At 64.0% G+C, this 57,671-nt stretch carries 47 protein-coding genes (2 of these 47 only partly in view); 28 read left to right on the top strand and 19 right to left on the bottom strand.

Features of this window, described 5'->3' with window-relative positions:
* The 6 genes in view from JQ580_RS02125 to JQ580_RS02100 are tightly spaced (at most 20 nt apart) and all read left to right on the top strand, a layout consistent with a single transcriptional unit that may run on beyond the window.
* Window positions 1-1,166: the 3' portion of a type II and III secretion system protein family protein gene (locus JQ580_RS02125; RefSeq protein WP_212278093.1), read on the top strand. It extends 310 nt beyond the left edge of the window; the window shows 1,166 of its 1,476 coding nt (coding positions 311-1,476); the start codon falls outside the window, past its left edge; it ends in the stop codon at window positions 1,164-1,166.
* A 20-nt stretch (window positions 1,167-1,186) separates the two neighbouring features.
* Window positions 1,187-1,921: a CpaD family pilus assembly protein gene (locus JQ580_RS02120; RefSeq protein ID WP_212278092.1), complete on the top strand. Its 735-nt coding sequence runs from the start codon at window positions 1,187-1,189 to the stop codon at window positions 1,919-1,921.
* The gene (locus JQ580_RS02115) at window positions 1,918-3,186 is read left to right on the top strand and encodes a CpaE/TadZ family protein (RefSeq protein WP_212278091.1); all 1,269 of its coding nucleotides are present in this window, start codon (window positions 1,918-1,920) and stop codon (window positions 3,184-3,186) included. The genes JQ580_RS02120 and JQ580_RS02115 overlap by 4 nt, the downstream gene beginning before the upstream one ends.
* 20 nt (window positions 3,187-3,206) lie before the next feature.
* A complete protein-coding gene (locus JQ580_RS02110) occupies window positions 3,207-4,676 on the top strand; it encodes a TadA family conjugal transfer-associated ATPase (RefSeq protein WP_212278090.1) in 1,470 nt (489 codons plus the stop codon).
* A gap of 10 nt (window positions 4,677-4,686) precedes the next feature.
* Complete coding sequence (locus JQ580_RS02105; protein ID WP_212278089.1) at window positions 4,687-5,664, top strand: type II secretion system F family protein; 978 nt, start codon at window positions 4,687-4,689, stop codon at window positions 5,662-5,664.
* A gap of 9 nt (window positions 5,665-5,673) precedes the next feature.
* Window positions 5,674-6,648, top strand: a complete 975-nt coding sequence (locus tag JQ580_RS02100) for a type II secretion system F family protein (RefSeq protein ID WP_212278088.1) — start codon at window positions 5,674-5,676, stop codon at window positions 6,646-6,648.
* Between the two features lie 76 nt (window positions 6,649-6,724).
* Here the strand turns inward: JQ580_RS02100 and JQ580_RS02095 are convergent, their stop codons facing one another.
* Entirely contained in the window at window positions 6,725-7,543 is an 819-nt protein-coding gene (locus JQ580_RS02095) for a tetratricopeptide repeat protein (protein ID WP_212278087.1), read from the bottom strand.
* Window positions 7,544-7,712: 169 nt separating this feature from the next.
* Window positions 7,713-7,916 (bottom strand): hypothetical protein, encoded by a 204-nt coding sequence (locus JQ580_RS02090; RefSeq protein ID WP_212278086.1) that lies wholly within the window; start codon window positions 7,914-7,916, stop codon window positions 7,713-7,715.
* Window positions 7,917-8,112: 196 nt separating this feature from the next.
* On the opposite strand from JQ580_RS02090, the gene JQ580_RS02085 reads away from it, so the two are divergent.
* Window positions 8,113-9,486 (top strand): leucyl aminopeptidase family protein, encoded by a 1,374-nt coding sequence (locus JQ580_RS02085; protein WP_212278085.1) that lies wholly within the window; start codon window positions 8,113-8,115, stop codon window positions 9,484-9,486.
* A complete protein-coding gene (locus JQ580_RS02080; RefSeq protein WP_212278084.1) occupies window positions 9,479-10,321 on the top strand; it encodes a C40 family peptidase in 843 nt (280 codons plus the stop codon). The genes JQ580_RS02085 and JQ580_RS02080 overlap by 8 nt, the downstream gene beginning before the upstream one ends.
* Before the next feature lie 5 nt (window positions 10,322-10,326).
* Here the strand turns inward: JQ580_RS02080 and JQ580_RS02075 are convergent, their stop codons facing one another.
* The 6 genes from JQ580_RS02075 to JQ580_RS02050 all read right to left on the bottom strand — a co-directional run bounded on the left by JQ580_RS02075 (window position 10,327) and on the right by JQ580_RS02050 (window position 18,826).
* Window positions 10,327-11,964 carry an ABC transporter ATP-binding protein gene (locus JQ580_RS02075; protein WP_212278083.1) on the bottom strand — a complete coding sequence of 546 codons (1,638 nt, stop codon included), beginning with the start codon at window positions 11,962-11,964 and terminating at the stop codon, window positions 10,327-10,329.
* 4 nt (window positions 11,965-11,968) lie between these two features.
* Entirely contained in the window at window positions 11,969-13,147 is a 1,179-nt protein-coding gene (locus tag JQ580_RS02070; RefSeq protein WP_212278082.1) for an ABC transporter permease, read from the bottom strand.
* A complete protein-coding gene (locus JQ580_RS02065) occupies window positions 13,147-14,256 on the bottom strand; it encodes a microcin C ABC transporter permease YejB (RefSeq protein WP_106948013.1) in 1,110 nt (369 codons plus the stop codon). Before JQ580_RS02065 ends, JQ580_RS02070 begins: the two co-directional genes overlap by 1 nt.
* 2 nt (window positions 14,257-14,258) lie before the next feature.
* On the bottom strand, window positions 14,259-16,145 hold the full coding sequence (locus JQ580_RS02060) for an extracellular solute-binding protein (protein ID WP_212278081.1): 1,887 nt from the start codon (window positions 16,143-16,145) through the stop codon (window positions 14,259-14,261).
* Between the two features lie 14 nt (window positions 16,146-16,159).
* On the bottom strand, window positions 16,160-18,061 hold the full coding sequence (locus JQ580_RS02055) for an extracellular solute-binding protein (protein WP_212278080.1): 1,902 nt from the start codon (window positions 18,059-18,061) through the stop codon (window positions 16,160-16,162).
* Between the two features lie 210 nt (window positions 18,062-18,271).
* Window positions 18,272-18,826 (bottom strand): c-type cytochrome, encoded by a 555-nt coding sequence (locus JQ580_RS02050; RefSeq protein ID WP_212278079.1) that lies wholly within the window; start codon window positions 18,824-18,826, stop codon window positions 18,272-18,274.
* A gap of 233 nt (window positions 18,827-19,059) precedes the next feature.
* Here JQ580_RS02050 and JQ580_RS02045 point away from each other — a divergent pair, with 233 nt between their 5' ends.
* Both JQ580_RS02045 and JQ580_RS02040 read left to right on the top strand, forming a co-directional pair.
* Window positions 19,060-19,800: a 3-deoxy-manno-octulosonate cytidylyltransferase gene (locus tag JQ580_RS02045; RefSeq protein WP_212278078.1), complete on the top strand. Its 741-nt coding sequence runs from the start codon at window positions 19,060-19,062 to the stop codon at window positions 19,798-19,800.
* 39 nt (window positions 19,801-19,839) lie between these two features.
* Window positions 19,840-20,700, top strand: coding sequence for a prephenate dehydratase (locus JQ580_RS02040; protein ID WP_212278077.1), 861 nt, complete (start codon window positions 19,840-19,842; stop codon window positions 20,698-20,700).
* 110 nt (window positions 20,701-20,810) lie between these two features.
* On the opposite strand, the gene JQ580_RS02035 is transcribed toward JQ580_RS02040, so the two are convergent.
* A complete protein-coding gene (locus JQ580_RS02035) occupies window positions 20,811-21,824 on the bottom strand; it encodes an LLM class flavin-dependent oxidoreductase (protein ID WP_212278076.1) in 1,014 nt (337 codons plus the stop codon).
* Between the two features lie 398 nt (window positions 21,825-22,222).
* Here JQ580_RS02035 and metF point away from each other — a divergent pair, with 398 nt between their 5' ends.
* On the top strand, window positions 22,223-23,143 hold the full coding sequence (gene metF, locus JQ580_RS02030) for a methylenetetrahydrofolate reductase [NAD(P)H] (protein WP_212278075.1): 921 nt from the start codon (window positions 22,223-22,225) through the stop codon (window positions 23,141-23,143).
* Between the two features lie 6 nt (window positions 23,144-23,149).
* Entirely contained in the window at window positions 23,150-26,995 is a 3,846-nt protein-coding gene (gene metH, locus JQ580_RS02025) for a methionine synthase (protein ID WP_212278074.1), read from the top strand.
* A 216-nt stretch (window positions 26,996-27,211) separates the two neighbouring features.
* On the opposite strand, the gene JQ580_RS02020 is transcribed toward metH, so the two are convergent.
* On the bottom strand, window positions 27,212-27,841 hold the full coding sequence (locus JQ580_RS02020; protein ID WP_212278073.1) for a glutathione S-transferase family protein: 630 nt from the start codon (window positions 27,839-27,841) through the stop codon (window positions 27,212-27,214).
* Window positions 27,842-28,168: 327 nt separating this feature from the next.
* Here JQ580_RS02020 and JQ580_RS02015 point away from each other — a divergent pair, with 327 nt between their 5' ends.
* The gene (locus JQ580_RS02015; RefSeq protein WP_212278072.1) at window positions 28,169-29,362 is read left to right on the top strand and encodes an AAA family ATPase; all 1,194 of its coding nucleotides are present in this window, start codon (window positions 28,169-28,171) and stop codon (window positions 29,360-29,362) included.
* Entirely contained in the window at window positions 29,355-30,101 is a 747-nt protein-coding gene (locus JQ580_RS02010; RefSeq protein ID WP_212278071.1) for an HNH endonuclease, read from the top strand. The genes JQ580_RS02015 and JQ580_RS02010 overlap by 8 nt, the downstream gene beginning before the upstream one ends.
* A 296-nt stretch (window positions 30,102-30,397) precedes the next feature.
* On the opposite strand, the gene glpK is transcribed toward JQ580_RS02010, so the two are convergent.
* Together glpK and JQ580_RS02000 are read right to left on the bottom strand one after the other, a co-directional pair.
* Complete coding sequence (gene glpK, locus JQ580_RS02005) at window positions 30,398-31,903, bottom strand: glycerol kinase GlpK (protein ID WP_212278070.1); 1,506 nt, start codon at window positions 31,901-31,903, stop codon at window positions 30,398-30,400.
* A 388-nt stretch (window positions 31,904-32,291) separates the two neighbouring features.
* Window positions 32,292-32,585 (bottom strand): endonuclease domain-containing protein, encoded by a 294-nt coding sequence (locus JQ580_RS02000; protein ID WP_249133894.1) that lies wholly within the window; start codon window positions 32,583-32,585, stop codon window positions 32,292-32,294.
* A gap of 153 nt (window positions 32,586-32,738) precedes the next feature.
* Between JQ580_RS02000 and JQ580_RS01995 the strand changes: the two genes are divergently transcribed.
* Together JQ580_RS01995 and JQ580_RS01990 are read left to right on the top strand one after the other, a co-directional pair.
* The gene (locus tag JQ580_RS01995; protein ID WP_212278069.1) at window positions 32,739-34,097 is read left to right on the top strand and encodes an MBOAT family O-acyltransferase; all 1,359 of its coding nucleotides are present in this window, start codon (window positions 32,739-32,741) and stop codon (window positions 34,095-34,097) included.
* 44 nt (window positions 34,098-34,141) lie between these two features.
* The gene (locus tag JQ580_RS01990) at window positions 34,142-34,993 is read left to right on the top strand and encodes a hypothetical protein (protein WP_212278068.1); all 852 of its coding nucleotides are present in this window, start codon (window positions 34,142-34,144) and stop codon (window positions 34,991-34,993) included.
* Between the two features lie 15 nt (window positions 34,994-35,008).
* Here JQ580_RS01990 and JQ580_RS01985 read toward each other — a convergent pair whose 3' ends face one another.
* The 6 genes from JQ580_RS01985 to JQ580_RS01960 all read right to left on the bottom strand — a co-directional run bounded on the left by JQ580_RS01985 (window position 35,009) and on the right by JQ580_RS01960 (window position 43,666).
* Window positions 35,009-35,782, bottom strand: a complete 774-nt coding sequence (locus JQ580_RS01985) for an SDR family NAD(P)-dependent oxidoreductase (protein ID WP_212278067.1) — start codon at window positions 35,780-35,782, stop codon at window positions 35,009-35,011.
* Between the two features lie 120 nt (window positions 35,783-35,902).
* Window positions 35,903-37,045 carry a pimeloyl-CoA dehydrogenase small subunit gene (gene pimD / locus JQ580_RS01980; RefSeq protein WP_212278066.1) on the bottom strand — a complete coding sequence of 381 codons (1,143 nt, stop codon included), beginning with the start codon at window positions 37,043-37,045 and terminating at the stop codon, window positions 35,903-35,905.
* A gap of 150 nt (window positions 37,046-37,195) precedes the next feature.
* Window positions 37,196-38,386 carry a pimeloyl-CoA dehydrogenase large subunit gene (gene pimC, locus JQ580_RS01975; protein WP_212278065.1) on the bottom strand — a complete coding sequence of 397 codons (1,191 nt, stop codon included), beginning with the start codon at window positions 38,384-38,386 and terminating at the stop codon, window positions 37,196-37,198.
* 150 nt (window positions 38,387-38,536) lie between these two features.
* Entirely contained in the window at window positions 38,537-39,724 is a 1,188-nt protein-coding gene (locus tag JQ580_RS01970) for an acetyl-CoA C-acyltransferase (protein ID WP_212278064.1), read from the bottom strand.
* Entirely contained in the window at window positions 39,721-41,403 is a 1,683-nt protein-coding gene (pimA, locus tag JQ580_RS01965; RefSeq protein ID WP_212279177.1) for a dicarboxylate--CoA ligase PimA, read from the bottom strand. The genes JQ580_RS01970 and pimA overlap by 4 nt, the downstream gene beginning before the upstream one ends.
* A 166-nt stretch (window positions 41,404-41,569) precedes the next feature.
* On the bottom strand, window positions 41,570-43,666 hold the full coding sequence (locus JQ580_RS01960; protein WP_212278063.1) for a 3-hydroxyacyl-CoA dehydrogenase NAD-binding domain-containing protein: 2,097 nt from the start codon (window positions 43,664-43,666) through the stop codon (window positions 41,570-41,572).
* A gap of 131 nt (window positions 43,667-43,797) precedes the next feature.
* Between JQ580_RS01960 and JQ580_RS01955 the strand changes: the two genes are divergently transcribed.
* The 9 genes from JQ580_RS01955 (at window position 43,798) to JQ580_RS01915 (ending at window position 53,734) form a co-directional block, all read left to right on the top strand.
* Window positions 43,798-44,664: an IclR family transcriptional regulator gene (locus JQ580_RS01955; protein ID WP_212279176.1), complete on the top strand. Its 867-nt coding sequence runs from the start codon at window positions 43,798-43,800 to the stop codon at window positions 44,662-44,664.
* 66 nt (window positions 44,665-44,730) lie between these two features.
* Window positions 44,731-45,528, top strand: a complete 798-nt coding sequence (locus JQ580_RS01950; protein WP_212278062.1) for an ABC transporter ATP-binding protein — start codon at window positions 44,731-44,733, stop codon at window positions 45,526-45,528.
* Window positions 45,525-46,238, top strand: coding sequence for an ABC transporter ATP-binding protein (locus tag JQ580_RS01945; RefSeq protein WP_018318824.1), 714 nt, complete (start codon window positions 45,525-45,527; stop codon window positions 46,236-46,238). The genes JQ580_RS01950 and JQ580_RS01945 overlap by 4 nt, the downstream gene beginning before the upstream one ends.
* Before the next feature lie 14 nt (window positions 46,239-46,252).
* Window positions 46,253-47,131: a branched-chain amino acid ABC transporter permease gene (locus tag JQ580_RS01940; protein WP_212278061.1), complete on the top strand. Its 879-nt coding sequence runs from the start codon at window positions 46,253-46,255 to the stop codon at window positions 47,129-47,131.
* A gap of 2 nt (window positions 47,132-47,133) precedes the next feature.
* Complete coding sequence (locus JQ580_RS01935; RefSeq protein ID WP_212278060.1) at window positions 47,134-48,153, top strand: branched-chain amino acid ABC transporter permease; 1,020 nt, start codon at window positions 47,134-47,136, stop codon at window positions 48,151-48,153.
* Between the two features lie 30 nt (window positions 48,154-48,183).
* Window positions 48,184-49,419 carry an ABC transporter substrate-binding protein gene (locus tag JQ580_RS01930; protein WP_212278059.1) on the top strand — a complete coding sequence of 412 codons (1,236 nt, stop codon included), beginning with the start codon at window positions 48,184-48,186 and terminating at the stop codon, window positions 49,417-49,419.
* Between the two features lie 132 nt (window positions 49,420-49,551).
* A complete protein-coding gene (locus tag JQ580_RS01925; RefSeq protein ID WP_212278058.1) occupies window positions 49,552-50,778 on the top strand; it encodes an ABC transporter substrate-binding protein in 1,227 nt (408 codons plus the stop codon).
* Window positions 50,779-51,018: 240 nt separating this feature from the next.
* Window positions 51,019-52,248 (top strand): ABC transporter substrate-binding protein, encoded by a 1,230-nt coding sequence (locus tag JQ580_RS01920; protein ID WP_212278057.1) that lies wholly within the window; start codon window positions 51,019-51,021, stop codon window positions 52,246-52,248.
* A gap of 202 nt (window positions 52,249-52,450) precedes the next feature.
* Complete coding sequence (locus tag JQ580_RS01915) at window positions 52,451-53,734, top strand: glycerate kinase type-2 family protein (RefSeq protein WP_212279175.1); 1,284 nt, start codon at window positions 52,451-52,453, stop codon at window positions 53,732-53,734.
* A gap of 67 nt (window positions 53,735-53,801) precedes the next feature.
* Here the strand turns inward: JQ580_RS01915 and JQ580_RS01910 are convergent, their stop codons facing one another.
* On the bottom strand, window positions 53,802-54,335 hold the full coding sequence (locus JQ580_RS01910; RefSeq protein WP_094892866.1) for a MarR family winged helix-turn-helix transcriptional regulator: 534 nt from the start codon (window positions 54,333-54,335) through the stop codon (window positions 53,802-53,804).
* Window positions 54,336-54,511: 176 nt separating this feature from the next.
* Between JQ580_RS01910 and JQ580_RS01905 the strand changes: the two genes are divergently transcribed.
* The 3 genes in view from JQ580_RS01905 to JQ580_RS01895 are tightly spaced (at most 8 nt apart) and all read left to right on the top strand, a layout consistent with a single transcriptional unit that may run on beyond the window.
* Window positions 54,512-55,552 carry a branched-chain amino acid ABC transporter permease gene (locus tag JQ580_RS01905; protein WP_212278056.1) on the top strand — a complete coding sequence of 347 codons (1,041 nt, stop codon included), beginning with the start codon at window positions 54,512-54,514 and terminating at the stop codon, window positions 55,550-55,552.
* A gap of 8 nt (window positions 55,553-55,560) precedes the next feature.
* Window positions 55,561-57,330: a branched-chain amino acid ABC transporter ATP-binding protein/permease gene (locus tag JQ580_RS01900; RefSeq protein WP_212278055.1), complete on the top strand. Its 1,770-nt coding sequence runs from the start codon at window positions 55,561-55,563 to the stop codon at window positions 57,328-57,330.
* On the top strand, window positions 57,327-57,671 hold the start of the coding sequence (locus JQ580_RS01895; protein ID WP_212278054.1) for an ABC transporter ATP-binding protein. 387 nt of this gene lie beyond the right edge of the window; only the first 345 of its 732 coding nucleotides appear in the window; the start codon lies at window positions 57,327-57,329; its stop codon lies beyond the right edge, outside the window. Before JQ580_RS01900 ends, JQ580_RS01895 begins: the two co-directional genes overlap by 4 nt.

The raw sequence follows: 57,671 nt of genomic DNA, 5'->3' as shown, positions 1-57,671 counted from the left end.
CCAACATCGTGTTCTTCGATTCCGCGGGCCAGCAGATCGCGGCCTATGACATCGCGGTCAAGCGTGACCTCAACGGTGTGCGGGCGGCGCTGAAGCAGGTTCTGCCCAATTCGGACATCCAGATCGACGGACTCGGCGACGGCATCGTCCTGACCGGCACGGCGGCGAACCCGATGGAAGCGCAGCAGGCCAACGACCTCGCCGCACGCCTGGCCGGCGGCGCCGACAAGGTGGTGAACTCGATCGTGGTGCGCGGCCGCGACCAAGTCATGCTCAAGGTGACGGTGGCGGAAGTTCAGCGCACCATCGTGAAGCAGCTCGGCATCGACCTGAGCGCCAGCCTCAACTACGGCACGTCCGTGGTGAGCTTCGCGAACTCCAATCCGTTCACCGCTCTCGGCCACAACCTCGTGGACGGCAACAATTTGACGACCAAGTTCGGCGGCGCGACGTCGGTGCAGGCCACCCTGCGCGCGATGGAAACCGCGGGCGTGATCCGCACGCTGGCCGAACCGAACCTGACCGCGATCTCCGGTGAATCGGCGACGTTCATCGCCGGCGGCGAATTCCCGGTCCCGGCGGGCTATGCGTGCGACCCCACCACGCATGTCTGTACCACCCAGATCAGCTTCAAGAAGTTCGGCATCTCGCTCAACTTCACCCCCGTGGTGCTGAGCGAAGGCAAGATCAGCCTGCGCGTCATGACCGAGGTCTCGGAGCTATCGAACGAAAATGCGATCACGCTGTCGCAGGCCGTGACCGCGACGTCGGTGAACTCGCTGACGGTGCCTTCGATCAGGACCCGCCGCGCCGAAACCTCGCTGGAAATTCCCTCCGGCGGCGCGATGGCGATGGCCGGACTGATCCAGCAGCAGACCAAGCAGGCCATCAGCGGATTGCCGGGGCTGATGCAGCTCCCGATCCTCGGCACGCTGTTCCGCAGCCGCGACTTCGTCAACAACGCGACCGAGCTGGTCGTGATCGTGACGCCCTATGTCGTTCGCGCAGTGGCGCCAAAGGACCTGTCGCGGCCGGACGACGGCTTCGCCCCGCCTGCGGATCCACAGGCCCAGCTGCTCGGCAACATCAACCGCATCTACGGCGTGCCCGGCCGGACCGAACCGGCAAAGAACTACCGCGGCACCTACGGCTTCATCACCGAGTGAGGCGGAACGGGGACTTCAAGATGATCACAAGACCACCCCAGCCTCGCACACGCGCCATCCGCCTTGGCGGTGCGCTCGTCGGCATGGCGCTCGCGCTCGGCGGTTGCCAGCATGACCAGGTCGTCACGGCCTCAATCCCCGACGACTACAAGCAGCGCCATCCGATCGCGATCGAGGAGCAAAATCGTTCGACCGTCGTCTTCGTCGGCCATGCCCGCGGTGGATTGACCGCGGCCCAGCGCGCCGACGTGATGGGTGTCGCATCGGCATGGTTGCAGGAAGGCACGGGCGCCATCCGTATCGACGTGCCGTCGGGCACGCCAAATGCGCGTCCGGTTGCCGACACGATGCGTGAAATCCAGGCGATGCTTGCGGGAGCAGGCGTTCCGCCTCGCGGCGTCAACATTCGCCCCTACCAGCCGGAAGACAAGCGCTTCCTGCCGCCGATCCGGCTCACATATTCCAAGATCGCCGCGGTCGCGGGTCCTTGCGGCCTGTGGCCGGACGACATCGGCCCTTCGATGAAGAACAAGAGCTGGTTCGAGAACAAGGACTATTACAATTACGGCTGCGCCTATCAGCGCAACCTCGCGGCGATGGTCGACAATCCGTCGGACCTCGAGCAGCCGCGTCCCGAAACTCCGTCCTACACGGCGCGGCGCATCACCTCTCTCGAGAAATATCGCAAGGGTCTCACGTCGGCGACCACCTATCCCGAGTCTGACAAGGCCAAACTCAGCGACACCGGCAAATGATCAGCTACGCACGCCAGACACACGAAGAGCAGCCGGACGCAACTCCTCCGCCGGTCGAGGAGCATATTGCGCCTGCGCCGCGCGTATCGGTCCAGGCCTTCTGCGAGACCGTGGAGACGGCTGCCGCAGTCCAGGCGGCCGGCGAAGACCGCCGTCTCGGCAAGGCCCATCTCAAGATCCAGATGGGCGGCATGGCCGCGGCAACCGAGGCCTACCGCTCGGCCCCGACGCCGAACGTCATCGTGCTCGAAAGCGACGGACGCAACGACCTGCTCGGCGGGCTCGACCAGCTCGCCACCGTCTGCGATGCCGGCACCCGCGTGGTCGTAATCGGCCGCATCAACGACGTCACACTCTACCGCGAACTGGTGCGCCGCGGCGTCAGCGACTACGTGCTCGCGCCGGTCGGCGCAATCGACGTCGTCCGCTCGATCTGCAATCTGTTCTCCGCGCCCGAAGCCAAGGCGGTCGGCCGCATCATAGCCGTGGTCGGCGCCAAGGGCGGCGTCGGGGCTTCCACCATCTCCCACAACGTCGCCTGGGCAATCGCGCGCGACCTCGCCATGGACGCCGTCGTCGCCGATCTCGACCTCGCCTTCGGCACCGCCGGGCTGGACTACAACCAGGACCCGCCGCAAGGCATTGCCGACGCCGTGTTCTCGCCCGATCGGGTCGACACCGCCTTCATCGACCGCCTGCTGTCGAAATGCACCGACCATCTCAGCCTGCTGGCGGCGCCGGCGACGCTCGACCGGGTCTATGATTTCGGCACCGACGCCTTCGACGCCGTATTCGACACCTTGCGCTCCACCATGCCCTGCATCGTGCTCGACATTCCGCACCAATGGTCGGGCTGGACCAAGCGCGCCCTGATCGGGGCAGACGACATCCTGATCGTCGCCGCGCCTGACCTCGCCAATTTGCGCAATACCAAGAACCTGTTCGACCTGTTGAAGGCCGCGCGCCCCAACGACCGGCCGCCGCTTTACTGCCTGAACCAGGTCGGGGTGCCGAAACGGCCCGAAATCGCCGCCGCGGAGTTCGCCAAGGCGATCGAGAGCCAGCCGATCGTCTCGATCCCGTTCGAGCCGCAGATTTTCGGCTCGGCCGCCAACAACGGCCAGATGATCGCGGAGATCTCCGCCAACCACAAGTCGATCGAGATGTTCCTTCAGATCGCCCAGCGCCTGACCGGGCGCAGCGAAACCAAGAAACAAAAGTCGTCCCTGCTTTCACCCCTGATTGACAAGTTGCGGGGAAAATAAGCCCCGCATGGAGTTGTTAAGTGTTCGGTAAGCGTAGCGGAACAGACACCGACCTTCGGGCGCCCAAGCCCGGCGCCGTGTCGCCCGAGCCTGCCCAGGCTCCGGCGCCGACGGTGTCGCGCGCCCCGGCTCCGCCGGCGGTCGCCTCACCGCCGCTCGCGCCTGCCAAGGCGCCGCCGCCGCCGGCCATGGAGAGCAGGCGCTCGGACAATTATTACGAGGTCAAGGCGACCATCTTCGGCGCGCTGATCGAGGCGATCGACCTCGCCCAGCTCGCCAAGCTGGACTCCGAATCCGCGCGCGAGGAAATTCGCGACATCGTCAACGAGATCATCGCGATCAAGAACATCGTGATGTCGATCGCCGAGCAGGAAGAGCTGCTCGACGACATCTGCAACGACGTCCTGGGTTACGGTCCACTCGAGCCGCTGCTGTCGCGCGATGACATCGCCGACATCATGGTCAACGGCGCCAACACCGTCTTCATCGAAGTCAACGGCAAGATCCAGAAGACCGGCATCCGCTTCCGCGACAACCAGCAACTCCTCAACATCTGCCAGCGCATCGTCAGCCAGGTCGGCCGGCGCGTCGACGAATCGTCGCCGATCTGCGACGCGCGCCTCGCCGACGGCTCCCGCGTCAACGCCATCGTGCCGCCGCTGTCGATCGACGGCCCCACGCTCACCATCCGAAAATTCAAGAAGGACAAGCTGACGCTCGATCAGCTCGTCAAGTTCGGCGCGATCTCGCCGGAAGGCGCCGAGATCCTCCAGATCATCGGCCGCGTCCGCTGCAACGTGCTGATCTCCGGCGGCACCGGCTCCGGCAAGACCACGCTGCTCAACTGCCTGACCAACTATATAGAGCATGACGAGCGCGTCATCACCTGCGAAGATGCCGCCGAGCTCCAGCTCCAGCAGCCTCACGTGGTGCGGCTGGAAACCCGACCACCCAACATCGAGGGCGAGGGCCAGATCACCATGCGCGAGCTGGTACGCAACTGCCTGCGTATGCGCCCCGAGCGCATCATCGTCGGCGAGGTCCGCGGACCCGAGGCGTTCGACCTGCTCCAGGCCATGAACACCGGCCATGACGGCTCGATGGGCACGCTGCACGCCAACAACCCGCGCGAAGCTCTGTCGCGCTGCGAATCCATGATCACGATGGGAGGTTTCTCGCTTCCCTCACGCACCATCCGCGAGATGATCTGCGCCTCCATCGACGTCATCGTCCAGGCGGCGCGCCTGCGCGACGGCTCGCGCCGCATCACCCACATCACCGAGGTGATGGGCATGGAAGGCGACACCATCATCACCCAGGACATCTTCCTGTACGACATGATCGGCGAGGACGCCAACGGCAAGATCATCGGCCGGCACCGCTCGACCGGCATCGGCCGTCCCAAGTTCTGGGAACGCGCCCGCTATTACGGCGACGAGAAGCGCCTTGCCGCTGCGCTGGACGCGGCGGAAGTCGCGCCGAAGACGTGAGTAGGTCAGCATGAACATGCAGGTCCTCGCCCTCGCATTCCTTGCCACCGCAGCGGTCGGCGGCATCGCCTGGGTCTTCCTCTATCCGCTGCTGTCCGGGGAACGAAAGGCCGAGAGCCGCCGCGCCTCGATCTCGCGCGCGGAGGCGCCCACGATCCGCCAAGCCGAGAAGACCCAGCGCTCGCGCCGCGAGCAGGTCGAGACCTCGCTGAAGGATCTCGAAGCACGACGCCTGCAGGAGAAGAGCGTACCGCTCCCCGTTCGCCTGTCGCAGGCAGGCCTCGATTGGACTCCGCAGAAATTCTGGATCATGTCCGCCGTCGTGGCGGGCGTGTTCTTCGCGGCCGCTCTGTTCGCCGGCGGCGGCCTGATCGGTGCTGTCGGCCTCGCCTTTGCCGGCGGCTTCGGCCTGCCGCGCTGGGCGCTCGGCTTCCTGAAAAAGCGTCGCGAGGCCAAATTCCTGGCGGCGCTGCCCGACGCCGTCGACGTCATCGTCCGCGGCATCAAGGCGGGCCTGCCCCTGTTCGAATCGATCAAGGTCGTCGCAGCCGACGCCCCCGAGCCGCTGCGCAGCGAGTTTCTTGCGATCATCGAGACCCAGGCCATCGGCATGCCGCTCGGCGAGGCCTGCACGCGGCTCTATGATCGCATGCCGTTGCCGGAGGCCAACTTCTTCGGCATCGTCATCTCGATTCAGCAGAAATCCGGCGGCAACCTCTCCGAGGCGCTCGGCAACCTTTCCAAGGTGCTGCGCGACCGCAAGAAGATGAGGGAGAAGATCCAGGCGATGTCGATGGAAGCCAAGGCCTCCGCCGGCATCATTGGCTCGCTGCCGCCGATCGTGATGTTCCTCGTCTATCTCACGACGCCACATTACATCTCGGTGCTGTGGACCCATCCCACCGGCCAGCTCATGCTGGTCGGCTGCGTCGTCTGGATGGCGGTCGGCATCATGGTGATGAAGAAGATGATCAATTTCGATTTCTGACGGTGCAGTATGGTCCAGTTTCTTGTCGCGAAACTACATGACGTCCACTTCATGACCATGATGCTGGCGGCCATTGCCGCCAGCGCCACCGTCTATACGCTGGTGATGCCCCTGTTCGCCGGCGAGGGCCTCTCCAAACGCATGAAGGCGGTGGCCAGTGAGCGCGAGCGCATCCGGCAGCGCGAACGTGAGCGCCTTCACAAGAACGAAAAGGTCACGCTGCGCCAGACGCCGAAGCAGCTCGTCTCCAAGGTCGTCGACGACTTCAACCTCACCAAATGGCTTGCGCAGGAAGCCGCGCGCGACAAGCTGATCATGGCGGGGTACCGTGGTCAGGCGCCCTACATCACCTTCCTGTTTGCCCGCATGGTCGCGCCGATCGTCCTCTTCATCGGCTCGGCCGTCTACGTATTCGTGATCGCGCATATGGAGCAGGCGATGCCGATCAAGATCGGCATCTGCATCGCCGCCGCCTATCTCGGCCTCCAGGCGCCGATGCTGTTCCTCAGGAACGCGATCTCCAAGCGCCAGCTTTCGATCAAGCGCGCCTTTCCCGACGCGCTCGACCTGCTCCTGATCTGCATCGAATCCGGCATGTCGGTCGAGATGGCGTTCCGGAAAGTTGCCACCGAGATCGTCGGACAGTCGATCGCGCTGTCGGAGGAATTCACGCTGACGACAGCCGAACTATCCTATCTGCAGGATCGCAAGGTCGCTTATGAGAATCTGGCGCGCCGCACCGGGCTCGAAGGCGTCAAGTCGGTGTGTCTCGCGCTTCAGCAGGCGGAGCGCTACGGCACCCCGCTCGGTCATTCGCTGCGCGTCATGGCGCAGGAAAATCGCGACATGCGCATGAACGAAGCCGAAAAGAAGGCTGCCGCCCTGCCGCCCAAGCTGACGGTGCCGATGATCCTGTTCTTCCTGCCGGTGCTGTTCGTCGTCATTCTCGGACCGACCGGCATCAAGATTTCCGAGATGCAATGACGCTAGACGCGGGCCGCGCATGCGGCTCGGCAGTCGGCTTTCAGGATCACAGGATAGAAGGGACGATCAGCGCTGATCAGTCTCGTTGGCTGAGCGAGGCGACCGGCGTCCGCTTCGGTGCGCCGCGGGGAGAGTCGCTGCGGCTGAGCATTTCCTTGAGATAGGCGACGTTGGCCGCGGCCTGGTCCGGTGGCAGATCCGCTTTGACGATGGTCTCGGCCTCAGCAAAGCGGCCCTGCAGACCGACGACAAGGCCGAGATTCTGCCGCACCCGAATGCCCGCACGCGGCGAGGCGTAGGCCTGCCGCAGCGCCTCTTCGGCCTTCGGAAGGTCTCTCGACAACATGTAGGACAGACCGAGATTGGATAGCACGCCGGGATCACCCGGCGCGATCTTGAGTGCGCTTGCGTAGTAGGAACGCGCTTCCTCGTGACGGCCCATCTGGTCCAGCGTGGTGCCCTGCACCGAGAGGAGGCGCCAGTCCGGATTGTCGGGCGAATGCGCTTTCGACAGCACGTCGTAGGCCTGCTGGAAATTGCCGTTGTCGGCGAGGGCGCGGCCGTATTGAGCGAGCAGCGCCTTGTTGCCAGGATTTGCGATGGTCGCTTGCTCGAGCACGGCGGCGGCCTGGGCGCGCTGACCGTTGGCGCGCAACGCCTGACCGTAGGCGAGTGCGGCATCGGCGTCCTTGGGATTGGCGCGGTAGCGCTCGCCATAGACTTCGACGGCGCGCACCGGATCGGCGGGAGCCGCCTCTGCCCGCGGCCCGCCGAGCGATCCCGTCACGTCTGAGAGTTTCGACATGCCCGAGCTGCAGCCGCCGAGGCCCATGGCCACCACCGCGACCAGCGAGGTGGACGCAACAAGCCGGGCAAGACTGAACCGTAGACGCATGACGCTGTAACTCTCGAGCCGATTGATCGAGCCGAACGCGCCAGCAATAGACCGTTAACCCTAACGGCCGGTTAACACCGCGCCTGGGCCGCGCGCTTCACAGCGGCGCCTCACCGCCAAGGGCGAGCACCCTCACCCGTTTGCCCCGGATGCGTTGGCAATGGCCGCCTCAATATTCGATGGCCAGCCGCTTGCGGATTTCGTCGACGCGCCGGTCGAGCGCATCGAACCGCGCATGGACGGAGCGGTCGTGGAGATAGAAAACGTAACCGCCGGCAAGGAGCGCGAAGATCCAATGGTGGTGCTCGACATAGCCAAAAATCGCCTCAATGGCCTCGACGATGAATGTGACCACGCTCCACGCGAATTCCATTGCATGTCCTCCCGGCGCGCTTCGGCCGCCTGATGTCCCAGCTCCGGCGGCCATCGCCGGAACCTTATCATGGCCCCCTTGCCGCGAGTAGCGGCTCGCCGAAGGGTGACGGCAAAGCCGATTGCGGCGGCGGCGAAACTCTGCGAAGTCTCATCCATTCGCATCACCCGTTCGATCTGACGATCCGGACCCGCCAATGCCTTCTGTCTTCGAGACGTCTCCCGCCGCCATCCCGATCAGCTTCGTCACCAAATCGAGCTGGGACCGGATCGCAGAGACGCTGCCGGCGCCGCAACGCACGTTTGCCACGGCATGCGCCTTTACCGCCAGGCCGGGCGCCTATCTGGCGCTGCCGGCGCCCGACGGCACGATCACGCAGGTGCTGTTCGGCCTTGAGGACGATAGTGCTAGATCGCGCGACCTGTTCCGGCCCGGCGCCCTGCCCGGTCTGCTGCCGCCGGGCACCTATCGCTTTGCCAATGCACCACACGATGTACGGCTGGCGGCGCTCGCTTTTGCGCTGGGATGCTATCGTTTCGCGCGCTATCGCAAGGCGGATAGCCCCGACGTGCGGCTGGTGCCGCCTGAAGGCGTGGATGCAGTCGAGATCGAGCGGATCGCCGACGCCGCGATGCTCGCACGCGACCTCATCAACACGCCCTCCAACGACATGGGACCGGAAGAGCTCGCCGCCACCGCGCAAGCCCTTGCCGCCGAATTCGGAGCAAGCTTTGCCTGCACCATCGGCGCGGAGCTGGAGAAGAACTTTCCGCTGATCCACGCCGTCGGCATGGCCTCGAACCGTGCGCCGCGGCTGATCGACATCGGCTGGGGCAATCCTGATCATCCCAAGGTGACGCTGGTCGGCAAGGGCGTCTGCTTCGACACCGGCGGGCTCGATCTGAAACCGTCGAGCGGAATGCTGATCATGAAGAAGGACATGGGCGGCGCCGCCAACGTGCTGGCGCTGGCGCGCATGGTGATGGATGCGAAGCTGAAGGTGCGGCTGCGCGTGCTGATTCCGGCGGTGGAGAACGCCGTCGCCGGCAACGCCTTCCGCCCGCTCGACATCTTTACCTCGCGCAAGGGCATCACGGTGGAAATCGGCAATACCGATGCGGAAGGCCGGCTGGTCCTCGCCGACGCGCTGGCGCTGGCCGATGAGGAGAAGCCCGAGCTGCTGATCGATCTGGGCACGCTGACCGGCGCCGCGCGCGTCGCGCTGGGACCGGATCTGCCACCCTATTACACCAATGACGAGCCACTTGCGGCCGATGTGGCGCGCTGCGCGGTGAAGGAAAACGATCCGTTGTGGCGCATGCCGCTGTGGCCGCCCTACGATTCCTGGCTGGACTCCAAGACCGCCACTATCACCAACGCACCGTCGGGCGGCTTTGCGGGCTCGATCATTTGCGCGCTGTTCCTGCAACGCTTCGTCGAGCAGGCAAAAAGCTGGCTGCATGTCGACATCTACGGCTGGACGCCGTCGGCAAAGCCCGCGCGACCCGAAGGCGGCGAGTGCCAGGCCGCGCGGGCCATCTACGCCTTGTTGAGCGAGCGCTATGGATGATCCGCGAATAACTCCGGCGCGGGGCGACATCGCCGCGAAATATCTCGAAGGCAAGGTCGAGGCGGATCGCTTCGTCGCCGGCGAGGAGTTCGAGGTGGTTGACCCGGTCGCGCCTGTGCGCGAGCAGCCGTCCTCGAACGCCATGCTGATGACGGAAGCGCTGCGCGGCGAACGCGTCATAGCCTACGATCGCAACGGCGAGGGCTGGGCGTGGGGCCAGCTCAATGGCGACGGTTATGTCGGCTGGTTGCCGGATGCAGCGCTCATGAAGCCCTCGGCAGCGCCGACCCATGTGGTCAGCGCGCTCCGGACATTTGCCTTCCCCGGCCCCTCGATCAAGCTGCCGCCGGCCCAGACGCTCGTGATGGGATCCAGGCTTGCCGTGACACGCGAGGACGGCAGCTTCGCCGTGACGCGCGACGGACAATATCTGCCGAAGGCGCATCTCGCCCCGCTCGATCATCGCGAGCCGGACTTCGTCGCAGTCGCCGAGCGCTTCGTCGGAACGCCGTATCTCTGGGGCGGCAAGAGCAGCTTTGGCATCGATTGCTCCGGCCTCGTCCAGGTCTCGCTGACGGCAGCGGGGATCGGCTGCCCGCGCGACAGCGACATGCAGCTCGCCGGCCTCGGACGCGCGCTGGAGCCGCACGAACGAGGCAGCTTGCAGCGCGGCGATCTGATCTTCTGGAAGGGCCACGTCGCCATCGTCCGCGATCGGACCACCATGGTTCACGCCAACGCGCATCACATGGCGACCGCGATCGAACCGATCGAGCCCGCGATCGCGCGTATCAGGCAGGCCGGCAGCGAAGTGGTCGCGATCAAGCGGTTATGACGGCTTTACGTGCCCACCGCCCCGTTCCCGGCCGTCTCAAGCCGGAACGCGGCCGCGAACAGCGCGCGGGTGTAATCGGTCTTCGGATTTTTAAATAGCTCGGCGGCCTGTCCCTCTTCGACGACCTTGCCGCCGCGCATCACGATCAGGTGGCTTGCAAGCGAGGCGACGACACGCAGATCGTGGGAGATGAACATGTAGGTGAGCTCGCGCTTGCGCTGAAGCTCGCGCAACAGATCGACCATCTGCGCCTGGAACAGCATGTCGAGCGCGCTGGTCGGCTCGTCCAGCACGACGAAATCCGGCTCCAGCACCACCGCCCGCGCGATGCTGATGCGCTGGCGCTGGCCGCCGGAGAATTCGTGGGGATAGCGGTAGCGGGTATCCGGCTTCAGCCCGACGTCCTCCAGCGCCTTGACGACGCGCTCCTCGCGTTCTTCCCGCGTCAGCTTCGGCTGATGCACAGAAAGACCTTCGGCGATGATGTCGGCGACCGACATGCGCGGTGAGAGCGAGCCGAACGGATCCTGAAACACGATCTGCATGTCGCGCCGGAACGGCCGCATCTCCTTGAAACGCAGCCCCTGAATGTCTTTCCCAAGGAACACGATGCGCCCGTTCGAGGAGATCAGCCGCAGCAGGGCGAGGCCCAGCGTGGTCTTGCCCGAGCCGGATTCGCCGACCACGCCGAGCGTCTCGCCCTTGCGCACCGCGACACTGACGCCGTCGACCGCCTTGATGTGGCCGACCGTCTTGCGCATCAGGCCACGCTTGATCGGAAACCAGACCTTCAGGTCGTCCGCCGACATCACCACCGGCGCGTGCGGCTGCGGCGGCGCCGGATCGGGCTTCGGCTCTGCCGCGAGCAGGTCGCGCGTATAAGGATGCTTCGGTCCCTTGAAGACCTGCTCGACCGGCCCCTGCTCGACGACCACGCCGCCCTTCATGACGCAGACGGTGTCGGCGATGCGTCGCACGATGCCGAGGTCGTGAGTGATGAAGAGGAGGCTCATGCCGAGCCGCGAGCGGATCTCGGCGAGCAGCGCCAGGATCTGCGCCTGCACCGTGACGTCGAGCGCCGTGGTCGGCTCGTCCGCGATCAACAGGTCCGGCTCGTTGGCAAGCGCCATCGCAATCATCACGCGCTGGCGCTGCCCGCCGGAGAGCTGGTGCGGATAGCTCTTCAGCCGCGTCTCGGGCTCGGGAATGCCGACCTGCGTCAGCAATTCCAGCGTTCGCTTGCGCGCCTCGGCATTACTGGTTGGAGCATGCAGTTGGATGATCTCGCCGATCTGCGCCTCGATTGTGTGCAACGGATTGAGCGAGGTCATCGGCTCCTGGAAGATGATGGAGATATCGCTGCCGCGAATCTCCCGCATCTCTTGCTCGGAGCGGTCGATCAGTTCCTGCCCCTTGAAGCGGATGCTGCCCGAGGGGTGCGAAGCGTTCGGATAGGGCAGCAGCTTCAGGATCGAGAGCGCGCTGACGGACTTGCCGGAGCCGGATTCACCGACCAGCGCCAGGCACTCGCCGCGCTTGATCTGGAATGAGACCGTGTCGACCGCAAGCGTGGTAGCGCCGCCCTGGTGGAAGGCCACCGAAAGATCGCGAACGGCGAGCAGGGGCTGATTGATCGCGTCCATTGGTTTACCTGAACGTCCTGCGCGGATCGAAGGCGTCGCGAACCGCTTCGCCGATGAAGATCAAGAGCGACAGCATGATCGCGACCGAGAAGAAGCCGGAGAAGCCGAGCCAGGGGGCCTGCACGTTGGATTTGGCCTGGGACAGCAATTCGCCCAGCGAAGGCGATCCCGGCGGCAGGCCGAAGCCCAGGAAATCCAGCGCCGTCAGCGTCATCACCGAACTCGACACGATGAAGGGCAGGAACGTCATGGTCGCGACCATCGCATTCGGCAGCAGGTGGCGGAACATGATGACGGGATTGGAGACGCCGAGCGCCCGCGCCGCCTGGATGTATTCGAAGTTGCGTCCGCGCAGGAACTCTGCCCGCACGAGACCAACCAGCGAGACCCATGAGAACAGCAGGAGAATGCCGAGCAGCACGAAGAAGCCGGGCACAAGCACCGAGGACAGGATCAGGAGAAGGTAAAGCGAGGGAATTGCCGTCCAGATCTCGATGAAGCGCTGGAAGATGAGATCGACCCGGCCGCCGAAATAGCCCTGCACCGCCCCCGCTGCGATGCCGATGACGGACGAGACGATCGTGAGGCAAAGGCCGAACAGCACCGAGATGCGGAAGCCGTAGATCAGCCGCGCGACCACGTCGCGCCCCTGATCGTCCGTACCCAGCCAGTTGTATTCGAGGTCGCGGCAGCTCTTCAGCCCCTTCTTCTCCACCACCGGCTTGCATTGCGCTTCCGTGAGCATCCAGGTCGGCGGCGACGGCGCCGGCGTCGGCAGGTCGAGATTGTGGGTGTCGTAGGAGTAGCGGATCAGCGGCCAGAGGATGCTGCCGTTCTTGTCCTTGATCAGCTTCTGCAGATAGGGGTCGCGGTAGTCCGCCGCGGTTTCGAAATCACCGCCGAAGGTGGTTTCCGAGTAGGTCACGAAGGCGGGCCAATAGAGACGGCCGTCGAACTTGATCAGGAAGGGCCGATCATTGGCGATCAGCTCGGCGAACAGCGACAGCACGAACAGGGCGATGAACAGCCAGAACGACCAATAGCCGCGGCGGTTCGCCTTGAAGTTCTGCCAGCGCCGCCTGTTGAGCGGCGAAGGCGCGAAGGGCTTGCGCGTGATCGGAACGACCTCACCCAGCGGGGACTGTGTCGTGGTCTCGACCGGCGTCGGCGCGGTAATCGTCATCAGACCTCCCGCGCCTCGAAATCGATCCGGGGATCGATCCACATATAGGTCAGGTCGGAGACCAGATTGATCACGAGGCCGACCAGCGAAAAGATGTAGAGGGTGCCGAACACCACGGGATAGTCGCGGTTGAGCACGCTCTCGAAGCTGAGCAGCCCGAGCCCATCCAGCGAGAAGATGGTCTCGATCAGGAGCGAGCCCGAGAAGAAGGCGTGAATGAAGGTGCTGGGAAAACCTGCGATCACGATCAGCATCGCGTTCCGGAACACGTGCCCATAAAGCACCCGGTTCTCGCTGCAGCCCTTCGCGCGCGCGGTCATCACGTACTGCTTGCGGATTTCGTCCAGGAACGAGTTCTTGGTCAGGAACGTCATCGTGGTGAACGCACCGAGCCCCATGGCGATCAACGGCAGCGTCAGATGCCAGAAGTAATCGATGATCTTCCAGTACCAGGGGAACTGCGACCAGCCGTCTGAGGTCAGTCCGCGCAACGGGAACCAGTTGAAGAAGGAGCCGCCGGCAAACAGGATGATGAGGAGAATTGCGAACAGGAAGCCGGGAATCGCATAGCCGAGCACGAGCACGGTCGACGTCCAGGTGTCGAAACGTGTGCCGTCCTTCACCGCCTTGCGGATGCCGAGCGGAATCGAAATGAGATAGGTCAGGAGCGTCAGCCACAGGCCGAGCGAGATCGAGACCGGCAGCTTTTCCTTGATGAGCTGAAGCACGCTGACGTCGCGGAAATAGCTCTTGCCGAAATCGAACCTGGCAAAATTCCAGACCATCAGCGCAAAGCGCTCGGGTGCCGGCTTGTCGAAACCGAACTGCTTTTCCAGCTTCTTGATGAAGTCGGGATCAAGGCCCTGCGCGCCGCGATATTTCGAGTTGATGGCGTCGCCGCCGGCTCCTACCTGCCCCGGCGCACGCTGCGCAAAATCGCTGCCGCCGGAAATGCGCGAGGTGCCGCCGGTGTCGGCCCCCGAGAGCTGCGCGATCACGCGCTCGACCGGGCCGCCCGGCGCGAACTGCACGACGACGAAGGAGACGAAGAGAATTCCGAGCAGCGTCGGAATCATCAGCAGGATGCGGCGGGCGATATAGGCGCTCATGATTATTTCGCCTGCTCGAGCTTGGCGGCCTTGGCGGGTTCATGCCACCAGATGTCCGGCGCGCCGACGCCGTTGGCATAACGCGGCAACTTCTGCGGATGGCCGAACTGATCCCAATAGGCCAGCCGGTGCGTCTTGTTATACCATTGCGGCACCCAGTAACGGCCGGCGCGGAACAGGCGATCGAACGCGCGGCAGGCGAAGGTGAGCTCTTCGCGGCTGTCGGCGGCCATGATCTTCTCGATCATGGCATCGATGGCCGGGCTGGCGATACCCGCGAGATTGTACGACCCCGTGGTTGCCGCGACCTGCGACGAGAAGAACGCGCGCATGGCGTCGCCCGGCGTCGCCGACATGCTGAAACGCTGGATCGTCATGTCGAAGTCGAAATCTTCTTGGCGCGCCTTGTACTGCACGGCATCGACGAGCCGGATGTTGGCCTCAATGCCCAGCGTCCCCAAATTCTTGATATAGGGCGCGTGGTGCGGCTGGAACGAGGGCTCGTCCAGCAGGAATTCGATGCGGAAGACCTCGCCGTTCGGCAGAACGCGCTTGCCGTCCTTGATCGGCACGCCTGCGTCGGTCAGCAATTGCTGCGCCTTGCGCAGCAGGCTGCGATCCTGTCCGGAGCCGTCCGTGACCGGCGGGGAGAAAGGTGCTGCGAACACCTCGTCGGGGACTTGGCCCCGGAACGGCTCGAGCAGCTTCAGCTCTTCCGGCGACGGAGGCCCGTTGCTCGCCATGAGATCGGAGTTCTGGAACGGCGACACCGTGCGGGCATAGGCGCCGTACATGATGGTCTTGTTGGTCCATTCGAAGTCGAACGCATTGATCAAGGCCTCGCGCACCCGCGGGTCCCTGAACTTGTCGCGCCGCGTGTTGATGAACCAGCCCTGCGCGCCTGACGGCGTCTCGTCGGGCACGACTTCCATCTTGACGCGCCCCTCCTTGACGGCGGCGAAATCATAGCGCGTTGCCCAGATGCGTGATGTGAACTCTTCGCGGTAGAGATAGTTCTTGCCGGTGAACCCCTCGAAAGCGACGTCGCGATCGCGATAGAATTCATAGCGCACGACGTCGAAATTATAGATGCCGCGGCAGGGCGGCAGATCGGCGGCCCACCAGTCCTTCACCCGTTCGTACTCGATGTAGCGATTGACCTCGAACTTGCCGACCTTGTACGGACCCGAACCCAACGGAATATCCAGGGACGATTCATCGAATGGGCGAGACGCGTAATAGGCCTTCGAGAAGATCGGAAGTCCGGCGGCATAGAGCGGCACGTCGCGCGCGCGCCCCTTGGCAAAGGTGACGACGAGTGTTGCATCGTCGACCGCTTCCGCTCCGACCATGTCGCGCAGCTGCACGAGGATCAGGGGATGGCCCTTGGTCTTCAGAGCCATCAGCGAGAACGCCGCATCATGTGCGGTGAGCTTCGTGCCGTCGTGGAACTTCGCCTCGGGCCGCATTGTGAAGCGATAGACCAGTCTATCCGGCGATATCTGAACGGATTTGGCCGCGAGCCCGTACATCGCATCAGGCTCGTCGCTCGCGCGCACCATCAGCGGCGCGAAGGTCATGTCCATGCCTTGCGCGCCGTCGCCCTTCAGGATGAAGGCGTTGAGCGAGTTGAAGGTCTGGTAGGACTGGTTGTAGGCGCGCACCGAGGGAATGAGCGAGAACGTGCCGCCCTTCGGCGCATCGGGGTTGACGTAGTCGAAATGGCGGAAGTCGGCGGGATATTTGAGATCGCCGAACGCCGAGATGCCGTGCGCCTCACCTCCGCCTTCGGACGCATGCGCGCCACGCAACAGCGGCCCATTCAGCGACGCACCGACGGCGCCGCCGACACCCAAAGCCAGCACGTGGCGGCGTGACATCTGCGTCATGCGGGGGGCGTCCTTCACGACTTCTTTGCGATCCGTGCCGCCTTGTCTGCGTCGTACCACCAGATGAACGGGAAGCCGGACTGACCGTATTTCGGCAATTCCGCTGGCCGGCCGAAACGATCCCAGCGCGCGGTGCGCACCTTCGTATAGGTCCATTGCGGCACGACGTAGTGATTCCACAGCAGCACGCGGTCGAGCGCCTTGGTTGCGGCGACGAGATCGTCGCGATCGGTGGCGTAGATCACCCGTTCGATCAGCTTGTCGATCGCGGGATTTTTGATGCCGCCAATGTTGCGCGAACCGGCGATGTCGGCCGTCTTTGACGACCAGAACTCACGCTGCTCGTTGCCCGGCGACTGCGACTCGCCCCAGGAGTTGGTGACGATGTCGAAATCCCACTCGCGCGTCCTGTTCTCGTATTGGGTCGGATCGACCGTCCGCACGCTCACCGCGATGCCGAGCCGCTCCAGCGACGGCTTGTAGAACAGCGTGATCCGTTCGAAGCTGGGATCCGAATTCAGCAGTTCGAGGGTGAACTGGGCGCCGGTCTTGATGTCGGTCAGCTTGCGATCGCGCACCTCGTAGCCGGCCTCCTTGAACAGGCGTAGCGCTTCGCGCAGATTATCACGCACCGCTTCCGGACTGCCGCCGACGGGATTGCTGTAGGCCGTGGTGAAGACTTCCGGCGGCACCTGGGCGCGCACGGTCTCGAGGATCTCGAGCTCCTTGCCCTGCGGCAAGCCGGTCGCCATGAGTTCCTCGATGCCGTCGAAATAGCTGCCGATGCGCTTGTACTGGCCAAAGAAGATCTGCTTGTTCATCTCCTCGAAGTCGAACGCGTAGTTGAGCGCCCGCCGCACGCGGGGGTCGCTGAACTTGGCGCGGCGCAGGTTCGGCACGAACGCCTGCATCACGCCCGAGCTGCGATTGGCGAATTCCTCGAGGATGACGCGCTTTTCGGCGACCGCCGGGAAGTCGTAGGCTGTCGCCCAACTTTTTGCGCTGTTCTCGGTACGCCAATCGACCTGGTCGGCCTTGAAAGCCTCGATCGCGACGGTGGCGTCGCGGAAATATTCGTAGCGCAGCTCGTCGAAATTGTTGCGGCCGACATTGGCAGCGAGGTCACGGCCCCAATAATCCTTGACGCGCTCCAGCGCGATCGACCGTCCGGCGACGAAATCCTTGACCTTGTAGGGACCGGAGCCGAGCGGCATCTCGAGCGTGGTGGCGGACACATCGCGCTTGCGCCCCTGCGCGTCGGTCCCCTCCCACCAGTGCTTCGGCAGGACGATGAGCTGCCCGACGATCTGCGGCAGTTCGCGATTGCCCGGCGCGTCAAACACGAACTTCACCTCGCGCTCACCAACCTTCTCGGCCTTCACCACATGGCTGTAATAGGCCGAATACATCGGATGGTGGGTCTTGAAGGAATCGAGCGAGAAGATCACGTCGTCGACGGTAACCGGCTTGCCGTCATGCCATTTGGCCTGGGGCCGTAAACGATAGGTGACCGAGGAAAAGTCGTCGGGATGGCTGACGGCCTCGGCGAGTGCACCGTATTCGGTCGAAACCTCGTCCAGCGAGGGCGTCATGAGCGACTCGTAGATGAAGGCGACGGCGCCGGCGACCTGCCCCTTCACACCCGATACGACGATGTTGAAATTGTCGAAGGTGCCGACCGCGATCTGGCGCGCGACGCCGCCCTTGGGCGCTTCCGGATTGACGTAGTCGAAGCGCTTGAAGTCGGCGGGGTACTTGACCTTTCCGAACAACGACAACCCGTGGCGCCAGGGAAGCTCGTTGGAAGACTGCGCATGGGCCGCACCGAAGACGGGGAGCCCCGCAACGGAACCGAGGGCGGGCAGCGCTGCGGCAGCAGTGCCGGTGAGCAGGAGATCGCGTCGGGTAATGGCCAAATCAATAGTCCTGTCTTGAAGGAGGTTACTCCTTTAAGGTCCCAATATAGGCGAGGTTTCGACCGAATATGTTGCTTTTTCCTCATCTTGAAAGGCCGGGCGGCCTGTCGGATGCGGCCAAACGCCCCGGTAAACTCACTGGGAGGCCCAGATAAGCAAACGGCCAAGCTTTTCAGCCTGGCCGCATGGTCCAAGATCAGTCCTTATGCCTTACTTCGACGCGGTGGGCAGCGGCTTCGGGCTTTCGGAGAGGCTGTTCAGATAGGCAATGACGTCGGCGCGCTCGGAATCCTTGGCAATACCGGCGAAGCCCATCGCGGTGCCCGGGACGAAGCCCTTCGGATTGGCGATGAACTTGTTGAGGTCGTCGAAAGTCCATTCGCCGCCTTTGCCCTTCATCGCGGCTGAGAAGTTGAAGCCGCCGCGGCCCTGGCCCTTCGGCTCACCCACGACGCCATAGAGGTTCGGACCGACGCGGTTCGGGCCACCCTTCTCGAAGGTGTGGCAGGCGCCACACTTCTTGGCGGCGGCAGCGCCCTTCTCGACGGACGCGGTCTGGAGCAGCTTTTCGATCGGCTCGGCGGCCGCGGCGGCCGCGCCGCCTTCCTTGCCCCCTCCGGCATCTTCCTTCACGGCGATCTCGAAGCCGGGTTTTTCCGGCATCTTGGGCGAGAACAACGCGTTGGCGGTGAAGCTCGTCACCAGCAGAAGGAGACAGGTGCCAAGCACGGCACCGAGAATCTTGTTGAGTTCGAAAGAGTCCATTTCCGGCCAGGCCCCACACCGCAAGAAGGATCGAGCGGCCGGGCGGCCGCCAGGACGAGCCTCGGGAGAATCAATCGTTCCTTACTGTTTCCCCGAGTTTTGCCATTGAGATATCGGTTTGCCCGGGGTCTGGCAACCCGTATAAGCGACCCCGCTTTCGGCTCGTCCCCACTCTATTTCCCGGCGCGGAAAACGCCTGTCTCCAGGCTCTTGACCCCGGATCTTTGGACCCAATGATCGATCCTCGCATCCTGGTACTGATCCCGGCCCGCATGGCCGCCACCCGTCTGCCCGGCAAGCCCCTCGCCGATATCGCGGGACTGCCGATGATCGTGCACGTGCTGCGCCGCGCCGAGGCCGCCGGCATCGGACGGGTCGCGGTCGCGACCGACACGCCGGAGATTGCTGCGGTCGTGACGGCCCATGGCGGCGAGGCCGTGATGACGCGCGCCGACCACCCCTCCGGCTCCGACCGCATCCACGAGGCCATGCAGAAGCTCGATGCGGACGGCAAGGCCGAGATCGTGGTCAACCTGCAGGGCGATTTCCCGACCATCACCATCGACAACATCCGCGAGGTGCTGCCGCCGCTGCAAGACCCGGCCGTGGACATCGCGACGCTGGCTTCGCAGATCCACACCGAGGAGGAGGACCTCGCCCCGAGCGTCGTGAAGGCAATCGGAACCTCGCTCGGCGGCAAGCGCATGCGCGCACTTTACTTTACCCGCGCGACCGCGCCGACCGGCGACGGACCGCGTTACCACCATATCGGCCTGTACGCCTATCGCCGCGCCGCGCTGGAGCGTTACGTTTCGCTGCCGCCCTCGCCGCTGGAATTGCAGGAGAAGCTCGAACAGCTCCGGGCGCTCGAGGCGGGAATGCGCATCGACTTCACCATCGTCGATACCGTGCCCCGCGGGGTCGACACGCCGGCGGACCTGGAAACCGCCCGCAGCATCCTTTCCAAATCCTGAGCCGCTGTTACAAGGCCGACCCAGGAGCACTTTTAAGACATGAGCAAGATGAAGATCGCATTCCAGGGCGAGCCCGGAGCCAATTCCCACATCGCCATCGTCGAGGCTTATCCCGACGCCGAGCCGTTGCCCTGCGCCACCTTCGAGGACGCGCTGTCGGCGATCTCCTCGGGCGAGGCCGATCTCGGCATGATTCCGATCGAGAACTCGGTCGCGGGCCGCGTTGCCGACATTCATCATCTGCTGCCGGCCTCAGGCCTCTTCATCATCGGTGAATGGTTTCTCCCCGTTCGGCATCAATTGATGGCGGTGAAGGGCACCAGGCTCGACGACATCAAGAGCGTCGAGAGCCATGTCCATGCGCTCGGCCAATGCCGCCGCATCATCCGCAAGCTCGGCATCAAGCCGATCGTTCACGCCGACACCGCCGGCAGCGCCCGCGACATCTCCGAGCGCAAAGACAAGACGGTGGCCGCGATCGCCTCCCGCCTCGCCGCCAAGATCTACGGCCTCGACATCCTCGCCGAGGACATCGAGGACGAGGCGCATAATACCACCCGCTTCGTGGTACTGGCGCGCGAGCCGAAATGGGCGGCGCAAGGCTCCGGCCCGCTGGTCACGACGTTCGTGTTCCGGGTGCGCAATTTGCCGGCCGCGCTCTACAAGGCGCTCGGCGGCTTTGCCACCAACGGCGTCAACATGACCAAGCTCGAGAGCTACATGGTCGACGGCAATTTCTTCGCCACGCAGTTTTACGCCGACGTCGACGGCCACCCCGACGACAAGGGCCTCGCCTTCGCGATCGAGGAGCTGAAATTCTTCTCGCGCGAATTCCGCATCGTCGGCGTCTATCCGGGACACCCGTTCCGCGCCACCTTCAGCGAGACGCAGCAGGATTGATGACGTGTCCCGGACGCGCGAAGCGCGAGCCGGGCCCCAGGGGCTCCAATAGCCCGCGGCTCTGTAGCGTATCGCTGAAAAGCGCTGCGCTGCGTCCGGGGCACTGAGCCTTAAGCAGCGGCCTTAAGGTCGAACGCCTCCGCCAGCAGCGAATACGACCTCTTCCGCGCCTCGTGATCGTACACGGCCGTGATCACCATCAGCTCGTCCGGCTTGCTCGCCTCGATCAGCAGCTGGAGCTTCTTCTGCACGGTCGCCGGGCTGCCCACGAACAGGCGCGAGCGGTTGCGGAGGATCGAGGTGCGCTCGGCCTCGGAGTAAGGGTAGGCCAGCGCCTCCTCGACGCTTGGCAGCGGCAGATATTGTCCGCGATCGCGGCGCAGCCGGTTGAGGTCGAACGAGGAGGCAAGCCGTTCGGCCTCTTCGTCGGTATCGGCCGTGATGACGGCGACGGCGAGGATGGCGTGCGGGCTCGCACGCCAAGCCGATGGCTGGAAGCGGTTGCGATAGTGCACCATCGCATCGACCGCATCATGAGACGCGAAATGATGGGCGAACGCGAAGCCCATGCCGACTTGCGCGGCCAGTTCCGAGGAATAATCGCTGGAGCCGAGCAGCCAGATCGGCGGCAGGGCGGTGTCGTCGGGCATGGCGACGACGTTGTGGTAGGGATGCCCTGCGGGAAATTCGCGGGTCTCCCACAGTATCAATTCGTGCAACCGCTCCAGGAAATCGTCGCCCTCGCGGCGATCAAGCCGGCTGCGCAGCGCGTAGGCCGTCGCTCCGTCGGTGCCGGGCGCCCGGCCGAGGCCGAGGTCGATGCGGCCGGGAAACAGCGCTTCCAGCATCTTGAAGCGTTCGGCCACCACCAGCGGCGCATGATTGGGCAGCATCACTCCGCCGGAGCCGACGCGGATGTGCTTCGTCACCGCCGCGATCTGGCCGATCATGAGATCGGGCGCCGGGCTTGCGACCGAGGCGAGGTTATGGTGCTCGGCGAGCCAGTAGCGGACATAGCCGAGCCCGTCGACATGGCGCGCCAGGTCGATGCTGTTGCGCAAGGCCGCAGCGGGCTTGGTGCCTGTGGTGACGACCGAGAGGTCGAGGACTGAGAGCGGGATCATGGCGCGCTAACCTAGTCGAGGAGCGGGCCGCGACAATGGGCTGGCGACGCAGGTCTGACGTGTGCAGGTCGCGAGCCGAGGCACTCGGTCCTAGCGACTGATTGGGCAGATTGTCGTCTATATGAAGAAACCCTCACCTTGCCCATCCCCAACGCTGCTTCCAAAATCACTTTTAGGCCCGGCACTTCGTTGAATATATTGTATTTTTTATCCAAACGTTATCAGCCCACCAAGTATACATTTTCAGCAAAATAACGGCTTACTTGGCTGAAAGTGGGCAATTTCCCATATCCGATGGGCTGTTGGTGAAACAGCCTTTGCCCTATCTTAGGCACTTCCAAACTAGACCCGACTGTCGGCCGCCAGGATCTGGCGACATTTCTGGAGCGAGTGGTGCCATGACCGATCTGACGATTCCTGCCCGAGCCGACGGGCAAGACGGGCACCTGAAGCGGCCTGCGATTTCCTTCGAATTCTTTCCGCCCAAGTCGGAGGATATGGAGCGCAATCTCTGGGAGACCATCAACCGGCTGGCCCCGCTCGAACCGAAATTCGTCTCTGTGACTTACGGCGCCGGCGGCTCGACCCGCGAGCGCACCCATTCGACCATCTCCCGCATCCTGAAAGAGACCGCGCTGCTGCCGGCCGCGCATCTGACCTGCGTCGGGGCCTCGCGCGGCGAGATCGACGAGATCGTCGACCGCTATCATGACGTCGGCGTCCGCCATATCGTGGCTCTGCGCGGCGATCCCGCCGGCGGTATCGGGACGCCCTATTCGAGCCATCCCGACGGCTATCAGAGCTCGGCCGATCTGGTCGCCGGGATCAAGAAGCGGCACGGCGACATCGAAGTGTCGGTGTCGGCCTATCCCGAGAAGCACCCCGAGGCGCGCGACTTCGACGCCGACATCGACACGCTGAAGGCCAAGGTTGACGCCGGTGCTGCGCGTGCGATCACCCAGGTGTTCTTCGATAACGACCTCTATTTCCGCTATCTCGACCGCGTCCGCGCCCGCGGCATCGACATTCCGATCGTGCCCGGCATCATGCCCATGCATAACTTCAAGCAGGCGCGCAATTTCGTCACCCGTGCCGGCACCACTGTGCCGGACTGGTTCGCCGCGAAATTCGAGGGCCTCGACGACGACGCCGAGACCCGCAAGCTGGTGGCCGCGACGGTTGCGGCCGGCCAGGTGCAGAAGCTCGCCAAGAACGGCGTCGACACCTTTCATTTCTACACCATGAACCGCGCCGATCTCGTGTTCGCGATCAGCCATTTGCTCGGCATCCGCGCCAAGAGCGCGCAGAAGGCGGCGTAAGACAACATGACCGTATATACTTCTCCGAAGCGAACTGCCCTGCTCAATGCCGCGCGCGAGCGCATCCTCGTGCTCGACGGCGCCATGGGCACGATGATCCAGAACCTGCAGTTCGATGAGGCCGCCTTTCGTGGTGAGCGTTTCAAGAATTTTCATCGCGACCTGCGCGGCAACAACGATCTGCTGATCCTGACCCAGCCGCAGGCGATCGAGGACATCCACGCGGCCTATCTGCGCGCGGGCGCCGACATCGTCGCCACCAACACCTTCTCCACCACCTCGATCGCGCAGGCCGATTACGACCTCACCGACATCGTCTACGAGATGGCGCGCGAAGGCGCCCGCCTCGCCGGCAATGCCGCGCGCCGCGTCGAGGCCGAGGATGGCAAGCCGCGCTTCGTCGCCGGCGCCATCGGGCCGACCAACCGCACCGCCTCGATCTCGCCGGACGTGTCCAATCCCGGCTACCGGGCCGTCACCTTCGACGATCTGCGCAAGTCTTACGGCGAGCAGATCAACGGCATGCTCGACGGCGGCGTCGACCTCCTGCTGGTCGAGACCATCTTCGACACGCTGAACGCCAAGGCGGCGCTCTACGCCATCGCCGAGATCACCGAAGCGCGCGGCATCGACGTGCCCGTGATGGTGTCGGGCACCATTACGGACAAGTCCGGCCGCCTGCTTTCGGGCCAGATGCCGGAGGCGTTCTGGCATTCGGTGCGGCACGCCAAGCCCATCACCATCGGCTTCAACTGCGCGCTCGGCGCCGAAGATTTGCGCGCGCACATCGCCGATATCGGCCGCGTCGCCGATACGCTGGTGTGCGCCTATCCAAACGCCGGCCTGCCCAACGAATTCGGCCAGTATGACGAGACGCCCGAATACATGGCGCGCCTGGTCGGCGAGTTCGCGCGTGACGGCCTCGTCAACATCGTCGGCGGCTGCTGCGGCACCACGCCTGAGCATATCGCGGCGATTGCGGCTGCGGTTGCCCCGCACAAGCCGCGCATCGTGCCGGAGATCGAACCGCGCCTGCGGCTCTCCGGCCTCGAGCCGTTCGTGCTGACGGACGCGATTCCGTTCGTCAACGTCGGCGAGCGCACCAACGTCACGGGATCGGCCCGCTTCCGCAAGCTGATCACCGCCGGCGACTACACCGCGGCGCTTCAGGTCGCACGCGACCAGGTCGAGAACGGCGCGCAGATCATCGACGTCAACATGGACGAGGGCCTGCTCGACTCCGAAGCCGCGATGGTGACCTTCCTCAACCTCGTCGCCGCCGAGCCCGACATCGCCCGCGTGCCCGTGATGGTCGATTCCTCGAAATTCTCGGTGATCGAAGCCGGCCTGAAATGCGTGCAGGGCAAGCCGGTCGTCAACTCGATCTCGATGAAGGAAGGCGAGGAGAAGTTCATTCACGAAGCCAACATCGCGCGGCGCCATGGCGCGGCGGTGGTAGTGATGGCGTTCGACGAGGTCGGCCAGGCCGACACGTTCAAGCGCAAGACCGAGATCTGCAAGCGCGCCTACGATATCCTGGTGAACAAGGTCGGCTTCCCGCCTGAGGATATCATCTTCGACCCGAACGTCTTTGCGATCGCGACCGGCATCGAGGAGCACAACAATTACGGCGTCGACTTCATCGAGGCGACGCGCTGGATCCGGCAGAACCTCCCCGGCGCGCATATCTCGGGCGGCGTCTCCAACCTCTCGTTCTCGTTCCGCGGCAACGAGCCGGTGCGTGAGGCCATGCACTCGGTGTTCCTGTATCACGCCATCAAGGCGGGCATGGACATGGGCATCGTCAATGCCGGGCAGATGATCGTCTATGACGACATCGATCCCGAGCTTCGCCAGACCTGCGAGGACGTCGTCCTCAACCGTGATTCCGGCGCGTCCGAACGCCTCTTGGCGCTCGCCGAAAAATTCCGCGGCAACAAGACCCAGACTAAAGAGGCCGATCTCGCCTGGCGCGAATGGCCGGTGGCCAAGCGTCTCTCGCATTCGCTGGTGCATGGGATCACCGAGTTCATCGAGCAGGACACCGAAGAGGCCCGCAAGGCGTCGTCGCGTCCGCTCGACGTGATCGAGGGCCCGCTGATGGCCGGCATGAACGTGGTCGGCGACCTCTTCGGCGACGGCAAGATGTTCCTGCCGCAGGTGGTGAAGTCCGCGCGCGTGATGAAGCAGGCCGTGGCCTGGCTGATGCCGTTCATGGAAGAAGAGAAGGCGCGCAACGCCGCGAACGGCATCGGCACGGAGGGTTCCTCCTCCGCTGGCAAAATCGTGCTCGCGACGGTGAAGGGTGACGTCCACGACATCGGCAAGAACATCGTCGGCATCGTGCTCCAGTGCAACAATTACGAGGTGATCGACCTCGGCGTGATGGTGCCCGCCGCCAAGATCGTCGAGACCGTGAAGGCGGAGAAGGCCGACATCGTCGGTCTCTCCGGCCTGATCACGCCCTCGCTCGACGAGATGGCGTTCTTCGCCGCCGAATTGCAGCGCGAAGGCCTCAAGCTGCCGCTCCTGATCGGCGGCGCCACCACGAGCCGGGTGCATACGGCGGTGAAGATCGATCCGAGCTATCGCGCCGGTCCGGTCGTCCACGTCAACGACGCCAGCCGCGCGGTCGGCGTCGCCTCCTCGCTGCTCTCGCCCGAGAAGCGCGATGCCTATGCCGCCGAGGTGCGCGCCGAGTACGCCAAGATCTCGGAAGCGCATCTGCGCGCGCAGGCCGACAAGAAGCGCCTGAAGCTCGCGACCGCGCGCGCCAACCGCGTGCCGGTGGATTTTGCCAAGAGCAAGCCGGTGAAGCCGACCTTCCTGGGCATCAAGAGCTTCGACGACTACGACCTCGCCGAGCTTGTCGACTACATCGACTGGACGCCGTTCTTCCAGACCTGGGAGCTCGCGGGGCGCTTCCCCGCGATCCTCGACGACGCCAAGGTCGGCGAGGTCGCACGCTCGCTCTATGACGATGCGCGCAAGATGCTCGACACCATCGTCAAGGAGAAATGGTTTCGCGCGCGCGCGACGATCGGCTTCTGGCCGGCGAATGCCGAAGGCGACGACATCGCGCTCTATGCCGACGAGAGCCGCACCAGGAAGGTCGCGACGCTGCACACGCTGCGCCAGCAGCTCGAGAAGCGCGAGGGCCGTTTCAACGCGGCGCTCGCCGACTTCGTCGCGCCGGCCGGCGTTCCCGACTATGTCGGCGGCTTCGTCGTCACCGCAGGCATCGGCGAGGATGCGGTCGCCGACCGCTTCAAGATGGCAAACGACGACTACTCTTCGATCCTGTGCAAGGCGCTGGCCGACCGCCTCGCCGAGGCCTTTGCCGAGCGCATGCATGCCCGCGTGCGCCGCGAGTTCTGGGCTTACGCGCCGGACGAGACGCTCTCCACCGACGATCTGATCCTCGAAAAGTACCAGGGCATCCGCCCCGCGCCGGGCTATCCCGCGCAACCCGACCACACCGAGAAGGCGACGCTGTTCGCACTGCTCGACGCGGAGGCCACGGCCGGCGTGAAGCTGACCGAGAGCTTTGCGATGTGGCCGGGCTCGTCCGTGTCCGGTCTCTATTTCGCTGCGCCCGAGAGCTATTATTTCGGCGTCGGCAAGATCGAGCGCGACCAGGTCGAGGACTACGCCGCGCGCAAGGGCATGACGGTGGCCGAGGCGGAGCGCTGGCTCGCGCCGGTGCTGAACTACATCCCGTCGCGCGAGGACAGGGCGTTCGCCGCAACGCCCGCGAACGACGAGACCCCCGCAGACCTCGCCTCGCATCCGCCGGGCTGCACCTGCGCCGTGCACCTCGTCTGGCAGAAGAAGCGCGCCGGCGCGGGTTAGGCGCTCCCCCAAAGCAAAAGTTGCGAAAACAACCCCATGCACAGTAGCCATGGGGTTGAAAGGGTTGAGCAATTTTTTCGTGGCGTCGGGCAGGTTTTGCGCCGTCGGGCAAAACAGGGGTATTGTTGCAGGATCGGCTGCTGCGACGGTCTTCGCCGTCGCGGCGGATAGGGCGCACCACTCACCGTGCGCACGGTCTTGTGCCCCGAGAGCGTCTCACCCCTTCGGCGGCGCCAGCGGCTGCACGATCTCCTGGAACGGCGCCAGGGCCTCGCAACGCTTCGCATGCGCGCTCAGGGCCGGATAGCGCGAGGCGTCAAACAGCTGCGGATGTGCCTCGCGGGTGAAGCGGACGACGCAGGCGACTGCGACGTCGGCGTGGCCGATGCGACCGCCCAGCCAATACGGCGTCGTCACCTTTGCGCGCTCGGCCTCCAGCGCGCTGAGCACGTCTGCAATCTGCGCTTGGCAGCGCTCGACCCACAACGTGAGCTGCTCCTTCCGCAACACACGCTCATAGAGCAGGCTGACCGCTTTGTCGCCGAGACCTGAGGCAAGCGCGCAGATGCGCAGGTGCTTGCGCCGCTCCGGGCCGCTGCGCGGCAGCATCGCCTTCCCTTCGCCGACGCGCTCATCGAGATAGTCCAGGATGACCATGCTCTCGATCAGCGCCTCGCCGTCGTCGAGCACCAGCGTCGGCACGCGGCGCAGCGGATTGTAGGCTGCGATCTTGTCGGCATCGCCGAAGGTCGACCACGGCCTGTGCTCGAAGGCGAGCCCGTAAAGCCGCAGCGCAATCGCGACGCGGCGGACGAAGGGGGAATCATATTGGCCGATCAGGAACATGGTCTTGGATCTTCCCGTTGTAGGATACGGCAGGGCCGCGTAGTTCATCGCCAATGCGGCGGAGCCGCAAGAGACATATTGGACGGAGACCATTGCTCCCGACGCAACACAGAGGAATCAGCGTAGCTGCGAAGAGCCGAGAATTTGTGAGGCACCTGTATCCGTCATTGTCCGCATCCTTTTTCGCGACATCTTACCTGCGCGCAGGATTTCCGATCGGCCATTTTTGACAGCGCAGTTGATGGAATTGAGCTTCGCTAGAATAAAGTCGGCTTGCTTCAGCGCGATTTTCGGCTACGCTCGCCCAAGTTGAAAATGCGGTGATTTATGCGGATTGACCCCATCAAAATTGAAAAGCTAGAGCTCAGAGATATCGGTTGCTTCGAAGAAATCCAAATCGACTTCTCGTCGCGATTCAATCTTCTATGCGGTGCAAATGGCGTAGGTAAAAGCACCGTATTGTCCGTGGTCGCTCGCGCGTTCTCTCATCATCAATCAGCTCTGCGACGGCGGTCTGCGTCTAGCCAACCGGGGAATTGGAGTGTAGATTTTGTGAAAGGTGGCGTGTCGCAAAGAGCGACAGGATCGTCCGAAGGTCTTCTCCCAGGTGAGCACGACAAGCCGCAAGCCGTGTTCGTGGAATCGAGTCGATCAGTACTTTACTTTAAAGCAACGCGGGACTTCCTGTACTCTCGATTGGAAGCAATTGCTCGTGACCCACCGAGTGACACTAACCACTGGAGCAATTCGGCAATCCTCGGTATCGACCAGGGTGATTTAAAGCGCTGGCTTGCCAACCGTTACCTATTTTCAGCCCATCCTGGGAGCTTGACCTCGCGGCAAGAAGCTGATTTGGCCTTCGCAAAAGAGTGCTTTTCTATCTTGGATCACCGCGTTCGCTTCCGCACAGTCGACGCCGCGTCATTCGATACATATGTCGACACCCCTCAAGGCAGCGTCCCCTTCGAGTATCTATCGTCCGGATTCCGAGCTTCACTTGCTATGCTGTTAGGAATAATTCGCGAGATTGAGATTAGAGGCTTCGAAGAACCTGCTCAGTCGTTTTCGGGTGTAGTCCTAATCGATGAACTCGATCTTCATCTTCACCCGACATGGCAGCAAGCCATCGTTAGCGCATTGAAGAAGGCATACCCTTTTGCGCAATTCATCGTGACTACGCACAGTCCCCATATGATTCAACATGCAGAGAATGGTGAGGTTATTGCTCTCGTTAGTGATGGGACTTCGGCACCTCGCGTCGGCAAGTTCGAGACGAGTCGATACGGCTTTAAAGGTTGGAGCCTCGAGGAAATATTGACTGATGTTATGGGACTTAGTGACACCACCTCAGAGATATTCTCAAATGCAATGCGACAGTTTGATTTAGCAATCGAGCGCGACGATTCCGAGTCGGTAAGATTCTGGATGACAGAACTCGACGCTATGATCCATCCAACTAGTCATCTACGCAAACTGATAAGACTTCAGGCGGGACCGATCAGGGGCCGCTTCGATGATTAGGGTTCATCGCGGCCTTGGTCCTCACGAGCTTACCCCGACAATAGTCCGGGAGCTAACAGCCGAATATCTCGCAGATGATAGCAAGGCGGTCTGGAATAAACCTTACATTCGCAAAGCATTGCTCGCGATGTCGCGCAACAAGTGCGTGTATTGTGAGACGCGTATAGATGAAGAATCCAAATACATGGAGGTTGATCATTACTACTGTAAGAGCCGGCATCCCACGAAGGTCGTAGAATGGGTAAACCTGCTACCGGCCTGCAAGCGCTGCAATGTCAACAAAGGGGATTACGACATTGTAGCCGAGGGAGATCTGGTCGATCCGACGCGGGACGATCCTCAGCAGCATCTGATCCTAATCAACTATCGACTGCAGGGACGGGATGATAAAGGGCGTCGCGTCGTTGAACATACGTATCTAAATGAAACCAATCGAACGGTTAAGGCTCGGTTCGAGATTGGCACTTTTGTGAGTGAGGCGATCGAACGATTGTCAGCTCTAGCAAAAGAGTGCCTTGCAAATCCTTCGGATCGAAGAAAGTTGAACCAACTCGAAAGAGGAATGCTCGCGCTGCTCGAGGAGGCTAGGCCCACGTCAGAGTACAGCGCGACCGTCGCAACGATAATGGCAGGCCATCCGGAATACCAAGTTGCAAAGGATGGATTGGAAGCACTTGACCGATGGAGTTTCAATTTTGCATCTCTCGAAACTCAGATGCTACTTTGCAAGTTGGGATAACCAAAGGTTCCTTTTACAGACGAATTTGCTGCTACAATAACGAACAGGATGTAAATTCTGCTTCTGGCCCGGCTGATGTTCGATACCCGGCACCTGCCGCGCCGCAGTGCTCAGCGCCGTTCCGTCGGTGATCTCGATCTGGCGGCGAAAGGGGGCGGAAGCCGGCGCGTGCAAGCAGAGCGAAGCAATCCAGGATATCTCCCCAGAGACAATCTGGATTGCTTCGTCGCGAGGGCTCTTCACAATGACCGCGGAGAATCAGCGGACTGTGCTCTTCTCAGGTTACTGAATTCGCTCTACCCCTCCCCCTCATCGCTCGCCAGCACGCCCTTAACCGCCCGCGCCCAGCCCGCGAGCTTCCGCTCGCGCGTCGCCTGGCTCATCGCCGGCTTGAAGCGGTGCTCCAGTCGCCAATTGTCGGCGAATTTGGTCGGTTCAGGATAGACGCCCGCCTGGAGCCCCGCGAGATAGGCGGCGCCCAGCGCCGTGGTTTCCTGAATCACGGGGCGATCGACCGGAGCATCGAGCAGATCGGCGAGGCGCTGCATGGTCCAGTCCGACGCGGTCATGCCGCCGTCGACGCGGAGGACGACGCTGGCCGTCTCCGAGCTCGGCCAGTCTGCGCGCATCGCGGCCCAGAGGTCGAAGGTCTGGTAGCAGACGCTTTCCAGCGCGGCGTGGGCGAGCTCGGCCGGGCCGGTGTTGCGGGTGAGGCCGAACAGCGCGCCTCGTACGCGCGGATTCCAATAGGGCGCGCCCATGCCGACGAAGGCGGGGACGAGGTAAACGCTCTGCATGGAATCGGACTGATCGGCCAGAGGCCCGGTCTCTGCGGCGTGCTTGATGATGCCGAGGCCGTCGCGCAGCCACTGCACGGCAGAGCCGGCAACAAAGATCGAGCCTTCCAGCGCGTAGGTGCGTTTGCCGTCGAGCTGGTAGGCGACGGTGGTGAGCAGCTTGTTCTTGGACACCACGGGCGTGGTGCCGGTGTTCAGCAGGGCAAAGCAGCCCGTGCCGTAGGTGGACTTCATCATGCCCGGGCGGAAGCAGGCCTGGCCGATCGTGGCGGCCTGCTGGTCGCCGGCGATGCCGGAAATCACGATCGCGCCGCCAAACAGATCGGGCGTGCTCTCGCCGAAGCGGGCGGAGGAATCCTTCACCTCGGGCAGCATCGAGCGCGGCACGCCGATGATCTCCAGCAGCTCGTCGTCCCACTGCCCGGTGTGGATGTTGAATAGCAGCGTGCGCGAGGCGTTGGTGGCGTCGGTGGCGTGCACCTTTCCGCCGGTGAGGCGCCACAGCAGATAGCAATCGACGGTGCCGAACATCAACTCGCCGCGCGCGGCGCGGGCGCGGGCGCCGGGAACGTGATCGAGAATCCACGCGATCTTGGTGCCGGAGAAATAGGGATCGATGATCAGGCCGGTCTTCTGCGAGATCACGGGCTCGCGGCCGTCGGCCTTGAGCCTTGCGCATATCTCGGCGGTGCGGCGATCCTGCCAGACGATGGCGCGGTGCACGGCCTGCCCCGTCGCGCGGTCCCACACCACGGTGGTCTCGCGCTGATTGGTGATGCCGATCGCGGCGATGTCCTTTGCGCCGATGCCGGCCTGCGCGATCGCGTCGCGGCAGACCTTCACGGTCGACGTCCAGATATCCTCAGGCTCGTGTTCGACCCAGCCCGAGGCCGGGAAATGCTGCGGAAACTCGGCTTGCGCCTTCGCCGCGATGGATATGTCGCCGCGAAACACGATCGCGCGCGAGGAGGTGGTGCCCTGGTCGATGGCGAGGACGAAAGACATGGAAGTTACCTTGATGCTTTCTTGGCGTTTCCCGGAGGGGTCGTTGTGTCGGGCCAAAGGGAGCGGATTGGAGGCAGAAGGTCAAGGTGGGATGCAGGGCGCGTTCCTTACCCTCCCCTGGAGGGGGAGGGTCGATCGCGCGTAGCGCGAGCGGGGCGGGGTGATCTCTCAACACGGGCGGTGTCGGATGTGGAGAGACCGTCACCCCACCCCGTCTCACATTTCGCTACGCTCAATGTAAGCCGACCCTCCCCCTCCAGGGGAGGGTAAGAGAAGAGCGCCCGATTCGCTAAGTTCGGCGATGCTTCAGCGGCGTCGTCTCGGCTTCGCGCGATCCGTAGAGCTCGACATAGATACGTTCGAGAACTGCTGTCAGGTCTCCTGTGATCTACGTGTTCCAGAACCGGATGACGCGGTAACCTTCGTGTTCGAGCCAGCGTTGGCGGTCGAGGTCGCGTGCGGCCACGGCGTCTTCATTGTGGTGGCCGCCGTCGAGCTCGATGATGAGACGCTTGGCGGGGCAGAAGAAGTCGACGATGTATGGACCGATCGGCGCCTGACGGCGGAAGTGTGAGCCCTCGATCGGCAATTCCTTGAGGGCACGCCACAGGATCCGCTCATGTGGGATTGTATTCGCCCTCAGCTTTTTCGCGGCGTTGCGTCGGATCGATGCTGACACCATGGCCCGTCTTCACCCCATCCCGTCGTGCCCATCCAGGGGATGGTAAGCGAGGCCCCTCATGCCGGCAACCAAAAGTCGCATCCCTGCATGGCCCGCAAGGCTATGACCATCCCGACCAAAATGCTAAACGCCATGCCGGGGCAATGGGGCGGCATGACGTTTACTTCCTTTCAGTTCGGCGTCTTCGTCGCGGTGGTGTTCGGCGCCTATTACCTGGCTCCGCTGCGGCGCTTCCAGGTGCAGCTGCTGGTGCTGGCGAGCGTGTTCTTCTACGGTTTCGGCCAGCCCGAGCTGCTGCCGCTGCTGCTCGTCGCGGTGCTGGGCACTTATGTCTGCCTGGTGCTCGCGTTCGATAACCGCGCCGTCTGGATGCCGGCCGGCATCGTCTTCAATCTCGGCCTGCTGGCGTTCTTCAAATACAAGTTTCTGTTCGTCGACGCCGGCGCAGCGCAGCTGACCGGCGCCGCCCCGATCGACTTCCTGCTGCGGCTGCCGCTGCCGATCGGCATTTCGTTCTTCGTGTTCCACAACATCAGCCTGCTGGTCGACCTCACGCGCGGGGAGCGCACGGCGCGCCTGCGCGACGTGTTCCTCTACATCATCTTCTTCCCGCAGCTGGTGTCCGGGCCGATCACGCGTGCGGCGCAGTTCATGCCGCAGATCGCGCCGAAGCGGATCGGCGACGTCGCCTTCGTCGAGGCGACGAAGTGGATTCTTGTCGGCTATTTCTTCAAGCTGTATGTGGCGAACAATCTCAACGAGATGACGTCCTACATGGACTTCCCGCTCTACGAGACGCTGCGCACGCAGGATCGCTGGCTGCTGGTGTTTCTCTACAGCTACCAGATCTACGCCGACTTCTTCGGCTACTCGGCGATTGCGCTCGGGCTCGGGCTGCTGTTCGGCTATCGGTTGCCCCAAAACTTCAACCTGCCCTACATCTCGACCTCGTTCTCCGAGTTCTGGACGCGCTGGCACATCTCCCTGTCGACCTGGCTCAGGACATATCTCTACATTCCTCTCGGCGGCAACCGGCATGGTGGGTTGCGCACCTGTCTCAACCTGATGATCGTGATGACGCTCGGCGGACTCTGGCACGGCGCGAGCCTGAGCTACGCGCTGTGGGGCATGGCGCACGGGCTGCTGCTGGTGGTCGAGCGGCCGTTCCTGAAGCTTGTCAACCATGAGGCTCGGGCGCTGCGGGTGATCAGGATGGGCATCGTGTTCTTCTGCGTCACCTTGCTCTGGATCTTCTTCAAGCTGCCGAACTTCGACCATGCGCTCGGCTACCTCAAGGGGATGTTCATCGCGACCGACGCGCCCAATCCGCCCAAGCTATTCATCAATCTCGCCTTGCTCTACGCTCTGCCGGTGATCGTCCAGCATGCCGGCATCGGCGTGCTGGTCGCGGGCCGGCTGCGGCGGTGGGAGCCATATCTCTATGGCGGGCTCGCGGCGCTGGCTCTTCTCGAAGCCGGCCCCGACAGCGCCTTCATCTACTTCCAGTTCTGACGATGCAGCAGGTCTCGACGCTTTCATGGCTGGTCAGGTGCGCGGTGGCCGCGGCCGCGCTGCTGCTGGTCTGCAGCCTGGCCACGCCACGCTACGGCGCGGCCCTGCAGCAGCCTGCCGTCACCACGCGCGACGGCACCCTCGTCACCCTCAACCGCTATGTTCAGGAGCCGACGCCTGACATCGTGCTGGTCGGCAGCTCGGTCACGTGGCGTCTCAAGGAGCAGTATTTCTCGCTGCCGCGCCTGCGCAATTTGGCGCTGGCCGGCGGTTCACCGGTGACCGGCCTCGCCATTGTCGCCGGGCAAGCGCGCCTGCCGAAGACCGTCCTGATCGAGACCAATGTGCTGTCGCGCGAAGCCGACGGCGCGCTGATCGAGACATTTTCGCATGGCGCGGGCGTGGAGGCACTGCTGCTGCGGCCGGTGCGGACGGCGATCGCCGCCTATGAGACCTGGAATCATGCCGGCCCCGATGCCGCCCGGTCGCGCGCCGAGCAAGATCGCCTGCTGAGCCGCCCGCCCGGTACGTTCGACAACAAGGTCTATCTCGACCGCGCGCTGCAGCAGATGAATGACGGCGACCCGACCGCCCCGGCACGCGCGAACGTGGTCCGCATGCGGCAACTCATCGACGATCTGCAGCGGCGCGGCGTTCGCGTCTTCCTGATTCACATTCCCTTCGCGCCGGAGATCGAGGGCTCGCGCATGGTCCGGACGACCGGCGAGATCGTCCACGACGCCTTCCCCGACCGCAGCCTCTGGCTGCCGATCGATCCGCCGGGAAGCGAGCTGCGCTGGGACGACGGGGTGCATCTCGACGAACGATCGTCCCTGATCGTCGCGCGCGCCATCGAAAGCGCACTCGCCGGGCGCCGCGACGCGCGCGGGCCGTAGCCCTGCGGGCGGCGGCTATACCGCGGCGGTGGTGACGCCGCCGTCGATCACGATGGTCTGCCCCGTCATGAAGCTCGATGCATCCGAGGCAAGATAGGCCACCGCGCCGGCGATCTCGTCGGGCTCGCCGATGCGGCGCAGCGGCGTGGTGGCGGTGCGGCGCTTGAGGTTGGCTTCGTCCTCCCACAGCGCGCGGGCGAAATCGGTCTTGACGAGGCCGGGCGCGATGCAGTTGACGCGGACGCCTTTCGGGCCCCATTCACCGGCGAGCGAGCGGCACAGCGCGAAATCGGCGGCCTTGGAGATGCCATAGGCGCCGATCACGGTGGAGCCGCGCAAGCCCCCGATCGAGGAAATGATGATGACGGAGCCGTTGCCGCGCTCGGCCATCTGCGGGATCGCCAGCGCGGAGAGCCAGATGTTGCTCTTGACGTTGGAGCCCATGATCTTGTCGAAGGCCTCGTCGGTGATGTCGAGCAGCGGGCCATAGTAAGGATTGACGGCCGCGTTGCAGACCAGGATGTCGATCTTGCCGTAATGCTTCGTGGCGCCCGAGATCAGCGCCTCGACCTCGGCCTTGCGCGCGATGTTGCAGGGGATGACGGTGGCGTCGCCCCCGGCCGCGATGATGCCGTCGGCGACCTCCTGGCAGGCTTCCGCTTTGCGCGATGAGACCACGACCTTGGCACCGAGCTTCGCCAGCAATTCGGCGGAGGAGCGGCCGATGCCACGGCTGGAGCCGGTGACCACGGCGACCTTGCCGGTGAGATCGAACGGGGTGTTTTTCATGAGGGTTCCTCGAATGCTTCGTCATTCCGGGGCACGCCTCGTGGCGCGAGCCCGGAATCCATACTCCCGATCGTGGTTACGGATCCCGGGCTCGCGCTTCGCGCGCCCCGGGATGACAGGTCAGATCAACCCGCCCGCATCCGCGACGCGGCGCTGGTGGTAGTCAGTGTCACCAAAGCTGTTCTCGATCATGGTGAGGCGCTTGAAGTAGTGGCCGATCCTCGCTTCCATGGTCATGCCGATGCCGCCATGGAGCTGGATCGCCTGCTGGCCCACGAACTTCAGCGACTTGCCGATCTGCACCTTGGCTGCGGCGATCGCGTTGGCGCGCTCCTTGGCGTCCTCGAAATCACCGGCCATGGTCGCAAACATCGACATCGAGCGGGCCTGCTCGGCCGCGACGAACATGTCGGACGCCCGATGCTGCAGCGACTGGAACGAGCCGATCGCGACGCCGAACTGTTTTCGGGTCTTGATGTACTCGACCGTGGTCTTGAGCGACTCGTCCATCAGGCCGACCGCCTCGGCGCAAAGCGCGATGCGGGCTTCATCGACGACGCGTTCGATCAGCGCGAGCGAATCCTCGGGGTTGCCGAGCACGGCGTCCGCGCCGACCTCGACACCGGTGAAGGTGATGTCGGCGGCGTGCAGGCCGTCCTGGGTCGGATAGCTCTTCTTGGCAACACCCTTGGCGTTCGCCGGGACCAGGAACACACCGATGCCGCTCTTGTCGCGACGATCACCCTTGGTGCGCGCGGTGACGATCAGGGTGTCGGCATTCTCGCCGTTGAGGACGACGAACTTCTCGCCGTCGATCACCCAGCCGTCGCCCTTTTTCTTCGCCGTCGTCGACACGTCGAACAGATCGTAGCGCGAGTTCTTTTCCAGCTGGGCAAACGCCAGCGTCTTGCTGCCGTCGATGATGCCGGGCACGTGCGCAGCCTTCTGCGCGTCGGTGCCGGCATGGCGGAGGAACCCGCCGCCGATCACGACCGTGGCGAGATACGGCTCGAGCACCAGCGCCTTGCCGAGCGCCTCCATCACGATCATGGTCTCGACGCCGCCGCCACCGAAGCCGCCGTCGGCCTCCGCGAACGGCAGGCCGAGCAGACCCTGCTCGGCGAGCTTGCCCCAGACCGCTTTGCTCCAGCCGCCCTTTTCCTTCATATATTTCTTGCGGCTATCGAAATCGTAGGAATCGGTCAGCAGCCCGTCGATGCTGTCCTTGAGAAGCCGCTGCTCCTCGTTCAGATCAAAATCCATGTCTTTGGTTCCTCGTACCCGAAATTTTCGTTTAGTCATCCCGGGGCGCGCGCAGCGCGAGCCCGGGATCCATACTCCCGATCGTGGTTATGGATTCTCAGGTGCGCAATTGCGCACCGTAGCTCGCCCTGCGCGCGCCCGGAATGACGGCTAGAGCCCCAGCACCGCCTTGGCGATGATGTTGCGCTGGATCTCGTTGGAGCCGCCGTAGATCGAGACCTTGCGGTTGTTGAAATAGCTCGGCGCGATCTGGGCGGTCCAGTCCATGGCTTCGTTCGAGCCGTCGTCGCCGTGCTCGTCGTAGGGCGCGGCGAACGGGCCGATCACTTCCATCAGGAGCTCGGTGGTGGTCTGCTGGATCTCGGAGCCCTTGATCTTCAGCACGGAGGAAGCCGGATTGGGCTTGCCCTTGCCGTGCTTGCCCTCGTCGGCGACGACGCGCAGCTGCGTGAGCTCGAGCGCCTTCAGCTCGATCTCGCAGGCGGCCAGCTTCTCGCGGAACGCGGCGTCCTGGATGATCGGCTTGCCGCCGGATTCGACCTTGCCGGCGAGATCACGGATGCGGCGCAGCCGCTCCTTGGAGACGCCGACGCGGGCGATGCCGGTGCGCTCGTTGCCGAGCAGGAATTTTGCGTAATCCCAGCCCTTGTTCTCCTCGCCGATCAGGTTCTCGACCGGGACCTCCACGTCGTCGAAGAAGACCTCGTTGACCTCATGGCCGCCGTCGATGGTCTGGATCGGACGCACGGTGACGCCTTTCGACTTCATCGAGAACACGATGAAGGAGATACCCATCTGCTTCTTCGCACCGGGATCGGTGCGGCAGAGGCAGAAGATCATGTCGGCGTGCTGGGCGAGCGTGGTCCAGGTCTTCTGGCCGTTGATGATCCACTTGTCGCCCTTGCGCTCGGCCTTGGTCTTGAGCGAGGCGAGGTCGGAGCCGGAGCCGGGCTCGGAGAAGCCCTGGCACCACCAATCGTCGACATTGGCGATGCGCGGCAGATACTGCTTCTTCTGCTCCTCGTTGCCGAAGGTGTAGATGACGGGGCCGACCATGCTGACGCCGAAGGCGAGCGGCTGCGGCGCGGGATAGGACTGCAGCTCCTCGTTGAAGATGTAGTGCTGCACGGAGGTCCACCCGGTGCCGCCATATTGCTTGGGCCAGTGGCTGACGCCCCAGCCCTTCTTGTTGAGGATGCGCCACCACGTCACCATCTCGTCCTTCGAGAGGTGGCGGCCCTCGACCATCTTGCGCCGGGTATCCGGCGGCACGTTGTCGCGGAAGAACTGCCGCACTTCCTCGCGAAACGCCTGCTCTTCTTTCGTGAATGCGAGATCCATCGGATCCTCCTGTGAGCCAATCTTGTTCCAACTGAATTCCGCCGTCATTCCGGATGCGCCGCAAGGCGCAGGCCCGGAATCCATATCCCCGACCGGTGGTTATGGATTCCGGGCTCGCCGCGTCGCGGCGCCCCGGAATGACAGAAACGTCTACTGCAACACTTCGAACAATCCGGCCGCGCCCATGCCGCCGCCGACGCACATGGTCACCACCGCATACTTGGCCTTGCGGCGGCGGCCCTCGATCAAGGCGTGGCCGGCAAGGCGCGCGCCGGACATGCCGTAGGGATGGCCGACTGCGATCGCGCCGCCGTCGACGTTGATCTTGTCGGGGTCGATGCCGAGCTTGTCGCGGCAATACAGCACCTGCACCGCGAAGGCTTCGTTGAGCTCCCACAGGCCGATGTCGTCGACGGTGAGGCCGTGGCGCTTGAGCAGGCGCGGCACCGCGAAGACCGGACCGATGCCCATCTCGTCCGGCTCGCAGCCGGCGGAGACGAAACCGCGGAAGATGCCGAGCGGCTTGAGGCCGCGCTTCGAGGCTTCCTTGTCGCTCATGATCACGGAGGCGCTGGCGCCATCCGAGAGCTGGCTGGCATTGCCGGCGGTGATGGTGAAACCCTCGCCGCGCACAGGCTTGAGGCCGGCGAGACCTTCGAGCGTGGTCTCGGGGCGCGGGCCTTCGTCCTGCGACAGCGTGACGTCCTTCATCGACACGGTGCCGGTCGCCTTGTCGGTGACCGCCATCTGCGTCGTAATCGGCGCGATCTCCTCCTTGAACTTGCCGCCCTGTTGCGCTGCCGCCGTGCGGCGCTGGCTCTCCAGCGAATACTCGTCCTGCTTCTCGCGGGAGATGCCGTAGCGCTTGGCGACGACTTCGGCGGTGTCGATCATGGGCATGTAGACCTCGCCCTTGATCTTGAGCAGCGCGGGATCCTGGGCGTGGAAGCCGTTCATCTTGTCGTTCTGCACGAGCGAGATGGACTCGCCGCCGCCGCCGACAGCGATCTCGACACCGTCGAAGATCACCGAGCGCGCGGCCAGCGCGATGGCCTGCAGGCCGGAAGCGCATTGCCGGTCGATCGTTGTACCGGCGACGGTGACGGGAAGGCCGGCGCGGAGCAGCGCCTTGCGCGCGATGTTGCCGCCGGTCGCGCCCTGCTGCAGCGCCGCGCCCATCACGACGTCCTCGATCTCCTTCGGATCGACCTTGGCGCGGGCGACGGCTTCGCCGATGGCGTGGCCGAGCAGGGTTGCGCCCTCGGTGGCATTGAGCGCGCCGCGATAGGCCTTGCCGATCGGGGTGCGGGCGGTGGAAACGATGACGGCGTCGGTCAAGAGCGACCTCCTGATATGGCTTGAGTGGATTGTGACGGTTTCTGCTGCTGGCGCAATTCGTGGCGCGACAATTTTCCGACCGGCGTGCGCGGCAAATCGTCGACGAACTCGACCTCGGTCGGCAATTCGTGCTTGCCGACCTTACCGGCGAGCTGCGCGCGCAGCTCGTCGAGCGAGAACGGCTTGACGCCGGGCTTCAGCTTGATGAAGGCCTTGGCGGCCTCGCCCCGATACTGGTCGGGAATGCCGAGCACGATCACCTCGTGCACGCCTGCAATCGTGTAGATCGCCTGCTCGATCATCTGCGGATAGACGTTGAAGCCGCCGGAGATGATCATGTCCTTCTTGCGGTCGACCAGGAAGAAATAGCCGTCGGCGTCGACATAGCCGATGTCCCCGGTGAGGAAACGGCCGTCGACGAAGGCATCGGTCGATCCCTCCGGCTTGTTCCAGTAGCCCTTGGTAACGTTCGGGCCCTTGATGCGGATCTCGCCGACTTCGCCGGGCGGCAGCACTTTCGTCGGATCGTCCAGTGCGACGACGTCGAGCTCGATGCCGGGCAGCATCAGGCCGATCGAGCCCGGCTTCTCGGGGCCCGTGGGCGGATGGCCGGTGCCGGGCGAGCAGGTCTCGGTCATGCCCCAGCCGCTGCGCAGCTTCTTGCCGACCTTGCGCTCGAAGAAGTTCGCGACCTCCACCGGCAGCGGCGCGCCCCCGGAACCGATGGTGGCGAGCGAGGAGAAATCGCGCTTGTCGAGATCCGGGAGCGCCGCGATCGCGATCCACATCGTCGGCACGCCCGGAAAATACGTCGCGCGCTTGAGCTCGATGTCGCGCATCACGGCCTCGACGTCGAAGCGCTGATGCAGCGAGATCAGATTGCCGCGGCTGAGCGAGGACAACAGCACGACGGTCAGCGCGTAGATGTGAAACAGCGGCAGCACGCAGATCACGCGCTCGATCGTATCGCCGCGCGCCGCGCGCGACGGCTTGCCCCAGACGTCGTAGATCGACACCGCCGAGGTGAGATTGCCGTGCGTGAGCATGGCGCCCTTGGGCAGGCCGGTGGTGCCGCCGGTGTACTGCAGCAGCGCGACGTCGTCGGCCGTGACCGACGGCCATTGCGCGGGCGCTGTGGCACCTTCGACGAAGGCCTTGAAGGTGACGATGCGGGGATCGTCTGGGATCGCGGCCTGCGGCGTGCCGACCTTGCCCCAATCATCGTCCTCGCAGACGACGAGGCGGTCGATCAGCCCCTTTTCAAGGAACTTCAGCGCGGTCGGCAGCAGGGCCTGGAGGTTCGAGGTGACGAGCAGGCGCGAGCCGGAATCCGAAACCTTGTGGGTCAGCGCGATCTCGCCGTCGAGCGGCGACAGATGCGCGACGCGGGCGCCCGCCTTCAGCGCGCCGAAGAAATTGACGGGGTGATCGGGCGTGTTGCCGAGGAACAGCGCGACCGACGTGCCCTTGCCGCAACCGGCGCGCAGGAACGCCGCTGCCGCGCGCTCGGCCCGAGCTGCGAGCTCGGTGTAGGTAATCGGGCGATCGCGAAACTCGAGCGCCGTGCGCGGCCCGTAGTCGGCAGCCGACTTCGACAGCAGGTCAGGCAGCGAGCCCTGGACGATGGTGTCGTCCCAACGCACGCCCTCGGGATAAAACTGTTCGCCGGGATGGGTCATTTTCTGCATCACATTCGGTCGTCGTTCCGGGGCGATGCGAAGCATCGAACCCGGACTCCATCGGGCAGCGCACTCCGAGGCGAAATGAATTCCGGGCCTGGCCCTGCAGGCCATCTCCGTTGCGCAATTGCGCAACGGAGAATGACGTCGGGAGTGCAGGCCCCCATCAAGCCGCCTTCGAAGAAGCTGCGAGCGAAGCGAACGTCTTGCCTTCGGCCGCGAGCTTCTTCAGTAGCGGCGCCGGCTCGAGGCTCGGGTCGTTGGTCTCCTTGGCGTAGAAGGCCAGGCGATCGGCGATGTGCTTGAGGCCGACGCTGTCGGCCCAGAACATCGGGCCGCCGCGGTAGATCGGCCAGCCGTAGCCGTAGAGCCAGACCACGTCGATGTCGGAGGGACGCGCGGCAATGCCCTCTTCGAGGATCTTCGCCCCCTCGTTGATCATCGGATACATCATGCGCTCGAGGATCTCGTCGTCGCTGACCACGCGCTTCTTGCGGCCGAGGCGCAGCAGGGTCTCGTCGATCAGCTTCTCGACTTCGGGATCCGGCAGCGGCGCGCGGGAGCCGGCTTCGTATTTGTAGTAACCCTTGCCGGTCTTCTGGCCGAAACGGCCGGCTTCGCACAGCGCGTCCGCGATCTCGGACTTGATGCCGCGGTCCTTGCGCGAGCGCCAGCCGATGTCGAGGCCGGCGAGGTCGCCCATCGCGAACGGTCCCATCGGCATGCCGAACTTGGTGACGACGGCGTCGACCTGCTGCGGCAGCGCGCCTTCGAACAGCAGCTTTTCCGACTGCTTGCCGCGCTGGGCCAGCATGCGGTTGCCCACGAAACCGTCGCAGACGCCGACCACCGCCGGCACCTTCGCGATCTTGCGGGCGATGTTCACCGCGGTGACGAGCGCATCCGGCGCGGTCTTGTCGGCGCGCACGATCTCGCACAGCTTCATGACGTTGGCGGGCGAGAAGAAGTGCATGCCCAGCACGTCCTGCGGACGCTTTGTCGACTTCGCGATCTCGTCGATGTTGAGGTACGAGGTGTTGGAGGCGAGTACGGCGCCCGGCTTGACGTACTGGTCGAGCTTGCCGAACACTTCCTTCTTCACCGCCATGGTCTCGAACACGGCCTCGATGACGAGGTCGGCATCGCCGACGTTCTCGATGCCGACGACGCCGTTGATCAGCGCCATGCGCTTGGCGGGCGCGTCGGCCGGGATGCCGCCGCGCGCGGCGGTTGCTTCCCAGTTCTTCTGCATGATGCCCATGCCGCGCTTGAGCTGCTCCTCGCCGGTCTCGATCAGGGTGACGGGAATGCCGGCATTGGCGAACGACATCGCGATGCCGCCGCCCATGGTGCCGGCACCGAGGATGGCGACGCGGTTCACGGGACGCGGCTTGGTGCCTTCGGGGACGCCGGCGATCTTGGCGGCTTCACGCTCGGCGAAGAACGCATAGCGCTGCGCCTTGGACTGGTCGCTGGAGACGAGCTTCAGGAAACCCTCGCGCTCCTTCTTCAGACCTTCGTCGAAGGGTAGGTCAATGGCGTAGCCGACGGCGTCGGCGGCGGCGAACGGCGCTTCCAGCCCGCGCGACTTCTTGGTCATGGCGGCGACCGCATTGGTGAAGATCGAGCGGTCGGCCTTGGCGGCCGCGAGCTTGGAATCGTCGTCGCGCAGACGCTTCAGAGGACGCTTCTCGGCGATCAGCTTGCGCACGAACGCCTCGCCGCCCGAGGCCGGACCTTCGACGATCTCCTCGATCAGACCGTGCTTGAGGGCCTCAGCCGCACCGATCGGATCGCCGCCGACGATCATCTTGACCGCGAGCTCGGGACCGACTGCGCGCGGCAGACGCTGGGTGCCGCCGGCACCCGGTAAAAGTCCGAGCTTCACCTCGGGCAGGCCGAGCTTCGCTTCCTTCACCGCAACGCGGTAGTGACAGGCGAGCGCGACCTCGAGGCCGCCGCCGAGCGCCGTGCCGTGGATCGCGGCGACCACCGGCTTCGGCGAATTCTCGATCTCGGACAGCACGTCGTTGAGGGCGGGCGGCTTCGGCGGCTTGCCGAATTCGGTGATGTCGGCGCCGGCGATGAAGGTGCGGCCGGCACAGGTCAGCACGATGCCCTTGATGGCGGGATCGGCGATCGCGGCCTTGATGCATTCCAGGATGCCACCGCGGACCGCGGCACTCAGAGCATTGACCGGAGGGCTGTCGACCGTAACGATCCCGACCTCATCATGACGCTCAAGCTTGACCACTTCGCTCACGGTATTCCCTCCTTGGTGGGGATTTGCTTTTGTTCGATTTCGCGGTGCGGAATTTAATTCCGCATCTTGACGGCAGGGTTATTTTGAAGCACGTGGCTTGTCAACGACTCCGCGCAAGAAGCAGATCAGGGATGAAGCGTACAGGAAAGAAGACCGCGACCGATCGGAATTTCGTCGTCGCGCTCTCCCGCGGACTGGACGTATTGCGCGCATTCCACCCCAACGACGGTCTTCTCGGCAATCAGGAGATTGCGGCTCGGACCAACCTGCCGAAGCCGACCGTGTCGCGGCTGACCTACACCTTGACCAAGCTCGGCTATCTTGCGCCGGTTCCCCGCTTCGAGAAGTATCAGCTCACACCCGCTGCGATGTCGCTCGGCTACGCCGCGCTCGCCAATCTCGGCGTTCGGCATTTGTCCGAGCCGTTCCGGGAGGATCTGATGCGCGCGACCGGCGGCGCCGTCGCCGTCGGCGGCCGCGACCGTCACAGCATGATTTATTTCGGGCAAAGCCGCGGCAGCGAGACCGTCGGGGTTCAACTTGACGTCGGCTCCCGCGTGCCGATTGCAACCAGTGCGATGGGCCGCGCTTATTTCTGGGCGCTCGACGATTCGGACCGCGCGGAGCTGTCGCGCCTGTTGCGCGAACATTACGGCAGCCGCTGGCCCAAGATGCGCGACGGACTGGAACGTTCTGGCGAGACCGTCGCGAAACACGGTTTCGCGATCTCCGTCGGCGACTGGCACGACGACATCGGCGCCGCCGGCGTCGCACTCAGGCTCAACGACGGAACCGGTCCGTACGCATTCAATTGCGGCGCGCCCGCATTCCGCTTCACGGAAGAGCGCTTGATCAACGACATTGGACCGCGTCTGCTAGCGATGGTAAGGAACATCGAAGCGGCACTCGGGGGTCTGATGCCGCATTCCAAAAAAGACGTCAGCAAAAAGCTGAAATCAGGAGGGAAACTTGCTCGTGTGGCCGAGGGGATCAGATAGCCTTTGTCATCATCGGGAGCGGTTCGCATCGCCCCTTCGCTCACTGAACGACGTGAGCGAGACGAGATGACGCAGGCACAGCTCGCGCAGGGGACATCGCCCCTGCTCGCGGTTCGCGACGTCAGCGTCGTGTTCGGCGGCATCATTGCGCTCAACGGCGTGTCCTTCGACATGCACAAGGGCCAGATCCTCGGCTTGATCGGCCCCAACGGCGCCGGCAAGACGACGCTCTTCAACTGCCTGTCCCGGCTCTATCAGCCGTCGTCCGGCGACATCCTGATGGAAGGCGCGAGCATCCTGTCGCGGCCGCCGCACCGGATCGCCGAGATCGGCATCGGCCGCACGTTCCAGAACGTGGCGCTGTTTCCGAACCTCTCGGTGATGGACAACGTCCGCGTCGGAACCCACGCCCGAACCTCCAGCGACATCATCAGCGACTCGCTGCGCCTGGCCTGGATCCGCCGCAGCGAGAGCGACGTGAACAAGAAGGTGCACGAGATCCTCGCCTATCTCGACCTCGAGGACGTCGCCCACACCATCGTGTCCGGCCTGCCCTTCGGCACGCAGAAGCGCGTCGAGCTGGCACGCGCGCTGGCGGCGGAACCGAAGATCCTGTTGCTCGACGAGCCTGCCGGCGGCCTCAACCACGAGGAAGTCTACGTGCTCGGCGACCTCATCCGCAAAATCCGCACCGAGCGCCACATGACGGTGCTGCTGGTCGAGCATCACATGGGCCTCGTGATGTCGATCGCCGACCACGTCGTCGCGCTGAACTTCGGCAAGAAGCTCGCGGAGGGCACCCCTAGCCAGGTGCAGGCGGACCCCGACGTCATCAAGGCCTATCTCGGGAGCAAGGACCAATGACGACATTGCTCAACGTCAAGGATCTGCGCGCTTATTACGGCCAGGTCCAGGCGCTCCATGGCCTGTCCTTCTCGCTCAACGAGGGCTCGCTCGTAACGCTGCTCGGAGCCAACGGCGCCGGCAAGACCACCACGTTGCGCGCGATCTGCAACATGGTGCGCTCCACCGGCGGCATCGAATTCGACGGCAAGCCGCTGAACAACCGCTCCACCGAGAGCATCGTGCGGTTCGGCATCGCCCACGTGCCGCAGGGCCGCGGCACCTTCACCACCATGACGGTGGAGGAAAACCTGCAGCTCGGCGCCATCACCCGCAAGGACAGCGCCGGGATCGTCTCCGACATCGAGCGCATGTATGCGCATTTCCCGGTGCTGAAGCAGCGCCATACCCAGCAGGCCGGCACGCTCTCCGGTGGCGAGCAGCAGATGCTCGCGGTCGCGCGCGCCCTGATGCTGCGACCGCGGCTGATGCTGCTGGACGAGCCCTCGTTCGGCCTCGCGCCGCTGGTGGTGCGCGACCTGTTCGGCATCCTCGGCAAGATCAACCGCGAGGACAAGGTGTCGATCCTCGTGGTCGAGCAGAACGCCCAGCTCGCGCTCGAGCTCGCCGACCAGGCCTACGTGATCGAGACCGGCCGCATCGTGATGTCTGGCAACGCCAAGGACATCGCGAACAACGAAGAAATCCGCAAATCCTATCTGGGTTACTGAGGGAGCCGGGACAAATGGAGCTTTTTACCAACCAGGTCCTGGCTGGAATCGCCACCGGTGCCATTTACGCCTGCATGGCGCTGGCCGTGGTGATGATCTACCAGGCCATCGACCATCTCAACTTCGCGCAAGGCGAGATGGCGATGTTTGCAACTTTCATCTCGTGGCAGCTGATGCAGTGGGGTGTGCCCTATTGGGGTGCATTCGTGATCACGCTGGCCTTCGCCTTCGTCGGCGGCGTCGCGATCGAGCGCATCCTGTTCAAGCCGCTCGCCAAGGCGCCGGTGCTGACCAATGTCGCCGGCTTCATCGCGCTGTTCGCGATCATCAACTCCTCGGCCGGCCTGATCTGGGACTTCACGATCAAGCAATACCCGACCCCGTTCGGCTCCTCGCCGTTCCTCGGCAGCCAGCTGATCTCGACCCACCAGGCCGGCATGATCGGCGTCACCGTGCTGCTGCTGATCGCGCTGTACTTCTTCTTCCAGTACACGCGGATCGGCCTCGCCATGCGGGCCGCCGCCTCGGTGCCTGAATCCGCCCGCCTCGTCGGCATCAACACGAGCTGGATGATCGCGCTCGGCTGGGGCATGGCGTCGGCGATCGGCGCCATTGCCGGCATGCTGATCGCGCCGGTCGTGTTCCTGGAGCCCAACATGATGGGCGGCGTCCTGATCTACGGCTTTGCGGCCGCCGTGCTCGGCGGATTGACCAGCCCGTTCGGCGCCGTCGTCGGCGGCTTTCTCATGGGTATCTTCGAGAACCTCGCCGGTACCTATATCCCCGGCGTCGGCAACGAGCTGAAACTCCCGATCGCGCTCGCGCTGATCATCTCCGTCCTGGTCGTCAAACCCGCTGGCCTGTTCGGCCGGCACATCGTCAAGCGAGTTTGATCATGAGCGCAGCAGAAGAAGTCGTTGCCGAAGGCCATCAGGCGGTCGAGGCCGTTCCGAAGCGGGCCATGACGCTGGGAACCGGCACCTCGCTGGTGGTGCTGGCAGCGCTGTTGATCGTGCCTTTGCTGGTCAAGAACTTCATCATCTTCCAGATGACGATGCTCCTGATCTACGGGCTCGCCGTGCTGGCGCTGAACATCCTGACCGGCGGCTCCGGCCAGTTCTCGCTCGGCCAGAGCGCGTTCTACGCCGTCGGCGCCTATACGTCGGCGGTGTTGATGGAGCATGCCAACCTCAACTACGCACTGACCATTCCGATTTCCGCCGTGGTCTGCTTCGGATTCGGTTATCTGTTCGGCAAGCCGGCCCTGCGACTGTCGGGCGTCTACCTCGCGCTCGCGACGTTCGCGCTCGCCACTGCCATGCCGCAACTGCTGAAGCTGAACTTCCTGGAACACTGGACAGGCGGCGTGCAGGGCCTCGTCGTCACCAAGCCGGACGCTCCGTTCGGCCTGCCGATGTCGCAGGACACGTGGCTGTATTACTTCACGCTGCTCGTGACCGTCGCGATCTACATCTTCGCGGTGAACCTGCTGCGCTCCCGCTCGGGCCGCGCCTTCATGGCGATCCGCGACAACGAGATCGCGGCCTCCGCCATGGGCGTCGACGTCGCGCGCTACAAGACGCTCGCCTTTGGCGTCTCCGCCGCCGTCACCGGTATCGCCGGCTCGCTCGGCGCCATCGCCGTGCAGTTCGTCGCTCCCGACAGCTACACCATCACGCTCGCGATCTCGTTGTTCCTCGGCATGGTGGTCGGGGGCGTCGGCTGGCTGCCCGGCTCGTTCGTCGGTGCGGCCTTCATCATCTTCGTGCCGAACATGGCGGAGAGCATCTCCAAGGGCCTCTCCGGCGCGGTGTTCGGCGTGCTGCTTTTCCTCGTCATCTACCTCGTGCCGCACGGCGCAAGGCAGATCGCGATCCTGGGCCAGCAATTGGTCGGCAAGCTCAGGAAGAACTGAAGACCCGTTAGATTAGAGAAGGAGATCGAATTGTCGTTTGGAAGAACACTCCGAGCCGCCGCGCTGGTCACGGCAACGGCGGCCGTCACTCTCGCCTCCGGTGCAGCATTCGCGCAGAAGAAGTACGACACCGGCGCGTCCGATACCGAGATCAAGATCGGCAATATCATGCCGTACAGCGGTCCGGCGTCGGCCTATGGCGTCATCGGCAAGACCGAAGAAGCCTTCTTCAAGATGATCAACGACAAGGGCGGCATCAACGGCCGCAAGATCAACTTCGTCACCTATGACGACGGCTATTCGCCGCCGAAGGCCGTCGAGCAGGTCCGCAAGCTGGTCGAGAGCGACGAAGTCCTGGTCGTCTTCAATCCGCTCGGCACGCCCTCGAACAGCGCGATCCAGAAGTACCTCAACTCCAAGAAGATCCCGCAGCTGTTCGTCGCCACCGGTGCCACCAAGTGGAACGACCCGAAGAACTTCCCCTGGACCATGGGCTGGCAGCCCTCCTACCAGAGCGAAGCCCAGATCTACGCAAAATGGCTGATGAAGGAAAAGCCCAACGCCAAGGTTGCGGTCCTCTATCAGAACGACGACTTCGGCAAGGACTACCTCAAGGGCACCAAGGACGGCCTCGGCGCCAAAGCCTCGTCCATGATCATCATGGAAGAGAGCTACGAGGTATCCGAGCCCTCGATCGACGGCCACATCGTCAAGATCAAGGCCGCCAACCCCGACGTGCTGTTGATCTATACGACGCCCAAGTTCGCGGCCCAGACCATCAAGAAGACGGCCGAGCTGAACTGGAAGCCGCTGCAGATCCTCACCAACGTGTCGATCTCGGTCGGCAGTGTGATGAAACCGGCCGGCTTCGAGAACTCCGAGGGCGTGCTGTCGGCGGCCTACGCCAAGGACTCCACCGATCCGCAGTGGGCCAACGATCCCGGCATGAAGAAGTGGAACGAGTTCGTCGACAAGTACATGCCGGGTGCCGACAAGTCCGACACCAGCATGGTCTACGGCTACGGCGCGGCGTCGACCCTCGCCAAGGTGCTGGAGATGTGCGGTGACGATCTCACCCGCGCGAACATCATGAAGCAGGCCGCGAGCCTGAAGGACTTCGCGCCGGATACCCTGCTACCGGGCGTCAAGATCAACACCAGCCCGACCGACTTCGCCCCGATCGCCCAGCTGCAGATGCAGCGCTTCAAGGGCGAGAAGTGGGAACTGTTCGGCGAGATCATCAGCGGCGACGTCGCCTCCGAGTGACGCTGCCGCCATAGTCCGGATCCGGTCAGAAACGACAAAGCCCCCGCGGGCAACCCGCGGGGGCTTTTTGTTGACGTTAGGCGTCATTCTTGTTCAATGCGCCGCACCGATCCATTCCGGGGTGGGAGAAAGATGACTGCCGTTCGTTCTCAGGTTGCGGCGCTCTGGACCGCGCTCGCTTTGTGCACTGCGATGAGCAGTTCGGCACTGGCCCAGAAAAAGTACGACAGCGGCGCATCCGATACCGAGATCAAAATAGGCAATATCATGCCGTACAGCGGCCCGGCCTCGGCTTACGCCGCGATCGGCAAGGCCGAGGAAGCCTATTTCAACAAGGTCAATGCCGAAGGCGGCATCAACGGCCGCAAGATCAAGTTCATCTCCTATGACGACGCCTATTCGCCATCGAAGACGGTGGAACAGGCGCGCAAGCTGGTCGAAAGCGATGGCGTTCTGCTGATCTTCGGCTCGCTCGGGACCTCCACCAACAGCGCCATCCGCAAATACATGAACGAGAAGAAGGTGCCGCAATTGTTCGTGGCGAGTGGCGCCTCGAAATGGAACGATCCCAAGCAATATCCGTGGACCATGGGCTGGCAGCCGAGCTACGCGAGCGAGGCGCGCATCTATGCCAAGTTCGTCATGAAGGAGAAGCCGGACGGAAAGATCGGTGTGCTCTACCAGAACGACGATTTCGGCAAGGACTACCTGAAGGGACTGAAGGACGGCCTCGGGCCCAAGGCCTCGATGATCGTGCTGCAAGAGGCCTACGATACCTCCGAGCCTGCGATCGACGAGCACGTCGTGAAACTGAAAGCCTCGGGCGCCGACGTCTTCATCAGCATCACCACGCCGAAATTCGCCGCGCAGGCGATCAAGAAGGCGGCAGAGATCAACTGGCATCCGGTCCACATCGTCTCCAACGTCTCGGCCTCGGTCGGCGGCGTGATCGAGCCCGCGGGCCTGGAGATCTCGCAAGGCCTGCTGTCGGCGAGCTACACCAAGGACGGCTCCGATCCGCAGTGGAATGCCGACGACGGCATGAAGAAGTTCTACAACTTCGTCGCTCAATACGATCCCAAGGCCAACAAGCTCGATGCCGGCGTCGTGTTCGGCTATGCCGCAGCCCAGACCATGGTGAAGGTGCTGCAGATGTGCGGCGACGACCTCACCCGCGACAACGTCATGAAGCAGGCGGCGTCCCTGAAGGATTTCGAACCCGACACGCTGCTGCCCGGCATCAGGATCAACACCGCGGCCGACAATTTCGCCCCGATCGAGCAGCTGCAGATGATGCGCTTCAAGGGCCGAAAATGGGAGCTGTTCGGCGACATCATCTCCAGCGAAATGGGCCACTGACCCAGCGCAACTCAAAATCGCTCGGAGATTGGTTAATCAACTCAAGACAGCCGGATCTTCTCGCAGTCGCACACGAGACCGGCCGCGCCCTTGACTACTAAAGGAGCAGCCCCCGCGACGCCGTCGCGGGGGCTTTCTGTTGAAGGCATCAGCCAAATCGTATTGAATTGCGGCAGCGTCGCCAAAAAGACCGAGACAAGAAAAGGGGCGCACACACACCAAAGAAATAGGGAGATAGGAATGCCCGCTGTCACCGGCAAACTTGCGGCCGCGTCACTGGCGCTTGCGCTCATTGCGGCGTCGGCCTCAACTGCATCGGCCCAGAAGAAATACGATACCGGCGCGACCGATACCGAGATCAAGATCGGCAACATCATGCCCTACAGCGGACCAGCCTCCGCCTACGGCGTCATCGGGCGGACCGAAGCCGCCTATTTCAAGAAGATCAACGAGGAGGGCGGCATCAACGGCCGCAAGATCAACTTCATCTCCTACGACGACGGCTATTCGCCGCCGAAGACCGTGGAGCAGGCGCGCAAGCTGGTCGAGAGCGACGAGGTGCTGTTGATCTTCAACTCGCTCGGCACGCCGCCGAACTCGGCGATCCAGAAATACATGAACTCGAAGAAGGTGCCGCAGCTCTTCGTTGCAACGGGCGCCACCAAGTGGAACGACCCGCAGAACTTCCCATGGACCATGGGGTGGCAGCCGAACTACCAAAGCGAGACGCAGATCTACGCCAAATACATCCTGAAGGCGATGCCGAATGCTAAGATCGGCGTGCTCTACCAGAACGACGATTACGGCAAGGACTATTTGAAAGGCCTGAAGGACGGGCTCGGTGCCAAGGCCGCAAGCATGATCGTGCTGGAGGAAAGTTACGAGACGTCGGAGCCGACGATCGACAACCACATCGTCAAGCTGAAGGCGACCGGAGCCGACGTCTTCGTCAACATCACCACACCGAAATTCGCGGCCCAAGCCATCAAGAAGACCGCCGAAATCGGCTGGAAGCCGACCCACTTCCTCAACAACGTCTCGGCCTCGGTCGGCAGCGTGATCAAGCCCGCCGGCTTCGAGAATTCGCAGGACATCATCTCGGCCGCTTACCTGAAAGACGTGTCCGATCCTCAGTGGAAAGACGACCCCGGGATGAAGGGATTCCTGGAGTTCATGACCAAGTACTTCCCGGAAGGCGATAAGCTCGACGGCGGCACGGTCGTCGGGTACGGCGTGGCGCAGACGCTGGTGGAGGTGCTGAAGAAGTGCGGCGACAATCTTACGCGCGAGAACGTCATGAAGCAGGCGGCGAGCGTGAAGGACTTCCGCACCGAGGTGCTGCTCCCCGGCATCAAGATCAACACCGGCGCCAACGACTTCGCTCCGATCAGCTCGCTCCAGCTCATGAAGTTCAAGGGCGAGAAGTGGGATCTGTTCGGCGACGTGATCAGCGCTGACGCCGGGGGTTAGCCTCCAGCCTGATCCGAATGTTCAAGGCCCTCCGCGAGATCATCGCGGAGGGCCTTTTGCCATGCGGCGATTATCGTCACGCGATTGCATAATCAAATGACGGCGAAGCGTGCTTACGCTTTGCCGTCTGATGCGGTAGGCATGGGGAACGGCGGCGAATTCCGCCAGTCTGCCTCTTCTCCGTCTGCCGAAAGCCATCGTGATGACCGACCGCCGTCCCCTGCTCCGCGCGCTCTATGACGCCGCCGTTGCCGCCGCCCATCCCGATGTGGTGCTGGCGCCGCACTTGCGGCCGGCGCCGAAAGGACGCGTGATCTGCCTCGCCGCCGGCAAGGGCGCCGCCGCCATGGCCGCGGCGGCCGAACGGCATTATCTCGATACGCTGCAGTTCGCACCGGAACGCATGGTCGGCATCGCCACGACGCGCCACGGCTACGGCGTGCCGACGCGCCGCATCCGCGTGGTCGAGGCCGGGCATCCCGTGCCGGACGAAGCTGGCCTCAAGGGCGCGGCCGACACGCTCGCGCTCGCGGGCGAAGCCGGCCCTGACGATCTGCTGCTGGTGCTGCTCACCGGCGGCGGCTCGGCGAACTGGATCGCCCCCAGCGAGGGCATCAGCTTCGCGCAGAAGCAGGCGGTCAACAAGGCGCTGCTCCGCTCGGGCGCGCCGATCGGCGAGATGAACGTCGTCAGGAAACATCTGTCGCGGATCAAGGGCGGCCGCCTCGCACGTGCCGGCAGGAATGCGGCCGAGATCGTGACGCTCGCGATCTCCGACGTGCCGCATGACGATCCTTCCGCGATCGCCTCCGGTCCCACCGTGCCTGATCCGACCACGCTGGCCGATGCGCGCGCCATCGTCGCGAAATACAGGCTCGACATCGACGATGCCGTGCGCCGCGCGCTCGACGATCCCGCCAACGAAAGCTGCAAGCCCGGAGATGCTGCCTTCGCTCGCGCGCAATTCGAACTGATCGCGCGGCCCAAGCAGTCCCTCGACGCCGCGGTGAATCTCGCGCGCGCCGCCGGTTACGAGACGATCGACCTCGGCGCCGATCTGGAAGGCGAGGCGCGCGAGGTGGCCGCCGATCACGCCAGGCTGGCGCTGCAGGCGCGCGCGCAAGGCAAGCGCCTCGCGATCCTCTCCGGCGGTGAGCTCACCGTCACCGTGCGCGGCAACGGGCGCGGCGGGCCGAACCAGGAATACGCGCTGGCGCTGGCGTCGTTGTTGAAGGACATGCCTGATGTTTCGGCGCTGGCGGGCGACACCGACGGCGCCGACGGCGGCGCCGGCCATCCCACCGACCCCGCCGGCGCGCTGATCGATGCGACGACATTCGGAAAGATGAAGGCGCTGTCGCTGCAGCCGCAAGCGTACCTGGACAACAACGACGCCACGACGTTCTTCGAGGCGACGGGCGATCTGCTGCAGCCCGGCCCGACGCTGACCAATGTGAACGATATCCGGGTGATCTTGGTGGATTGAGGCCGAGATATCCTTGCCGTCATGGCCGGGCTCGTCCCGGGCATGACGGGGTCGTAGAGCGCTTTCCTCAGAACTCGTTCGCGACCTTCGCGAGCATCGCGATCAGGGCTTCGCGGTTGGCCTGCCCGAGCAGCTCGTTCAGGCGGGCCTCGTGCTTGGTGGCGACGAGCTTCTTGGCGCGGGCCAGCACCGCCTTGCCCTTGTCGGTCAACACCAGAATGTGCGAGCGGCGGTCGTTGGTGGAGCGGATCCGCGCGCAAAGGTCGCGGCTCTCGAGATTGTCGAGCATGGCGACGAAGTTCGGCCTGAGGATGCCGAGGGTGGAGGCGATCTCGGTCTGGTTACGGCCGGGATTCTTCTCGACCAGCAGCAGCACGGAGAACTGCGCCGGCGTGAGCTGGAGCGAGGCCATGCAGCGCAGGAAGTTCTCGAACACCTTGAGCTGCGCCCGCTTCAGCACATAGCCGAGCTGTTCCGATAGCTCGCCGAGCTGGAGCGCTTCGCCGGCGCCCTGACCTTGCAGCTCGGCCGCGTCCTTGCGGCCCTTGGCCGTGTCGGCCGGCTTTTCGGAGGACTTTTCGGCGGCTTTGGAAACGGTCATCGCCTCGTGCTCGTAATCCCGCTAAGTTCGGGAGGGATCGTTCCCGCCCTTGATGTTATATTTGATAATTGTTATGGACCATATCAAATATCGTCAGCGTTTTTCAATGGCTGTGAGCGGACCGTCCACCGCAATCGGGGGGACCGGACCGTTATCTTAAGGGGGAGCGTCCGGTCTTGAATACCACCATCATGCTGTTCCTGGTGCAGGACGGCATCACCAATGGCGCGATCTATGCGCTGCTCGGCCTGGCGCTGGTGCTGGTGTTCGCCGTCACCCGCGTCATCCTTATTCCCCAAGGCGAATTCGTCACCTACGGCGCGCTGACCTATGCCTCGCTGGCCGCGGGCCAGATGCCGGGCACGGCCAAGCTCGCGCTGGCGCTGGGCATCGGCGCCTTCGCTTTCGACCTGTTCGTCGCGCGCAACGCGCTGCATGGCCGCCTAATCGTCCGCAGCGCCCTCACCAACATCGTGCTGCCGGCCATCGTGCTGGCGCTGACCGTGTACTTCGCCGCCCAGAAGCCACCGGTCGCGATCTCGATCGCGCTGTCGCTGGTGATCGTGGCGATGATCGGCCTCTATCTCTACCGAGTCGCATTCCAGCCGCTGGCACACACCTCCGTGCTGGTGCTGCTGATCGCATCCGTGGGCGTCCATCTGGCGCTGCAGGGCCTCGGCCTGCTGTTCTTCGGCGCCGAAGGCCAGCGCGGACCTGCGGTGCTGTCCGGTGCGTTCACGGCGGGCTCGCTGCGCTTCACCGGCCAGAGCCTCACCGTCTACAGCATCACCATCGCCTTCATCGTCGCGCTCTGGCTGTTCTTCGGCCTGACGCTCTACGGCAAGGCGCTGCGTGCGACCGCCGTGAACCGGTTGGGAGCGCGGCTCGTCGGCATCCGCACCACGCTGTCGGGACAGATCGCCTTCCTGCTGGCCTCCGTCATCGGCGCGTTGTCGGGCATCATGATCGTGCCGATCACGACGCTGTATTATGACTCGGGCTTCCTGATCGGCCTGAAGGGCTTCGTCGCCGCGATCATCGGCGGCCTCGTCAGCTATCCCCTCACCGCCGTCGCGGCACTGGTCGTCGGCCTCGTCGAGGCGTTCTCGTCCTTTTATGCCTCCAACTACAAGGAGGTGATCGTTTTCATGCTGCTGATCCCCGTGCTGCTGCTGCGTTCGCTCGCGGCGCCCGCGGTCGAAGAAGAGAAGGACTGAGGCTTAAGATGCAGAGCCGCCTTCCCATCATCGTCTTCGCACTCGTCATGGCCGCGATACCGTTCGTCCCGGGCATGCCGCCGTTCTGGATCGTGCTGCTCGACAATATCGGCCTTGCGGCCCTCGTCGCGATGGGCCTCGTGCTGCTGACCGGCGTCGGCGGCCTGACCTCGTTCGGACAGGCGGCCTTCGTCGGCTTCGGCGCCTACACCACAGCGGTGCTGTCGACGGCCTACGGCCTGTCGCCCTGGCTCACGCTGCCGCTGTCGCTTGTGGTCAGCGGATCGCTGGCGGTGCTGCTCGGGCTGATCACCGTGCGCCTCTCCGGCCATTATCTGCCGCTCGGCACGCTCGCCTGGGGCCTCGGCCTGTTCTATCTCTTCAGCAAGCTGGAGTTTCTCGGCCGTAACGACGGCATCTCGGCGATTCCGCCGCTGTCGATCGGATCGTTCAAGATGCTCTCGCCCGGCTCGATCTATTACGCGATCTGGATCGCGGTGATCGTCTCGGCCCTGCTCACCATGAACCTGCTGGATTCCCGCACCGGCCGCGCCATCCGTGCGCTCCGGCGCGGCCACGTCGCGGCGGAGGCATTCGGCGTGCACACGCCGCGCGCCAAATTGCTGGTATTCATCCATGCCGCGGTGCTCGCCGGCCTCTCGGGCTGGCTCTACGCGCACCTCCAGCGCGCCGTGAACCCGACGCCGTTCGGCGCGCAGGCCGGCATCGAATATCTCTTCATCGCAGTGGTCGGCGGCGCCGGCTATGTTTGGGGCGGCGTGCTCGGCGCGGCGATCGTCGTGGTGTTGAAAGAGGTGCTGCAGAGCTATCTGCCGCTGATCCTGCCCGGCTCCGGGCAGGTCGAGACCATCGTGTTCGGCATCATGCTGGTGGCGCTGCTGCAGCTCGCCCCCGGCGGCCTCTGGCCGTGGCTGATGTCCTTCCTGCCGGAGCGGGCCAGTGGCAAGAGGCCGGACACCTCGCTGAAGCTGGATCAACGTCCGCGCGCGCCCGGCGAGTCCAACATCCTGCTCCAGGTCGACAAGGCGCGAAAACAGTTCGGCGGCGTGGTCGCGGTCAACAACGTTTCCTTCGACGTCCAGGCCCGCGAGATCGTCGCGCTGATCGGCCCGAACGGCGCCGGCAAGAGCACGACGTTCAACCTGATCACCGGCGTGCTGTCGGCCACATCGGGCTCGATCTCGGTGCTGGGCAAGCAGGTCGACAACGCGCCGCCGCAGGAGATCGTCAAGCTCGGTATCAGCAGGACTTTCCAGCACGTGAAGCTGGTCCCTGACATGACCGTACTGGAAAACGTCGCGATCGGCGCGCATCTGCGCGGTCATTCCGGGCCGATCGCCTCGATGCTGCGGCTCGACCGCGCCGACGAGGCCAGACTTCTCGCGGAAGCCGCGCGCCAGATCGAGCGCGTCGGCCTCGCCGACCAGATGCATCAGCTCGCAGGCTCGCTCTCGCTTGGCCAGCAGCGCATCGTCGAAATCGCGCGGGCACTCTGCGTCGATCCGATGCTGCTGCTGCTCGACGAACCGGCCGCCGGCCTGCGCCACATGGAGAAGCAGCAACTCGCCAAGCTGCTGCGCGACTTGCGCGACGGCGGCATGAGCGTGCTCCTTGTCGAGCACGACATGGGCTTCGTGATGAACCTCGCCGACCGTATCGTGGTGCTCGACTTCGGCACCAAGATCGCTGAAGGCACGCCCGCCACGATCAAGACCAATCCCGAAGTGATCAAGGCCTATCTCGGAGTGGCGGCATGAGCGCCCTGTTGTCCGTCACCGACGCCCACGTCGCCTATGGCAAGGTCGAGGCGGTACGCTCGGTCTCGCTCGAGGTCGGCCAGAACCAGATCGTCACCATCGTCGGCGCCAACGGCGCCGGCAAGACCACGCTGCTGTCCGCCATCATGGGCATCCTGCCTTTGAAGGGCCGCGTCGCCTTTGCCGGCCAGGATCTCGCCCGGCTCGACATCGAGGACCGCGTCGCGATGGGGCTCGGCTTGGTGCCGGAGCACCGCGAATTATTCGTGACCATGAATGTCGAGGACAACCTCCAGCTCGGCGCCTTCAGGATCGAGCGAAACAAGGCGAAGGCCTCGATG

This window comes from Bradyrhizobium sp. SZCCT0148, from assembly GCF_018129985.1.
Taxonomy (GTDB): Bacteria; Pseudomonadota; Alphaproteobacteria; order Rhizobiales; family Xanthobacteraceae; genus Bradyrhizobium; species Bradyrhizobium japonicum_H.
The sequence above is the reverse complement of the archived record's forward strand: the minus strand, read 5'-3'. Positions and strand labels throughout refer to the sequence as shown.

Coding starts and splice junctions, on each gene's coding strand:
- JQ580_RS02120 (WP_212278092.1), top strand. CDS start 1,187: ATGATCACAAGACCACCCCAGCCTCGCACACGCGCCATCCGCCTTGGC.
- JQ580_RS02115 (WP_212278091.1), top strand. CDS start 1,918: ATGATCAGCTACGCACGCCAGACACACGAAGAGCAGCCGGACGCAACT.
- JQ580_RS02105 (WP_212278089.1), top strand. CDS start 4,687: ATGAACATGCAGGTCCTCGCCCTCGCATTCCTTGCCACCGCAGCGGTC.
- JQ580_RS02100 (WP_212278088.1), top strand. CDS start 5,674: ATGGTCCAGTTTCTTGTCGCGAAACTACATGACGTCCACTTCATGACC.
- JQ580_RS02095 (WP_212278087.1), bottom strand. CDS start 7,543: ATGCGTCTACGGTTCAGTCTTGCCCGGCTTGTTGCGTCCACCTCGCTG.
- JQ580_RS02090 (WP_212278086.1), bottom strand. CDS start 7,916: ATGGAATTCGCGTGGAGCGTGGTCACATTCATCGTCGAGGCCATTGAG.
- JQ580_RS02085 (WP_212278085.1), top strand. CDS start 8,113: ATGCCTTCTGTCTTCGAGACGTCTCCCGCCGCCATCCCGATCAGCTTC.
- JQ580_RS02080 (WP_212278084.1), top strand. CDS start 9,479: ATGGATGATCCGCGAATAACTCCGGCGCGGGGCGACATCGCCGCGAAA.
- JQ580_RS02075 (WP_212278083.1), bottom strand. CDS start 11,964: ATGGACGCGATCAATCAGCCCCTGCTCGCCGTTCGCGATCTTTCGGTG.
- JQ580_RS02070 (WP_212278082.1), bottom strand. CDS start 13,147: ATGACGATTACCGCGCCGACGCCGGTCGAGACCACGACACAGTCCCCG.
- JQ580_RS02065 (WP_106948013.1), bottom strand. CDS start 14,256: ATGAGCGCCTATATCGCCCGCCGCATCCTGCTGATGATTCCGACGCTG.
- JQ580_RS02060 (WP_212278081.1), bottom strand. CDS start 16,145: ATGACGCAGATGTCACGCCGCCACGTGCTGGCTTTGGGTGTCGGCGGC.
- JQ580_RS02050 (WP_212278079.1), bottom strand. CDS start 18,826: ATGGACTCTTTCGAACTCAACAAGATTCTCGGTGCCGTGCTTGGCACC.
- JQ580_RS02045 (WP_212278078.1), top strand. CDS start 19,060: ATGATCGATCCTCGCATCCTGGTACTGATCCCGGCCCGCATGGCCGCC.
- JQ580_RS02040 (WP_212278077.1), top strand. CDS start 19,840: ATGAGCAAGATGAAGATCGCATTCCAGGGCGAGCCCGGAGCCAATTCC.
- JQ580_RS02035 (WP_212278076.1), bottom strand. CDS start 21,824: ATGATCCCGCTCTCAGTCCTCGACCTCTCGGTCGTCACCACAGGCACC.
- metF (WP_212278075.1), top strand. CDS start 22,223: ATGACCGATCTGACGATTCCTGCCCGAGCCGACGGGCAAGACGGGCAC.
- metH (WP_212278074.1), top strand. CDS start 23,150: ATGACCGTATATACTTCTCCGAAGCGAACTGCCCTGCTCAATGCCGCG.
- JQ580_RS02020 (WP_212278073.1), bottom strand. CDS start 27,841: ATGTTCCTGATCGGCCAATATGATTCCCCCTTCGTCCGCCGCGTCGCG.
- JQ580_RS02015 (WP_212278072.1), top strand. CDS start 28,169: ATGCGGATTGACCCCATCAAAATTGAAAAGCTAGAGCTCAGAGATATC.
- JQ580_RS02010 (WP_212278071.1), top strand. CDS start 29,355: ATGATTAGGGTTCATCGCGGCCTTGGTCCTCACGAGCTTACCCCGACA.
- glpK (WP_212278070.1), bottom strand. CDS start 31,903: ATGTCTTTCGTCCTCGCCATCGACCAGGGCACCACCTCCTCGCGCGCG.
- JQ580_RS02000 (WP_249133894.1), bottom strand. CDS start 32,585: ATGGTGTCAGCATCGATCCGACGCAACGCCGCGAAAAAGCTGAGGGCG.
- JQ580_RS01995 (WP_212278069.1), top strand. CDS start 32,739: ATGACGTTTACTTCCTTTCAGTTCGGCGTCTTCGTCGCGGTGGTGTTC.
- JQ580_RS01985 (WP_212278067.1), bottom strand. CDS start 35,782: ATGAAAAACACCCCGTTCGATCTCACCGGCAAGGTCGCCGTGGTCACC.
- pimD (WP_212278066.1), bottom strand. CDS start 37,045: ATGGATTTTGATCTGAACGAGGAGCAGCGGCTTCTCAAGGACAGCATC.
- pimC (WP_212278065.1), bottom strand. CDS start 38,386: ATGGATCTCGCATTCACGAAAGAAGAGCAGGCGTTTCGCGAGGAAGTG.
- pimA (WP_212279177.1), bottom strand. CDS start 41,403: ATGACCCATCCCGGCGAACAGTTTTATCCCGAGGGCGTGCGTTGGGAC.
- JQ580_RS01955 (WP_212279176.1), top strand. CDS start 43,798: ATGAAGCGTACAGGAAAGAAGACCGCGACCGATCGGAATTTCGTCGTC.
- JQ580_RS01950 (WP_212278062.1), top strand. CDS start 44,731: ATGACGCAGGCACAGCTCGCGCAGGGGACATCGCCCCTGCTCGCGGTT.
- JQ580_RS01945 (WP_018318824.1), top strand. CDS start 45,525: ATGACGACATTGCTCAACGTCAAGGATCTGCGCGCTTATTACGGCCAG.
- JQ580_RS01940 (WP_212278061.1), top strand. CDS start 46,253: ATGGAGCTTTTTACCAACCAGGTCCTGGCTGGAATCGCCACCGGTGCC.
- JQ580_RS01935 (WP_212278060.1), top strand. CDS start 47,134: ATGAGCGCAGCAGAAGAAGTCGTTGCCGAAGGCCATCAGGCGGTCGAG.
- JQ580_RS01925 (WP_212278058.1), top strand. CDS start 49,552: ATGACTGCCGTTCGTTCTCAGGTTGCGGCGCTCTGGACCGCGCTCGCT.
- JQ580_RS01920 (WP_212278057.1), top strand. CDS start 51,019: ATGCCCGCTGTCACCGGCAAACTTGCGGCCGCGTCACTGGCGCTTGCG.
- JQ580_RS01915 (WP_212279175.1), top strand. CDS start 52,451: ATGACCGACCGCCGTCCCCTGCTCCGCGCGCTCTATGACGCCGCCGTT.
- JQ580_RS01910 (WP_094892866.1), bottom strand. CDS start 54,335: ATGACCGTTTCCAAAGCCGCCGAAAAGTCCTCCGAAAAGCCGGCCGAC.
- JQ580_RS01900 (WP_212278055.1), top strand. CDS start 55,561: ATGCAGAGCCGCCTTCCCATCATCGTCTTCGCACTCGTCATGGCCGCG.